Genomic DNA, 57671 nt, shown 5'->3' on the forward strand with positions numbered 1-57671 from the left:
ATGACCCGCGCTCGGATCACTTCACCCTCGAAAAACTGGCCTGATTCACCGCCGATTCTCCCCTCATGAGCACACCCACGGTTCTCTTCACCGGCGGCGGCGGATTGCTGGGCTCCCAGGTCCGGCATCTGGCCCCCGAGTTCCTCTACCCCACCCGCGCCGAATTCGACATCACCGACTTCGCAGGCATGGAACGGTACGCCGCGGCCCACCCCTTCCAGCAACTCGTCCATGCCGCCGCCTTCACCTCGCCCCCGCAGGTGGACAAGGACCCCCTCCGCGCCATCGAGGCCAACATCATCGGCACCGCCAATGTCGTCCGGCTCTGTCTCAAACACGGCGCCCGCCTGATCTACATCTGCACCGACTATGTCTTCCAGGGCGACAAGGGCGGCTACCTCGAGTCGGACCCCGTCCATCCGGTCAACAAGTACGCCTGGTCCAAGCTCGGCGGCGAATGCGCGGCACGCCTCTATGACCGCGCCCTCATCGTCCGCACCACCTTCGGCCCCGACCGCTTTCCTTACGACCGGGCCTTCACCGACCAGTGGACCAGCCGCGAACCGGCCTCGGTCTTCGCCCGAAAATTGCTCGAACTCGTCCGCTCCGATGCCTGCGGGGTCGTCCATGTCGGCGGTCCCCGCCGCACCGTCTTCGAGTACGCCAGAAGCCTCGACCCGTCCCGTCCCATTGGCGAAATGTCCGTCAAGGACGTCGCCTTCAAGGTGCCCGTGGATACCTCTCTCAACTGCGATCGCTACCAGAGCCTTGTCCAGGAAGTCTCCCGATAAACCCAAGTCCCATCCCTCCCTTTGCCCATGAAGATCATTGTCGCCGGCGGCGCCGGCTATGTCGGTTCCCATCTCATCCCCGTCCTCCTCGAACACGGCTACGAGGTCGAGGTCATCGACCTCCTCTGGTTCGGCAATCACCTGCCCAAGGAGGTCAAGGTCACCCGCAAGGACCTCATCCACTGCACCGAGGACGATCTGCGCGGCGCCGACCACGTCATCTTCCTCGCCGGTCTCTCCAACGACCCCATGGCCGAGTTCGATCCCTCGGCCAACTTCCTCGCCAACGGCGCCATCCCTTCCTACCTCGCCTACATCGCCAAACGCGCCGGCGTGAAGCGCTTCATCTACGGCTCCTCCTGCTCGGTGTACGGGTACACCGTCAACCAGCTCTATGACGAGGACAGCCCGGTGACCTGCGGCTACCCCTACGGCATCTCCAAACTCCAGGGCGAACGCGGCGTGCTCCAGCTCCAGGACGCCGATTTCTCCGTCATCGCCCTCCGCAAGGGCACGGTGTGCGGTTACAGCCCCCGCATGCGCTTCGATCTCATCGTCAACACCATGTTCAAGGCCGCCCTCACCCAGGGCCAGGTCACCGTCAATAACGCCTCCATCTGGCGCCCCATCCTCGACATCCGCGACGCCGCCACCGCCTACCTCCGCGCCATCCAGGCCGACCACTCCATCAACGGCGTCTACAATGTCGCCTCCGGCAATTACACCATCGGTCAGGTCGGTGACATGGTGAAATACCGCACCGAGAAACTCACCGGCCGCAAAGTCGGCATCCAGATCAAACAGATCCAGGACTTCCGCAATTACAAGGTCACCATCGACCGCGCCCGCACCTACCTCGGCTTCCAGCCCCAACACTCCGTCGAGGATATCATCGAGGATCTCCACTCCCATCTCCCCGAATACGGCGACTTCGAAAGCGACGCCTTCTACAACATCCGTGTCTTCAAATCCATGAAGGTCGGCCCGGCCGCCGCATCCACCGCGTCCCAGACCGCCCGGTGACGAGGATCGGGCTCGGCGGGACCCTCCCCCCGGGTCCATGACCGGGGTTCAAACGGCATTCCCATGTACGACTACACCATCGTCGGAGGAGGCATCGTCGGCCTGTCCACCGCATGGGCCCTCTCCCGGAGGAATCCCTCGGCCCGGCTGCTGCTCCTCGAGAAGGAGGACGCCTGGGCCGCCCACCAGACCGGGCGCAACAGCGGGGTCATCCACTCGGGCATCTACTACAAGCCAGGCAGCCTCAAAGCCCGCCTCTCCCGCGAAGGCAACGCCGCCATGGTCGCCTTCTGCCGCGAACACGGCATCCCCCACGAAACCTGCGGCAAGGTCATCGTCGCCGTCGCCCCCCACGAACTCCCGCTCCTCCAGAACCTCCACCGTCGCGGCCTCGAAAACGGCCTCCAGGTCGAGGAACTCTCCGCCGGACAGGTCCGCGACATCGAACCCCACGTCCGCTGTCTCCAGGGCCTCCGCGTCCCCTCCACCGGCATCGTGGATTACCGGGCCGTCTGCCGGAAACTCGCGGATCTCGTCGCCCGCAACGGCGGCGATCTCCGCCTTAATACCCCGGTCACCCGCATCGTCTCCTCGGGCGGTTCCCTCGTCGTTCATTCCCCCGCCGGCGAGTTCCCCACCCGGTTCCTCATCAATTGCGCCGGACTCCACAGCGACCGTGTCGCCCGCCTCGCCGGCGACCAGCCCCCGTCCCGCATCGTCCCCTTCCGCGGCGAATACTACGAACTTCGCCCGGATCGACGCCACCTCGTCCGGCACCTCATCTATCCCGTCCCCAACCCGGAGTTCCCCTTCCTCGGTGTCCACTTCACCCGGATGATCGACGGCTCCATCCACGCCGGCCCCAATGCCGTGCTCAGCTTCAAACGCGAGGGCTACCGGCGGACCGATTTCAACCCACGCGATTTCCTCGAGGTCATGACCTTCCCCGGCTTCTGGAAACTCGCCGCCAAACACGCCCGCGAAGGCCTCAAGGAAATGCACCGCTCCGTCAGCAAGGCCGCCTTCGTCCGCAGCCTCCAACAGCTCATCCCCGACATCCAGGCCGGTGATCTCGTCCCCAGTCAGGCCGGCGTCCGTGCCCAGGCCCTCCGCCCCGATGGCGCCCTCGTGGACGACTTCCTCTTCGTCCGCGCCAACCACACCCTGCACGTCATCAACGCCCCGTCCCCCGCCGCCACCGCCTGCCTCACCATCGCCGACGCCATCGTCCAGCAAACCCCCGAACCCTGACCCCGCCCCGCCGGCCCGATCCCTCACCCCCCGCCCCCTATGGATGTCTCGATCATCGTCGTCGCCTGGAATGTCCGGGAACTGCTCCTCAACTGCCTCGAATCCGTGTACCAGGGCACACGCGATATCGAGTTCGAGGTGATCTACGTGGACAACGGCTCCACCGACGGCAGCGTCGAGAGGGTCCGCGAAAAGTTCCCCAAGGTCCGCATCCTCGAAAACAAGGAGAACCTCGGCTTCATCCGGGCCAACAACCAGGCCATCGAGGTCGCCCAGGGCCGTTACGTCCTCCTCCTCAATTCCGACACCCTGGTCCTCGACAATGTCATCGGCAAAACCGTCGCCTTTGCCGACCAGAACCCCGGGGCCGCCGTCGTCGGCTGCCGTGTCCTCAACCCGGACCGCACCCTCCAGCGGAACTGCTTCCGCTTCTATTCCACCCTCAACATGCTCCTCGATGCCCTCTTCCTGAGGAGCCTCTTCCCCAGACATCCCCTCTTCGGACGCAAACTCTACGGGGACTGGAAGTTCGACTCCGTCCGCGAGGTGGATGTCGTGGTCGGCTGCTATTCCCTCGTCCGCATGGAGGCCATCCGCCAGGTGGGCGTCATGGACGAAATCTTCTTCGTGTACGGCGACGACATCGACTGGTGCTACCGCTTCGTCAAGGCCGGCTGGAAGGTCATGTTCGCCCCCGTCGGCGAAATCATCCACTACGGCGGCCAGACCACCCGGCAGGCCCGCAGCAAATTCGCCCTCCAGCTCTACGGCGCCTATCTCATCAACGTGAAGAAGCACTACTCCGCCCTCACCTTCTGGGGCGCCCGGCTCCTCACCGCCACCTACTTCCTGCTGCGCGCCGCCTTCTGGTCCCTCCGCGCCCCCTTCCCCGGCAAATCCGGCGCCATGGCCCGCGCCTCCGCCGGCACCTTCTTCACCGCCGTGTACTACTGCCTCTTCGACTGGAAGGGCATGCTCATCAACCGAGCCGCCGTCGAGGGCAGGCTGTAACCGTCCGGCGCCGCCTCCATCGAGAACCACCCCCGGCCGTTCCCCGTGAGCCAACCCGTCATCGCCGCCGTCATCCTCGCCATCCTGATCCCGCTCTGGATCCGGCTGCGTCGCGATTTTGTCTCCGGCCTCTGCTATGCCGTGGTGGTCCTCGTCGCCGCCTCCCACTTCCTTCAAATCCGCACCCCGGGCATCCTGCCGGAACTCACCATCCATCGCCTCGTCTTCCTCAGCATTGCGGTGGCCTGGGTCTTCCAACGCGACCGCGATCCCATCCGTTCCACCCCCCTCGCCGGCTGGATCATGGCCTGGGCCGGCCTCGCCTTCGTCTCCCTCCTCGGAACCGAGGACTCCGTCGCCGGCACCAAACGCTTCATCGAGTTCGTCTTCGAGCTCTTCCTCTTCTACTTCATCCTCGCCACCACCCTCCGCACCCGCGAAGACGGCCTCCGCGTCCTGCGCGCCGCCGTCTTCGGCCTCTTCCTGGTGGCCCTCATGGCCGCCTTCGAAAAGTACACCGCCATCAATCTCGTGGACCGCTACCTCGGGCTCGATCCCGATGCCCCCGTGGTCCGCGACGTCCGCGCCACCTACCGCCACCGCATCCTCCTCGGCACCGGCATGGCCATGGGCTGGCCGCTCGCCATGGCCCTCATGCGCCTCGCCCCCGCCCGGCGCCAGCGCTGGTATGCCTGGATCGCCGCCGCCGCCATGCTCGCAGCCTGCTACTACGCCCGCAGCCGCGGCCCCTGGATGGGCGCCGTCCTCGCCGGCGGTCTGATCTTCTGCTTCGGCTCCAGAACCCTGCGACGTCCCCTCTTCGTCGTCGGCAGCCTCGCCGCCCTCGTCCTCATCGCCCGCCCCGGTGTCTGGGAAAACATCTTCGGCCTCGCCTCGGCCACCGTGGACACCGATTCCTTCAAGGGCGGCACCTTCCAGTACCGTCTCGAACTCTGGAATGTCGCCTGGGAAGGCATCAAGGATTCGCCCTGGCGCATCCTGTTCGGGAACGGTCCGGCCTCGGGGTTGAACCAGGCCATCTCCTGGGAGCTGTCCTATCGGGACACCGACTACACCATCTGGAGCTGGGACAACGATTTCGCCTACGCCCTGTTCCAGTACGGATTCCTCGGCCTCTTCGTCACCCTCGCGGTCTATGGCAGCGTCGCGTGGCGGCTGTGGCGGGAGTCCCGCCGCACCGAAGGCATCCAGCGCGATCTCTTCATCTGCCTCTGCGCCAGCGCCCTCGTGCTCTTCTTCATGATGTCCAACGTCACCGTCTTCGCCCGCCAGCTCCACTACCTCTTCTGGACCATCACCGCCGTCGCCTGGGCCACCCGCTCCGTCCCCGCCGCGTTGCCCACGGAGGAGACCCTGGCCGACGACACGCCTCGGATGGACTTGCCACCCGGCATCGAAGGCAGCACCCTCCGTCACCCGGTCTGAAGTCCGAGGCGGTCGTCAACGCCTCGCCAGTGGATGGATTCAGTGGCCCGCCCGTGCAGGCCTGGCGTCGATTTTCAATCGGCTCCGAATCCAGCCCCTCGCCGACCCACCCCTTCGGCGCGGCAGTCCGGATCAAGTTCCATCATGCCGAACCGATAGATTCGGCGGTGACATTCGATCGCATACCAGGCGCTGGACAGGGGACGAGGCTTCACGGCCTCCGGCCGCGGCAGGCTGCAGAGCAGCACGCCGGCACGCCGCCTCCCCTGTCGAACCTCCGCGATCTGCACCGCCGGCCATCACAATCCCCGCCATTCCGTACCATGTTGTATTCAAGATTCGCGTCCCTCCTCCTCCTCCCGGCCCTTGCTGGCCCGGTCCTCGCCGCCGACCTCCATGTGTCCCTCCTGGGCAATGACACCAACCCCGGCACCGCCTCCGCTCCCTTCCGCACCATCCAGCGCGCCGTGAACGCCGCCATGCCCGGCGATACCGTCCGGGTCGGTGCCGGCTACTTCGACGAAACCGTCCGCACCGCCCGCAATGCTTCGGACAGCGCCCGGATCACACTCGACGGCCAGGGAGTCGCCCGGGTCCGGCAGGTGATGCTTCAACACACCCACCACAGCCTCCAGAACATCACCGTCTCCGGTCTGGCCCAACAGTTTTCCAACCTCGTCTTCGTCCGCCGCGGCGCCCACTCCTCGATCATCTCCAACACGGTCGTCGATGCCGCCAGCGCCCTCCAGGTCGGCGGAATCTTCTGGGAAGGCCCCACCACCCGCCCGTTCGGCACCGATGCCGCCTCCAACTGCCTCGTCATCAGCAACCGCATCACCGGCATCCTCGCCAACACCGCCCTCCACATCATGGGCGACAACAACCTGGTCGTCGGCAACTACGTCCACGATGTCGGCCAGGCCGACTTCGTCCGCCTCTGGGGCCAGGCCAACATCATTCGCGGCAACACCTTCACCAACAACTTCCCGGTCCCCGGCGTCGGCAATCACATCGACTTCATCCAGACCTTCGGCAACAACCGCTTCGGCAGCCAGGACCACATCATCGAGGGCAATCGCGTCCTCCGCATCCGCTCCGGTCAACTCACCCAGCTCGAAGGCAACCTGGTCCCCGAAATCCGCAACTGGACCTTCCGCAACAACGTCTTCGCCGACATCGACCTTCAGGCCAGCTGCACCATCCCGGGCGTCAAGTACTACAACAACGTCTTCTATCGCTGCAATTCCACCGTCAACGCCGGCGCCGCCCTCAACTTCGGCAGCCGCTCCTACAATCTCTCCAATAACTGGGTCGAGGGCACCAATCGCGCCCACGGCGCCCAGGTCCTCAACAACATCTTCCTCGATTGCGGCCAGGATTCCCTCAACCAGGGTCACTACGGCTTCGGCCTCGAACTCGAAAACGTCCGCGCCGACTACAATTTCATTTCCAAGGCCGGCTTCCAGGCGCTGCGCGAGGACACCTCCGCCCGCGCCATCGGCGATCCCGGCGGCTGGGACAACTTCCGCTGGTACGAACCCAACGGCTACAACGGCGGCAACCCGGGCTTCATCAATGCCGCAGCCTACGATTTCCGCCCCAGCCCCGACAGCCCCCTCCTCGGACGCGCCCTGCGCCTCCCGGGCTTCTCCCACGACATCGTAGGTGCCCTCAGGCAGTCCGCCGGGCCCTGGGACATCGGCCCGTACCGCGCCCTCGGCGCCCGGCCGACCCCGCCCCAGAACCTGGTGGTCATCCCGTAGCACGCCGCCTCCAAGCCTTCGCGCGCCTCCGCCATCCCGCCATCCCGCCTCGCCCCACCCCGGGCAGGCGGGATGGCTCGTTCTCGCCCCCACCTCCGACCTCCAACCCTCCCCGCCGTCCCCAATCGGGCCCTTTCGGCCGGAGTCGGCTCAAGGGTGGGCATCCAACGGCCGACAGAGTCCTTGGATCGATGAATCAACTGACCCATTTCCTGGCCCTGTGCGGCGCCCTCTTCGCCGGCGCTGTCGCCTCCCTCGCCGCGACCTACCATGTCGCACCCACCGGCAACGACACCCACCCCGGCACCCCGACCCAGCCCTTCCGCACCGTCCAGCGTGGCGTCAACGCCGCCCTGGCTCCCGGTGACGTCGTCGTCGTGGCACCCGGACCCTACCACGAAAACGTCGTCACCCGCGCCGCAGGCACTCCGGGAAACCCCATCGTCATCCGGGCCGCGGGCGGCGGCGAATCCATCCTGCGCACCTTCCGCTTCAACAACCATCCCTGGGTCACCCTCGACGGGTTCACCCTGACCAAGGCTCAAAACCAGCTCCTCGCCTTCGTCCGCATCGAGGCTGCAGCCCATAACGTCGTCGTCCGCAACTGCTTCATCCGCGACGCCGCCGCCATCGTCAGGCCCGACTGGCGCTTCGACGCCACCGATTCGAGCATCTCCGCACCCGGTGTGAACTGGGCCGCCCAAGGTTTCGAAACCGGCGCCAGGATCTACGCGGGAGCCGCCGGCATCGATCCCCACATCTACGAAAACCACGACCGCGCCTTCACCATCACCGGCATCTCCGGCGACAAGGCCTTCGTCAGCCCCGCCCTGTACCCGGAAACCATCACCTCTGTCTGGGCCCCGATCTTCGCAGGCATGGGCAACCCCGGTACCCGCGGCGTCATGTTCGTCCCCTCCGGAGGCCTCTCCGCCACGAATGCCCAGATCGTCAACAACACCTTCTCCAACCTCTTCGGTGCCTCGATCCTTCTCGGCATCGGCCCCGGTGGCACCCTCGTCCAGTCGAACACCATCACCCGCAACAATTCCTGGGCCGGCATCCACCCCCACGGCAGCAACCACCGTATCCTCGACAACCTTTTCATCGATCACCTCGGCCTCGTTCAGTGGTCCCGTACCGAGGGCGCCGGTCTCACCCACCCCGCCGGCACCGGCTGGTACGACTTCATCCAGGGCTTCATCCATACCGTCTATCCCGGCACCAACGTCGTCATCGCCCGCAACTGGTTCGAAAACATCCAAAACCCCTTCGGCACCTTCTCCCGGACCGCCGAAACCGCCAACTGGCGCTTCCAAAGCAATGTCGTCGTCGGCGTCCAGGAGCATATCGGCGGCGGCATGAACGACATGGTCCACTCCCATAATACCTGGTACCGCGTCAGCTACGGGGAAAGCCGCACCATCGCCGTCACTGCCGGAGGCTCCACGTCCGATCCCATCCGCAATTTCTGGCTGCACCACAACGCCTTCATCGACACCGGCTCCCACGCCAACCTCAACCAGGAACGCGGCTACAACCTCGTCCATGCCGTCAACTCCGGCGGCTTCTCCAACTGGCTCGCCAGCGCCGAAACCACCGGCTGGCAGGGCGCCTCCACCTTCACCGAACCCACCGGATTCAACGGCGGCAATCCCCTCCTCCGCGACCCCCTCAACCCCCGCGGCCTGGACGGCATCCCCTTCACCGAAGATGACGGCCTCCGCCCCCTCCCAGGGTCGCCCCTCGCCCTCCACGGCATCGGCGCCCTCCCGCCCGTCCCAGTCCGTGTCGGCCAGCCCATCGCCCACTTCTCCGCCCTCCCCGATGTCCCCGGCTGGCACGACGTCATCGGCTTCGCCTTCGACCCCGCCTGGACCAACCTCGCCCCGTTCCAACGTACCGAACCCGTCCGCCCCTGGCGTACCCCGGAGGTCCTCGGCACCGTCCCCTGCACCGTGCATTTCGACGCCTCCCATTCCGTGGGCGCCCTGACCTCCAACAGCACCAACTGGACCGGGATCACCACCTTCGAATGGGACTTCGGTGACGGATCCACCTGGACCAATTCCTTCCGCCGCGACGGCCGGACCAGCCCCCACGTCACCCATGTGTTCGGCAAGGAAGGCACCTTCACCGTCCGCCTCCGCGTCCGCAACGAGGCCGGAACCTCCGCCACCTTCACCAATCGGTACCGCGTCCGCCCCGCCCTCCCCGACGTGCGGATCCATCACGTCTCCCCCTCCGGCAACGACTCCACCGGCGACGGCTCCCAGCAGCGCCCCTGGCGCACCCTCACCGCCGCCTACGCCCGCGCCGACCTCTCGGCCAACACCTGGATCGTCGCCCACCCCGGCTCCTACCCCGAATGGCTGGTCTGCCATCGCACCCCCGCTCCCGGCCGGCGCATCCACCTCGTCGGCCTCGGCGCCACCGTGGGCGGTTTCCACCTCCAGCAACCCCGCCATACCGTCCGTGGCTGGCACCTCGATGGCTCCAACGCCAAGGGAGCCGTCGTGCTCCTCGGCCAGGCCGCCAGCCAGACGGAAATCCTCCGCAATTCCGTCCGCTTCTCCCATCCCCTCCGCTCCGTCTTCGCCTTCGACGCCTTCGGCGCCAACCCCGCCAATCATCAGCAATCCTGCCTCATCGCCGACAACGTCATCCACTTCGCCAATCTCGAGGCCGGAGAGGGTCTCTTCTCCCTCCAGGGACGCGACCACCAGGTCCTCGACAATGTGGTCCATGCCGCCCGTGGCCAGGCGGATTTCGTCCGCCTCCACGGCGACGGGCATGTGGTGCGCAATAACTACCTCGCCAACCACGGGAACGGGGGCACCACCGATCGCGTCGATTTCTTCCACTGGTCCGGGCACCTCGGACGCTGGTTCACCAACATCCTCATCGAACACAACACGGTGATCGGCGATCCCAACCCCAACCTGTCCGGATCCATCTGCCTGCTCCAGCAGTTCGACATCGGCCGGGGCTACTTCGACACCGGCGCCCCCAACGGCAACGTCATCGTCCGCAGCAACGTCTTTCATCAGGTCCACGCCGCCGATCAGTCCGCCAACGGAGTCCAGTGGCTCAACAACCTCTTCTACCGCTGCGCCCGCACCACCGCCTCGGTGATCGCGGGCGGCTCCACCGCCCATGGGACCGCCCATGACACCGTCATCCGAGGCAATCTCTTCTTCGAATGCGGCATTAACCCCGCCTCAGACCGCCAGGGATGGTACGCCCTTGCCCCCGCGCTCTCCTCGCTCGATGCCGATTTCAATACCGTCACCGGCCTTCTCGGCGCCTCCAAACGCACCGCCCCACCCGATGACCCCTCCTACTGGGGCAGTTACGGCTGGGAACGGCACGGCATCAACGGTGGATCCCCTCTCGTCGGCGATCCGCTCGCCTTCAACTTCCGCCCCATGGTCCGTCCCGCAGCACCCCGCAACCTGCGCCAGATCCCGGACTGATGCCGGATCGGAGCAGGCTCCCGCCAACGGCTTTGCCAGCCGCTTCGCGCTTCACCGGCGATGCCCTCCCCGTTCCCTTCGGGGCGCGGACAGCCCCGTCCGCGCCCCGCAGGTGCGCGGGCCCCGTCGTCCTCGCATCCCCTTGGCCCCGACCTTCACGGTCTGCCAGGCTCCCTCGGAACCCCGGACACCCCTGCGACCCCGGGCACCTATCCCGGGTCCCCTTATTCCTGTCCCGCATGCCCCACATCCTCGCCCTCACCGTCCTCCTCACCCTCTCCGTGGGGCGGACCACCCACGCCGAACTCGGCCAACTCTTCCGCGTCGTCACCGAATCCCCTTCGGTACCGATCCGGTTCACCGCCGATGGCTTCCTCATCTGGAGCAACGCGGTCCCTTCCGGCCCCTACGAAATCCAGCGCCGGCTCACCCCCGCCAGCCCCGACTGGTCACCCTGGACCCGCGGCACCTTCTCCAACCAGGTCTGGTCCGCCCGTGTTCATCACCCCGCGCCCCCGCCCGGCATGCAGTTCATCCCCGGCGGCCAGTTCACCATGGGCGACATCCTCGGTGACCTCACCAACGCTCGCTCCGTCCATCAGGCCTTCGTCAGCCCCTTCTTCATGGCCACCTTCGAGGTCACCACCCAGCAGGTCAGCGACGCCTACCAGTGGGCCTTCGACCACGGCCTCATCCTCGTCACCAACAACTCCGTCCGCCTCGCCCAGGGCACCAACACCCTCCTCATGCCCCTGCGCGCCTTCTCCCAGGAAGTCCAGTTCGCCGACGGGACCTTCTCCGTCCGTGACGGCCGCACCCTCTACCCGGTCTCCTTCGTCAACTGGTTCGGCGCCGTCGCCTACTGCAACTTCCGCGGCATGATGGAGGGCCGTGACCTCTGCTACGACCTCGCCAACTGGTCCTGCGACTTCTCCAAGGTCGGCTACCGCCTTCCCACCGAGTCCGAATGGGAGTTCGCCTGCCGCGGTGGCTATGAAGGCCAGCGCTTCCCCTGGCCCGATTCCCCCTTCATCGACCATTCCCGCGCCAATTACCGCAGCAGCACCAACAACTTCTACGACGTCAGCCCCACCCGCGACTTCCACCCCGACTACGCCGCCACCCGTCCCCGCTCCAGCCCCGTCGGCACCTTTGCCCCCAATCAGTACGGCCTCCACGATATGACCGGCAACGTCTGGGAATGGTGCTGGGACTGGGCCGCCCGTTACCCGTCCGGTTTTCACATCAACCGTACCGGCCCCGAAAATGACGGCACCCTCCAGTTCCGCATCTTCCGCGGCGGCGCCTGGTACACCACCGCTGAACGCGTCACCAACGCCTCCCGCTACACCTCCGCCCGTCCCAGCGCCACCGTCGAGGATGTCGGATTCCGCGTCGTGATGCCCTACCGCCCGGCCCCCCCACGCACCCTGCGGCGTGTCCCAAACTGAGGCCGCCCCGCCAACCCATCCGTCCCATCTGTCCCATCCGTCCCATCCGACCGTCGGCCCTCGCCCCCCCCCGCCCCGCCAACCCCTCCCGCCCTCCACCATGCCCCGCTCCCTGGTCCTCATCCTGCTCTCCACCCTCGCGATGCTGGGCCCGGCCCGCGCTGAACTCCGCAAGTTCTACCGCGTTGCCACCGAGTTCCCATCTGCAATCCTGGAGTTCAGTCCGGAAGGTTTTCTCACCTGGAGCAACGCGGTGGACACCGGTCCCTTCGAAATCCAGCGCAGTCTCTCCCTCGATAACCCCGACTGGTCACCCTGGACCCGCGGCACCTTCTCCAACCAGGTCTGGTCCGCCCGTGTTCATCACCCCGCGCCCCCGCCCGGCATGCAGTTCATCCCCGGCGGCCAGTTCACCATGGGCGACATCCTCGGCGACCTCACCAACGCTCGCTCCGTCCATCAGGCCTTCGTCAGCCCCTTCTTCATGGCCACCTTCGAGGTCACCACCCAGCAGGTCAGCGACGCCTACCAGTGGGCCTTCGACCACGGCCTCATCCTCGTCACCAACAACTCCGTCCGCCTCGCCCAGGGCACCAACACCCTCCTCATGCCCCTGCGCGCCTTCTCCCAGGAAGTCCAGTTCGCCGACGGGACCTTCTCCGTCCGTGACGGCCGCACCCTCTACCCAGTCTCCTTCGTCAACTGGTTCGGCGCCGTCGCCTACTGCAACTTCCGCGGCATGATGGAGGGCCGTGACCTCTGCTACGACCTCGCCAACTGGTCCTGCGACTTCTCCAAGGTCGGCTACCGCCTTCCCACCGAGTCCGAATGGGAGTTCGCCTGCCGCGGTGGCTACGAAGGCCTCCGCTTCCCCTGGCCCGATTCCCCCTTCATTGACCATTCCCGCGCCAACTACCGCAGCAGCACCAACAACTTCTACGACGTCAGCCCCACCCGCGACTTCCACCCCGACTACGCCGACTCCCGTCCCCGTTCCAGCCCCGTCGGCTCCTTCCCCCCGAACCAGTACGGACTCCACGACATGTCCGGCAACGTCTGGGAATGGTGCTGGGACTGGGCCGCCCGTTACCCGTCCGGTTTCCACATCAACCGCACCGGACCCGAAGACGATGAAACCCTCCGCTTCCGCGTCTTCCGCGGTGGCGCCTGGTACACCACCGCCGAACGCGTCACCAACGCCTCCCGCTACACCTCCGCCCGTCCCATCGCCACCGTCGAGGATGTCGGATTCCGCGTCATCATCCCCTACCGCCCGACCAGTACCCCCGATCAGTGACCGTCCTCCCCAAAGTCCGGTCCAATACCTCAATCCCATGACGTCCCAGGCCCCCGTCCTCGACACCCACCCGCCGGTTGCCCCTCCCGCCTCGCCGGCACCCGCCCTGGCCCCCCAACTTCGCCTGGCGACGTCCTTCGACGGGATCCTGCCCCGGCGCGATGAATGGGATGCCGCCGTCACAACCCTCGGCGGCACCATCTACCTCACCTTCGACTGGCTCCAGACGTGGTGGGAACACTACGGCCGGGGCGCCCGCCTCCGCCTCTTCCTCTTCGAAGAGGCGGATCGGATCGTCGGAATCCTCCCGCTGTACCTCGAGACGTTTGGGTCCGGCCCCCTCCGTACCGTGGTGGCCCGCCTTGTCGGCGCCAACATCCCCCCGAAAGCCTTCAATCCCCCCATCCGTCCCGATCTCGCAGGGGCCATGCTCGGACAAGTGATCGCCCACTTGTTCGACAAGGAGGATTGCGACCTCCTCTCCCTCGGGGGCGTGACCTCGGACTGGATCCAACCCGGGGCCGTGGAAGCCGCCGCCGCCGCCACCCGTGCGGTCGCACACCCCCCCGTGTTCCACACGCGCGACGTCTCCACCCGCTTCCGCCTTCCGTCCACCTTCGACGAGTACCTCGCATCCCTCGGCTCCTCGGAACGGAAAAACCGGCTCAAACGCCTCCGCAGTCTCGACCGCAACTACCGCGTCGAGCGCGACATCGTTGCCGCTCCGGACCGCGTGGAGGCGGAGTTCGACACCTTCGCCGCCCTCCATGCAGACCAGTGGCGGCAGGTCGGCAAAGGCGGCCATTTCGAGGCCTGGCCCGGCGCCCTCGCCTACAATCGCGACCTCGTCCGCCGTCAGGCCCGCCACGGTCGCGTCCAGTTCTTCCGCCTGCTCCTCGATGGCCGGATCGTGGCCAGCCGGTACACCTTCCGTCTCGGTAATACCCTCTATTCCGAACTCCCCGCCCGCGCCGTCGGTGACCCTTGGGACGGCCTCGGAATTGGCGCCATCTCCCTCATCCGGTTCACCGAGCAGGCCATCGAGGCCGGGATCCGCGAAATCGACAGCGGTCTCGGCTCCTACACGCACAAAACCCAGCTCGGCGGCGACCAGGTCCCGGTGGGAGTCTGGCGCGTGACCTCTCGCCGCCCCGCGTCGCGCCTCAAGGTCCGTGCCTTTCATGCCGTCGGCGCCGCCTCCCGCCTGCTCCTCCACAAGCTCTGGTATCGCCGCCTCCTGCCCCGCCTTCCCGCTTGGGTGGGCCGCTCCCAATCCCTATCCTGCCTGCGCTTCGACGCATGATGTGCCATTCGTACCCCTCCCTCCTTCTCCTCGCCTTCTGCCTCGCCTTCGGAGCCGCGGCGCCGGCGGCGACCTACTACGTCGCCCCCCATGGCAATGATGACAACCCGGGCTCCCTCGACCTCCCATGGCGCACCATCCAGTTCGCCACCAATGTCCTGGCCGCCGGCGATACCGTCCGTGTCCAGCCGGGCACCTACGATGAACGCATCCAGTCCGGTCGCGGCGGCTCCAACGAAACCAGCCGCATCACCTTCCTCGCCGACGGTCGCGTCGTCGTCCGCGGCTGGCGCATCGTCAGCCCCTTCATTTCCGTCCGCGGCTTCGAGGTGACCGGCCACTCCGCCTCCGATGTGTACGCCGGCCACGTCGAGGTCACCGCCAATGGCGATCATTTCGAGTTCCTCGACAACACCGTTCGCGACGGTATCTACCAGGTTGTCTCCGATGCCGTGTTCTCCACCAGCTCCGAAGGCCTCGGAACCCTGTCCTCCGCCACGGGCGGCTTCCTCGCATCCCGCTTCCAACCCGGGCAGTTCATCTGGATCGGCCGAGCCTCCCCCAACCCGATCCTCAACGGCGGCAACCACCGTATCGCCTCGCTCGACAATCACACCCTCGTCGTCACCAACGCCTTCGCCGCCGAAACCGCCCCGCCCGTGTACGTGTCCGGCGCCATGAACTACGGCCTGGTCCTTCGTACCGGCTCGGAAAACGCCGTCATCCGCGGCAATACCTTCGACAACCTCAGCTTCGATGCCTGGTTCATCCAGGGCTCCGGCCACCTCCTCGAAACCAACGTCATCACCCGCTCCCAAGGCTGGGATGCCATCCATTTCATGGGCTCCGACCACGTCTTCCGCGGCAACTACATCTCCGCCCCCGACCTGGTCGTCTTCCAAAACTCCCCCGATGCCTTCGAAAACTGGCCCACCACCCGCTACGAACGCATCCTCTTCACCGGGAACTTCGTCAACGGCTTCGCCGGCGTCCTGGGCGCCCAGAAAATGAGCTCCATCACCGACATGGGCCCCCTCACCATCAGCCATAACATCTTCGTGGACGTCAACCGCTTCAGCATCCGCTTCGCCAATACCACCGTCCGCAACAACGTCTTCCTCAACGTCGGCCCCAACGGCAACGCCGTCACCGCCACCTCCCAGCACGCCCTCACCTTCAGCGGCATCTTCGCCACCAACGCCGTCGTCGAAAACAATGTCTTCGTCGGCTGCGGTGCCAGCCGCACCCCGGACACCCATGGCTGGTACGAAGTAACTGGCGGCGCCACCGCCAGCTCCCTCGGCCCCAACTTCGTCGCCGGCCCCGCCCCCGAGTTCGCTCCCAAATCCGGTTTCCTCGAAGGCGTCCCCCTCCTCAACGGCGGCGATCCCGGCTTCGTCAATGTCCTCGATCCCCTCGGCCCCGACGGTATCCCCTTCACCGCCGATGACGGCCTGCGCCTCCGCCCCGACTCGAAACTCTTCGGCGCCGGTGCCGGCGGCCTCAGCTTCGGTGCCTACCTCGACGCCTCCACACCCCCCCAGCTCGCCATCGCTCCCGCCCCCGATGACGCCATCCTCGTCTCCTGGCCCGCTCCGGGCACGGGCTATTCCCTGCAGCGATTCGATCCAGAAGCAGGCTCCTGGTCCCACGTGGACCACACGCCCCAACTCCTCGACGAGCGCCTCTCGATACGACTGCCCATCGAGAAACCGATGGAACTCTTCCGCCTCGTGAAGTAGTACCTCCCGCCCGGGAGAATCATCGGTCCTCCGGCCAGTCCCCGGCTCCCGCCCACGTGACGGTCATCCTCCGTGCTCCGCCCCCCGCTTCCATCATTCCCTCCACTCACCGATCCCCTCCCTCCATGGACTTCTCCTGGTCTCCCGAACAACGCGAACTGCTCGATGCCGTCCAGCGCTTCGCCGCCCAGCACCTCCCCAGCGACCTCATCGCCGATGACCGCCATGACCGCTTCAACCAGGAGGGCTGGAAGAAGTGCGGCGAGTTCGGCATCCAGGGCCTCCCCGTACCCCCCGAGTACGGCGGCCTCGGCGCCGATCCCCTCACCACCGTCGGCGCCCTCGAACGTCTCGGCTACGCCTGCAAGGACAATGGCCTCGTCTTCTCCATCAATGCCCACCTCTGGACCGTCGTCATGCCCCTGGTGACCACCGGCACCGAAGACCAGAAACGCCGCTACCTCCCCGGCCTCTCCAACGGTTCCCTCATCGGCGCCAATGCCATGAGCGAACCCAATTCGGGTTCCGATGCCTTCAGCCTCGGTACCACCGCCCGACGCGACGGCCCAAACTACATCCTCAACGGTGGCAAAATCTGGGTCACCAATGGCCCCGTCGCCGATCTCTTCGCCGTCTATGCCACCCTCGACAAATCCCGCGGCGCCCAAGGCGTCACCGGATTCCTCGTCGAAAAGGGCACCCCAGGCATGGAAATCGGTCGCCGCATCGAAAAAATGGGCCTCCGTACCTCCCCCATGTCCGAGGTCTTCTTCCAGGACTGCCCCGTCCCCGCCGAAAACCGCCTCGGCGACGAGTTCGGAGGCGCCCACCTCTTCACCCGCTCCATGACCTGGGAACGCGGCTGCATCCTCGCCAATGCCGTCGGCTCCATGCAGCGCCTCCTCGAACTCTCCATCCGCCACGCCCGCACCCGGAAGCAATCCGGTCAGCCCATCGGCAAATTCCAGCATGTCTCCGGCCGCATCGTGGACATGAAACTCCGCCTCGAAACCGCCCGCCACCTCCTCTACCACGGCGCCTGGGTCCGCTCCCAGGGCAAGGCCGGCTTCCTCGAGGCCGCCCTCGCCAAACTCCACATCTCCGACTGCTGGGTGAAATCCTGCGAGGACGCCATCCAGATCCACGGCGGCTATGGCTATACCGTCGAGGCCGAAATCGAACGCGAACTCCGCGACGCCATCGGCAGCCGCCTCTACTCCGGCACCAGCGAAATCCAGAAGAACCTCGTCGCCTCCCTCCTCGGCCTCTGATGTTCCAACCCCACCCCCATCCCTCCGGAGGGCCGAGCTCCGCGAGGCCGCCCGCCCCCTGATCCCTCACCCCCCTCCCCTTCCCCATGAAGATCCTCGTCCCCTTCAAACGCGTCCCCGACCCCGCCAGCGCCGGCGCCGCCCAATGGATCGTCAATTACTTCGACGAAATCGCCGTCGAGGAGGCCCTCCGCATCCGCGAACGCGCCGAGGCCACCGAAATCGCTGCCGTCACCATCGCCCCCGCCGCCGCCGAGGAACAACTCCGCACCGTCCTCGCCATGGGCGTGGATCGCGCCCTCCGCATCGATGATTCCCGCGACCTCGACCCCTCCACCGTCGCCCACCTCCTCGCCGCCGTCGTCCGCCGCGAACAACCCGACCTCGTCCTCATGGGCAAACAGGCCGTCGATGACGACGCCAGCCAGGTCGGCCCCATGCTCGCCGCCCATCTCGGCTGGCCCCAGGCAACCTTCGCTTCGAAGATCGAATTCCCCCCCGCCGCCGGCGAAGCGGTCTGCACCCGCGAAACCGACCGCGGCCTCGAAGTCATCGCCGTCCGCCTGCCCGCCGTCGTCACCACCGACCTCCGCCTCAACGAACCCCGCTACGTCTCCCTCCCAGGCCTCATGAAGGCCCGCCGCCGCCCGATCGATACCCTCGCCCTCGCGGACCTCGGCGTCGCCGCCGAACCCCGCACCACCGTACTCGATGTCCGCCCCACCGCCCGCCGCTCCGCCGGCATCCGCCTCGAATCCGTCGAGGACCTCCTCCAACGCCTCCGCGACCACGACCGCGTCCTTGATGCCTGATCCCCTCCCCCGCCGCCCCATGACCCGAAGCCTCATCCTCATCGAACACGACGGACGCCAGCCCCGCGCCGCCTCCCTGCACGCGGTCTCCCTCGCCCGCGCCCTCGGCGGCGAATACGCCTTGCTGGTCCTCGGTTCCCAGATCACCGACGTCGCCGCCGCCCTGCGTTCCTATGGCGCCTCGCGGATTCTCACCGCCGATCACCCCGCCCTCCAGGAACCCCTCGCCGATCGGTACGCCGCCGTGGTCGCCCAGGCCGCTTCCTCCTGGACCACCACCCACCTGCTCGGCACCACCTCCACCTTCTCCAAGGATGTCCTCCCCCGCGTCGCCGCCCTCCTCGACGCCCCCATGCTCACCGACGTCATGGCCTTCGAATCCCGCGACGACGGCCCGGTGTTCCATCGCCCCCTCAGCGCCGGCAGCCAGCGCGCCACCGTCCGCGTGACCGGGGACCGCCTCGTCCTCACCGCCCGCGGCACCGCCTTCCCAATCCCAACCCCCGATCCCTCCGCCTCTCCCTCCCCCGTCGAACCCCTCCCGGTCGATGCCGGTTCCCTTCCCTCCGGCACCCGGTTCGTCTCCCGCTCCCAACCCGCCTCCGGCCGCCCCGACCTCACCGAGGCCCGCGTCGTTGTCAGCGGCGGTCGGCCCCTCGGTGATGCCGCCGCCTTCGATCGCTTGATCGGCGGCCTCGCCGACGCCCTTGGCGGCGCGGTCGGTGCCACCCGCGGTGCCGTGGACGGCGGCATGGCCCCGAACGACTGGCAGGTCGGACAGACGGGCAAGGTCGTCGCCCCCGAACTCTATTTCGCCATCGGCATCTCCGGCGCCATCCAGCACGTCGCCGGCATGCAGGACTCCCGCGTCATCGTCGCCATCAACCGCGATCCCGAAGCCCCCATCTTCCAGGTGGCCACCTACGGCCTGGTCGGCGACCTCCACCAGATCGTTCCCGACCTGCTCGCCCGCCTCGGCCCCCGTTAGTCGCCCGCAGGCGGCCTCCCCCATTCAGATCGGTTCCCGTCGAGCCCCCAAACCCGCCCCATGGATGCCTTCCTCGCCAACGCCGTACCGACCCGCGAGGTCTTCGGCAACATCTCGCCGTGGATGCGCCTCGCATTCTACGCCCTGATGCTGGCCAGCATGGGCTTCCTTGCCTGGCGCGTCGCCTGGCGGGCCCGGCTGTGGTGGCAGGGACGCCCGGGCGGCTTCGAACGCGACTGGCGCGTCTGGATCCGCCGCCTCGCCGTCTATGCCGCCGCCCAGAAACGCGTCCATCGCAAATCCCTCGGGGCCGTCCTCCATATCCTCCTCTTCAGCGGCTTCGTCGTCCTCACCATCGGCACCACCCTCCTCGCCATCGCCGATCAGGGCCCGGTCAACTTCCACCAGGGCACCTACTACCTGCTCTACGAGCTGACCATGGACGTCTTCGGCGTGGCGCTCTGCGTCGGCTGTCTCCTCGCCCTCTACCGTCGCTGGGCCATCCGCCCCGCCAGTCTCGGCCACCAGCGCAGCGATTGGCTCGTCCTCGCCATCCTCCTTGCCCTCGGCATCACCGGCTTCCTCCTCGAGGCCCTCCGTCTCCGCTACACCGAAGTCGAACCCGCCATCGCCCGCTGGTCCGTCATCGGCCATCTCATCGATCTCACCCTCCTCCGCGGCCTCGACCTCGAAACCTCCCGCACCTGGCACCTCTGGATGTGGTGGATCCATACCTTGCTCGTCGCCGGCCTCTTCGTCGCCTGGCCCGTCACCCGCTTCCTCCACGTCCTCACCGGCCCCCTCAACCTCGCCCTCCGGCCCGAACGCCATCCCGGCGCCCTCGCCCCCATCTCCATCGAGGAGGTCGAGGCCAGCGGCCAGACCGGCGTCGCCCAGATCACCGATTTCAACCGCCAGCAACTCCTCAGCCTCGATGCCTGCATGGAATGCGGCCGCTGCGAGGATGCCTGCCCCGCCTGGGCCACCGGAAAACCCCTCTCCCCCAAGGCCGTCGTCGTGGATCTTCGCGCCGCCATGGCCGCCCCCAACGCCAGCCCGCTCCATGGCGGCGTCATCCGCCCCGATACCCTCTGGGCCTGCACCATGTGCCAGGCCTGCGTCCACGAATGCCCCGTCCTCATCGGCCACGTCGATCTGATCGGCGACCTCCGCCGCAACCTCGTCGGTGAAGGCCAGATCGCCGGGCCCCCGGCCAAAGCCCTCTCGGTCACCTGGCGCCAGTTCAATCCCTACGGCCGCCCCGAGTCCGATCGCATGGCCTGGGCCGCCGGCCTCTCCGTCCCCACCGTCGAATCCCACCCCAACGCCGACTACCTCCTCTGGATCGGCTGCGCCGCCGCCTTCGATCCCCGTTCCCAGAAAGTCGCCCGCGCCCTCGTCCAGCTCCTCCAGCGGGCCGGTGTCTCGTTCGCCGTCCTCGGCAAACAGGAACGCTGCACCGGGGATTCAGCCCGGCGCCTCGGCGACGAATTCCTCTTCCAGTTCCTCGCCCGCGGGAATGTCGAAACCCTGAACCGCCATCAGGTGAAGAAAATCATCACCTCCTGCCCCCACTGCCTCAATACGCTCAAGAACGAATACCCCCAGTTCGAGGGCACCTACCACGTCCACCACCATTCCCAGCTCCTCGCCGAACTGCTCCAGTCCGGACGCCTCTCCCCGGGCGACACCCCATCCTCCGACCCCGTCACCCTCCACGACCCCTGCTACCTCGCCCGCGTCAACGGCGAAACCGAAGCCCAGCGGACCGTCCTCCAAGCCCCCTCCCAGCCGCTCCGGGAAATGCCCCGCTGCGGCTCCAAAACCTTCTGCTGCGGCGCCGGCGGCGGACGCATGTGGTTCGATGACCCCCCCGCCCAGCGCGTCTCCACCCTCCGCGCCGCCGAGGCCGCCGCCACCGGCGCCAAAACCCTCGCCACCGCCTGCCCCTTCTGCCTCAACATGATGTCCGACGCCGTCGCCCGCGGCGGCCCCGCCGAAGGCATGGCCGTCCTCGATATCGCCGAAATCCTTCTCCAACGTCAGCCGCCCTCCCATGGACTGCCTCCTCTCCCACCTGCTCACCCGTAGCGCCGCCCGTCATCCCGATCGCGATGCCGTCCGCATCGACGGCCAGGGCCTCACCTACTCCGAACTCGACCGCCTCACCAACCGCGTCGCCCGCGCCCTCCGCGACCGCGGCATCCAGCGCGGCGACCGCGTCGGCATCTACGTCCACAAATCCTTCGCCTCCGTCATCTCGGTCTTCGGCATCCTCAAGGCCGGAGCCGTCTATGTCCCCCTCGACCCCAACGCCCCCGCCCGCCGCCTCGCCTACATCGCCCGCGACTGCGGCCTCAAAGCCCTCCTCACCGCCCCTTCCAAACTCGCCGCCCTCCCCGACCTCGCCGCCGAAGGTGCCCCCACCCGGCTCGCCCTCCTCACCAGCCCGTCCGACCCCGCCGCCACAGTTGCCCCGCCCGACTGGGACGTCGTGTCCTGGGAGTCGCTCCAGTCCCTCGATGACGCGGCGGTCGAGGAGTACCCGGCCATCGAAACCGATCTCGCCTACATCCTCTACACCTCGGGTTCCACCGGCGCCCCCAAGGGCGTCATGATCTCCCACCGCACGATCTTCACGTTCCTCAATTGGTGCCAGACGACCTTCGCCATGACCCACGAGGACCGGGTCACCAGCCAGGCCCCCCTCCACTTCGACCTCTCCACCTTCGACCTCTACGCCACCCTCCAGGCCGGCGGCACCATCATCCTCGTCGGCGAACACCTCGCCGCCCTGCCGGTCAAACTGGTCGCCCTCCTCCAGGACGAACGGGTCACCATCACCTACCTCGTCCCCTCCATCCTCTCCCTCATGCTCAACTACGGCAGCATGGCCAAACACGACCTCTCCCGTCTCCGCTGCGTCCTCTTCGCCGGCGAGGTCTTCCCCATGAAGTACCTCCGCCGCCTCGTCCAGACCCTCCCCCACGCCGCCTTCTACAACCTCTACGGCCCCACCGAAACCAACGTCTGCACCTACTACCGCGTCGCCCCCGACGACGTCGCCCCCGAACGCGGCGATGCCCCCGTCCCCATCGGGCGCGCCTGCGAAAATGTCGAGGTCTTCGCCCTCGATGACCACGGACACCGCATCGTCGAGCCCGGCATCGAAGGCGAACTCTGGGCCCGCGGCTCCTGCGTCGCCCAAGGCTACTGGGGCGACCCCGAAAAGACCGCCCGCTCCTTCGTCCAGAGCCCCCTCCAATCCCTCTACCCCGACCCCGCCTACCGCACCGGCGATATCGTCACCCTCGCCCCCGACCGCCAGAACTGGCTCTACGTCGGACGCCGCGATCACATGGTCAAGTGCCGCGGCTACCGCATCGAACTCGGCGAAATCGAAACCGCCCTCTACCGCCATGACCAGGTCAAGGAGGCCGCCGTCATCGCCATCCCCGACGACCTCCTCGGCAACCGACTCCGCGCCTACGTGGTCCTCGCCGACGGCTCCACCCTCACCGGCAGGGAACTCGAATCCTTCTGTTCCACCCACGTGCCGAAATACATGGTCCCCGAACGCATCGAGATCTGTGCCCAGCTCCCCAAGACCTCCACCGGCAAGGTGGATCGCACCGCCCTCAACGCCGTCGCCACCCAACGGCCTGCCGTTCCTCCAACCCGCCCCTGATCCCGGGGGGAATCGCGAATGACGAATCGAGCATCCCGAATCGTATCTCCCCCCGTGCATCCCGATTCCCGTAAACGTCCCTTCCCATGAACATCCAAAGCGAAATCGAACAGTTCATCGTCCATGAGATCCTGACCGACGGACGCCCGTCCCTCGACCCCCAGGAACCCCTCATGACCAACGGCACCCTCGACTCCCTCGGCACCCTGCGCCTCATCACTTTCCTCGAGGAACGCTTCGGTGTCCGCATCGGCGATGGCGAACTCGGCGAGGACAACTTCGGCAACCTCGAAAACATCGCCCGCTTCGTCGCCTCCAAACAGTCCCAGTAACCCGCCCCGCCGCCAGCCACCCTCTCCCCGGAGGAACCTCTTCCCGGAGGGACGAGCTCCGCGAGTCCACCCACCACTGCCCCCTCGTCCTTCTCCATTCAATCCACCCCGCCGCCGACCCCCTCTTCCCGGAGGGACGAGCTCCGCGAGTCCACCCACCACTGCCCCCTCATCCCTCTCCAATCCACCCACCCCGCCGCCGGTCCCCTGTTCCCGGAGGGACGAGCCCCGCGAGTCCGCCCAGCACTGCCCCTCATCCTTCACCCATGCCTCCCGATCCCCTCCCCACCGAAGGTCATCGCTCCGCCCTCTGCGCCCGTCTCGTCCCCGCCCTCTACGGGATGACCCGCAACGGCATCGTCCGCTCCTCCCTTAGAAGCCTCGTCCTTCGCGCCGAGCGCGGCGGCGCCTTCTCCCGGACCATCCGCGACCTCTTCCGCACCTTCCACGGCGTGGACGTCGGCCTCTACACCGTCGGCCCCTGCCACGTCCCTCCCGGCAATCTTCTCCCCGGCACGACCGTCGGCCGCTACTGCTCGATCTATTACACGGTTCGCGCCCTGTCCCACGATCGCCCTTGGAACTCCCGACTCCTCCACGACCTCTACGGCGACGAAGCCCTCGACGACTCCCCCGCCGCTCCCGGCGCCGGCACCCCCGCCGGTCTCCGCATCGGCAACGACGTCTTCATGGGGCACAACGTCATCATCCTCCCCTCCGTTCGCGAAGTGGGTGACGGCGCCGTCATCGGTGCCGGCTCCGTCGTCCAGTCCTGCGTCCCTCCCTACGCCATCGTCACCGGCAACCCCGCCCGCGTGGTCAAGTTCCGCTTCTCCAAACCCAGGATCGCGGAACTCCTGGAATCGAAATGGTGGAACAAAAGCCTCGCCGAACTCGGTCGCTCCATCGACGAGTTCCGCGTCCCCCTCGAAGGCGGCCCGCTCCGCTGAGGCCCCGCGCTTGCCCCTTCCCGCCTCCCGCCTCCCTCCCAGCCCCTGCCCCCCTCCCCGTGAACGAAGGAAGGAAAACCCCCGTCTTCTCCAGCCTCGCCCTCCGGCTCTACCCGCGCCTGGGCGTCGAATCCATCCGCGGCGCCCTGCGCCAACTCGCTCTCACCCTCGAGGGTGGCCCCGCCCGTTCCCTCACCCTCCGCGAAATCTTCCGCCGCTTTCATCGCGTCGAGGTCGGCCTCCACACGGCCGGCCCCTGCCGCCTCCACCCCAAGGTCTTTCACGTCGGTACCGCCTTCGGCCGCTACGTCTCCGTCGCCTCAACCGTCCGCACCTTCACCCGCAACCACACCATCTACACCAAGTCCACCAGCGGCTTCTTTGACAACCCCGCCGCCGGCATCGTCAAGTCGGACCTCGTGTCGTGGGGCCGCCTCGTCATCGGCCACGGCGCCTGGCTCGGTCACCAGGCCATCCTCCTCCCCCCCGCCGAACGGATCGGCGAAGGCGCCATCGTCACCGCCGGCTCCGTCGTCTATACCAACGTCCCCCCTTACGCCATCGTCAGCGGTTTCCCCGCCCGCGTGATCGGTTACCGCTACCCGAAACCCGTCATCGAGGAACTCCTCGCCTCCCGCTGGTGGGAACTTTCCCCCTCCAGACTCGCCGCCCAGGCCGATCGCTTCCGTACCCTGCTCAGCACCCAACCCGACGCGCCAGCCCACCCGATCCCCGCACCCCCTTCCCATCCCTCCTCCCCATGATCAACGACGCCCACAACACCGCCGCGGCCATCTATTACAACCGCGACCGCCCCTCCATCGTCGCCCTCATCAAACCCGGCCCCCATGTCATCCTCGACCTCGGATGCGGCTCCGGGGCCGTCGGACGCAAACTCATGGAGACCGGCAAGGCCTCCGAAATGATCGGCGTCGAGATCTTCCCGACCGCCGCCGAAGAAGCCTCCCGGCATTACGCCAGGGTCCATTGCGGCGACATCGAGGAAATGTCCCTCCCCTACGGACAGCACTTCGACTACGTCCTCTGCGGCGACATCCTCGAACACCTCAAGAACCCCTACTCCGTCGTCGCCCGCATCCCCGGCTGGCTCAAGCACGACGGCCGCTTCATCTGCAGCGTCCCCAACGTCCGCCATTGGCGCGTCCTCCGCGATGTCATCGTTCGCGGCGAGTGGGAATACCGCGAGGCGGGCATCATGGACCGCACCCATCTCCGCTTCTTCACCCGCCGCTCCTGCTACCGCATGCTGGAGGAGGCCGGCTTCACCGTGGAACGGCACCGCATGCTCATCACCGGACGCCGCTACATCGCCCTCAACGCCGTGACCTTCGGACTCTTCCAGGAGTTCTTCGGCTCCCAGATCGTCGCCCTCGCCGCCAGGCGCGCACCTGCCCCTTCCCCTCAACTCCCGGCCCCCACCCCCGACCAGCCGTCTCCCTCAAACGCACCGGAATCCCCGTCCCAACCGGAATCGAAAAGTTCCGCCGGATGACCCCGCCCGTCCGCCTTCCCTGAAGCCGACCCGTCCCGCCCTCGGACACCCGATTCCGCAACGCCTCTCCCACACCTGACCTTCCCCCCATGGGAATCAAACGCTCGGCCCTGAAAGGCTCCGCCGTCGTCGCCCTCGGCGAAGGCCTCGGCTTCGCCGCGTCCTTCATCCGCAACATGATCCTCGCCCGGGCCCTCCCCAAGGCGGACTTCGGGATCGCGGCGACGTTCGCCATGGTGATCACCCTCCTCGAGGTCTCCGCCAAAATGGGCATCGCCCGTTTCCTCGTCCGGGACAAGGAGGGCAACGAACCCGAATTCCTCGCCGCCGCCCACTTCCTTCATGGCGTCGCCGCCCTCGCCAGTTGCGCCCTCATCGCCGCCCTCGCATGGCCCATCGCCCACCTCTTCGGCATCCGCGAGCACGCCACCGCCCTCCTGGCCCTCGCCCTCATCCCCCTCCTCCACGGCTTCGGGCACCTCGATGTCCGCCGCTTCGAACGGACCATGCGCTTCGGACCCGCCACCTGGATCGAAGCCGGCCCCCAACTGGTCATCACCGCTCTCGCCTGGCCCGTCGCCGTCTGGCTCGGCGATTACCGTTCCGTCCTTCTTCTCCTCGTCCTCAAGGCCCTCCTTAGCTGGACCGGGTCCTTCCTCTTCGCCGAACGCCCCTACCGCTGGCTGTTCCACCGCGAATACGTCACCCGCATGCTCCGCTTCGGCTGGCCCCTCATCCTCAACGGCTTCCTCATGTTCGCCGTCATGCGTGGCGACCAGTTCGTCGTCGCCACCTTCTATCCCATGGAGGAACTCGCCGCCTTCGCCGCCGCCGCCTCGCTCGCCCTCGCCCCCATCCTCCTCTTCAGCCGCGTCTTCGCCTCGGTCATGCTTCCCGTCCTCGCCAAGGCCCAGGATGACCCCGCCGTCTTCGAACGCCGGTACCGCCTCATCCTCGCCTTCATGAGCGCCTTCTCCGCCGCCTACGCCATGGGCCTCATCGTCGCCGCCGAACCCCTGATGCAGTTCGCCTTCGGCTCCAAATACGCCGGCGCCGGACTCCTCCTCGCCTGGCTCGCCGCCGCCAATGCCCTCCGCAACGTCCGCCGCGCCACGGCCATCGCTGCCATCGCCAAGGGCGACTCCGTCAACGAACTCTATTCCAATCTCTCCGGCGGCGTCGCCCTCCTCCCCGCCCTCGCCATCGGTTTCCTTCGCGACCCCGTCTGGATGATCGCCGCTGTCGGGCTCCTCGGCGAATTCGTCGCCTGCTGGGTCGCCTTCCGCCGCCTCTCCCGCCGCGACGGCGTCCCCCTCGCCACCTCCCTTGTCCCGTCGGGTCTCGTCCTCCTCATCATTGCCGCCGCTGGCGCCCTTCACCTTGCCCTCGAACACCAACCCTGGCCCATGCCCGTCATGCTCCTCCTCGGCATCGCCGCCGCCCTGACCGGTTCCGTCGCCGTCCTCCTGATCCTTCCCGCCTCCCGCCAGCAGATCCTCCTCGCCTGGCGCCGGGGACGCGCCCGCGGCTGGAAATCCCTCCTCTTCCCCCCAAAGCCCGCCGCCCCGTGACGCCATCGCGCACGAGCACGATCCCAACACTCAACCACCCCTTTTCCCCACCATCACCGTACTCGTACTCGTCCTCGAACCCACAGGCGCACCCCTTCCAGCACCCTCGATGGGGTCCCAGAAACCCGCAGGGTTTCCAGAGATTAGCCGGGGGTCGAGCCCGGCTCCGCGGGTTCGACCCCCGGTCAGAAGTCCCACCTTGCTCACGACCCCGCCAGGGGTCGCAGATCCCGTCCCTCGAACCCACAGGCGCACCCTTTCGAGCGTCCCCTTTGGGCCCGGCGCATTCCCTGGTTATCGGTTAGAAACCAGCGAATCGGAGGGACGAGCTCCGCGAGTCCTCAACCCCTTGCTCCCCCCTCAATCCTCGTACTCAGCCCGTAGGGCGGTACTCGTCCTCGACACCCCAAAGCACCCACCTCCTTCCCGCTCATTCAAATCGCCATCGAGTACGAGTACGAGTACGAGTACGATACCCCCAACCCCCCAGGAAAAATGCGCCCCCTCCCCACTCTCGCGATTCTCTTCCTCAGCGCCCTCACTGCACCCGCCGCGCTCCCCCACGGCCCCGCCCCCACCACCCCCCAACGCTCCGTCTCCCAGCACGGCATCACCTGGACCTTCGATCGCGATGTTCCCGTCGGACGCTTCATCAACGGCGACTTCTACGTCGTTGGCCCCGTCACCGTCGTTGCCCTCGACCCCAGGACCCTCGTCGGCCCCGAGGTCCCCGAATCCGAACTCGGCACCCGCGAGAAAGCCCGCGTCCGAAATGCCACCTGGGTCCGGAACGGCTCGATGCGCAATCCTCCTGCCCGACCCGAAGTCGCCTACGACAGCGGTGTCCGGAACTATTTCAAACCCGACCTCCTCGCCGTCCCTCCCATCCGTCTCCAGCCCGGCGATCGCCTCGTCTCCACCATCAGCTTCAAGGTCGGTGAAGAACCCAACTTCCCCTACCACGGCGGTCGCGGCTCCCGCGAACACCACGACAACAGCCCCATCCGCGTCGCCGCCGTCCTCACCTGCCTCGCCCAAGCCCAGCCTGCCGACGCCTTCCGCCCCTCCTACGGCGACTCAGAAGCGAGGATCTATCTCGGCCGCAACCTGCGCCGCGACCTTCTTCCACGCCTGCCGCCCCCGCCGGAAACCCCCGACCTCGATGTCTGGCTCCGGGTCTTCGAGCGCCCCTGGATCAACACCTGCTTCTTTGGCTTCGATCAACCCATGGAGAACATGCCGCACTACGGCCAATGGGTCGGGCAGGCCCAGTCCATGGGTGGCCTCCTCCTCATGCTCGATCTCGACCCCGCGAAAAAGGAGCAGCTCATGATCCGCATGGTCCAGGTCGGCATCGATTACTGGGGCCTCGTCCGCAACGGCCACCGCGGCTGGCCCGGCTGGGGAGGACACGGCAGCGGCCGGAAGTTTCCCATCGTCCTGGCCGGGCTCCTGCTCGGGGACCCCGAAATGGCCGCCCCCTCCCGCACCTTCCCCAAGGTCGAGTTCGGCGAGGATAACCAGACCCTCTACGGCGAAGGCTGGACCGGCGCCCGTGCCCTCTTCGCCGGCCACTCCGGCATCCAACGCGCCTCCGGCACCGCCGAACGCCCCCACTGGGGTCCCTACGAGCATCTTCACCCCTCCCAATGGACCGCCCAACAGCGCCAAAGCGAAGCCTATCGCCGCGCCAATACCAGCAGTTCCTGGGTCGGACAGGCCCTCACCCTCCGTCTCCTCCGCGCGGAACAAGCCTGGGATCACCCCGCCTTCTTCGACTACGTGGACCGATGGATGACCGATCCCAACGACCGCGATCACCGCCTCGAAATCATGAGGCATCACCCGGGGTTCAACCTCGATGACCGCGCCCGCCACACCCACCAGGGCAACGCCTGGGAACCCTTCGTCCGCTCCATGTGGGACCGCCACGCCTCACCTCCCCCCTACTCCCCCCGATGACCACCGTCCTGATCGCCGCTGATATCTGCCCCATCGAGGGCAACCTCCCCTTCTTCCTCCGCGCCGACGCCGACAGCCTCTTCCATGATCTCCTCCCCGAGTTCAAACAGGCCGACCTCGTCGTCGCCAACCTCGAATGCCCCCTCATCGAAGCCCCCTCCCCGATCCTCAAAACCGGCCCCACCTTCGGCGCCCCCCCCGCCTGCATCGAGGCCATCCGCGCCGGTCACATCGACACCCTCTGCCTCGCCAATAATCACATCCTCGACCACGGCGCCGCCGGCCTGAAAAGCACCCTCGAAGCCTGCGCCCGCGCCGGCATCCACACCGTCGGCGCCGGCGAAAATCGTCAGGCCGCCCGCCGCATCCTGATCCGCCAGGCAGGCTCGAAACGCATCGGCCTCCTCGCCGTCGCCGAACACGAGTTCTCCATCGCCGGACGCGACTCCTGGGGCGCCAATCCCATCGACCTCATCGACTTCGTCCGCAACGTCCGCGAGCACCGCGCCGACTTCGATTACCTCATCGTCCTCGTCCACGGCTCGGCCGAGTTCCATGCCCCCACCCCCCGCATCCGCGACACCTGCCGCTTCATGGTCGAAATGGGCGCCAACGCCGTCATCGTCCAGCACCCCCACATGCTCGGCGGACACGAACTCTACCAGGACGGCCACATTGTCTATGGCCAGGGCGCCCTCGTCATGGATGAAGCCCTCTACCGCCCCCTCAAATCCTTCCACCAGGGCGTCGTCGTCCGCCTCGCCATCCCCGACCAGGGCCCGTCCACCATGGACCTCCTCCCCTTCACCCAGTCCGACCCCGTCCCCGGCGCCCGTCGCATGCCCGGGGACCAGGCCCGCGCCTTCCTGGAAACCCTGGCCGCGCGCTCCGCCAACCTCGCCAATGATGCCCTTGTCGAAGCCCAGTGGGTCGAGTTCTGCGAAAAACGCCGCCACGGCTATATCAGCTCCTTCCTCGGCCATGGCGGCATCCTCCGACGCCTCAACCGCAAAGGCTGGCTCGAACGCTTCCTCTACGGCCCCCGCCGCCTCGCCGGCGCCCGCAACCTGGTCTCCTGCGAAACCCATCGCGAAGCCCTCCAAACCCTCTTCGACCGCCGCCTCGTCTGATCCCCCATGAAAGGCATCCTCCTCGCCGGTGGCGCCGGCTCCCGCCTCTACCCGCTCACCCTCGTCGCCAGCAAACAACTCCAGCCGGTGTACGACAAACCCATGGTGTACTACCCGCTCACCACCCTCATCGACGGCGGCATCCGCGACATCTGCCTCATCTCCACTCCCGCCGACCTCCCCCGCTTTCAGCAACTCCTCGGCAATGGCTCCCGTCTCGGCCTCTCCATCGAGTACCGCGAACAACCCCGCCCCGAAGGCATCGCCCAGGCCTTCCTCATCGCCGCCTCCTTCGTCGGCAACGACCCCGTCGCCCTCATCCTCGGCGATAACATCTTCTACGGCGGCGACACCTTCCAACGTGCCTTCGCCGAATTCCGCGACGGCGCCACGATCTTCGGGTACCACGTCCACGATCCCCAACGCTACGGCGTCGTCGAATTCGATCCCCACGGCCGCGCCATCTCCATCGAGGAAAAACCCCGTCACCCCCGCAGCAGCTACGCCGTCCCCGGCCTCTACCTCTACGACAACGAGGTGCTCGCCATCGCCCGCGCCCTCCGCCCCAGCGCCCGCGGCGAACTCGAAATCACCGACGTCAACCTCGCCTATCTCCATCGCCAACGCCTGCGCGTGCATCGCCTCGCCCGCGGCTTCGCCTGGCTCGATGCCGGCACCAGCACCAGCCTCCACGAAGCCAGCGCCTACGTGCAAACCATCGAACGCCGCACCGGCATCAAAATCGGTTGCCCCGAGGAAGCCGCCTTCCGCCGCGGCTTCCTCCCCGAACCCGCCCTCGCCTCCCTGCTCGAACACCTCCCCCTCTGCGAATACCGCACCTACCTCGAAGGCCTCCTCTCCGAGGCCCGCCGCGAACCCTCACCCGGCCACACCCAAAGCCCCTAGTCGAACCCCTCCCCAGACCCGGAAGGCCGGACTCCGGAAGCCCACCCTTCCCTCGCACCACCTTCGTCCCCCAAATTCCACCTTCGCATGCGCGTCCTCCTCATCGGCGCCAAGGGTCAAGTCGGCTGGGAACTCCAACGCAGCCTCGCCCCCTGGACCGACCTGATCGCCGTGGACTTCCCGGAAATCGACCTCGCCCGGCCCGATACCATTCGCCACTGGCTCGATCGCGCCCAACCCGGCGCCATCATCAATGCCGCCGCCTACACCGCCGTGGACCAGGCCGAATCCGACCTCGACCGCGCCACCGCCATCAATGCCATCGCCCCAGGCCTCCTCGCCGAGGAAGCCCGGCTACGCGGCGCCTGGCTGGTCCATTACTCGACCGACTACGTCTTCCCCGGCACCACCACCCGCCCGTACGCCGAATCCGACCCCGCCGGCCCGGTCAATCACTACGGCCATTCCAAACTGGCCGGGGACCTCGCCGTCCAGGCCGCCAACGGACGCCACCTGATCTTCCGGCTCTGCTGGGTGTACGGACTTCGCGGTCGCAACTTCCTCCTCACCCTGCAACGCCTCGCCCGGGAACAGGAACGCCTGCGCGTCGTCCATGACCAGTTCGGCAGCCCCACCTGGTGCCGCCCCATCGCCGACGCCACCGCCCTCGCCCTCCACACCGCCACCAACAGCCCGGACCCGGACGCCTTCTCCGGCCTCTACCACCTCGCCTGTTCCAGCCACACCTCCTGGCACGGCTTCGCCGAAGCCATCGTCGCCCGCCTCCCCGAATCCGAGCGCCGCTGCCTCGCCGTCGATCCCATCCCCTCCGCCGAATACCCCACCCCCGCCCGCCGGCCCGCCTGGTCCGTCCTCGACTGCACCAAACTCCATCGCACCTTCGGCCTCCGTCTCCCCCCCTGGGACCACACCCTCGCCCTCGCCTTGGAACGGTAATCCCCCATCGGATCGCCCGGCGGCCCAGACTCCACGAGGCCACACCTTCCCATACCCTCATGAATCTCCTCGTCACAGGCGGCGCCGGCTTCATCGGCAGCCACCTGCTCCGCCACCTGCTCCGCCAGCCTGAAATCACCCGCCTCGTCAACCTCGACTGTCTCACCTACGCCGGCCGCGCGGAAAACCTCGATGGCCTCGATCGCGATCCCCGTTACACCTTCGAACCCGTCGATCTCCGCGAAAAAACCGAAGTCCGCCGCGTCATCCTCGATCACGCCATCGACCACGTCCTGCACCTCGCCGCCGAGAGCCATGTGGACCGTTCCATCGCCGGACCCGACGCCTTCATCCACACCAACATCCTCGGCACCTATCACCTCCTCGAAGCCTGCCGCGACGCCTGGCTCTCCGCCCCCGGTCAACTGCGCCCTCGCCCCGGCCCCTCCCCCCGCTTCCACCACGTCAGCACCGACGAGGTGTACGGCAGTCTCGGTCCCGGACAGTTCTTCACCGAATCCTCCCCCTACGCCCCCAACTCCCCGTACTCCGCCAGCAAGGCCTCCAGCGATCTGCTCGTCCGAGCCTACCACCGCACCTACGGCCTCCCCTCCGTCCTCACCCACTGCTCCAATAATTACGGCCCCCGCCAGTTCCCGGAAAAACTCATCCCCGTCGTCATCCAGTCCGCCCTCGAACGACGCCCCATTCCGGTGTACGGCGACGGACAGTACGTCCGCGACTGGCTCTACGTCGCCGACCACGCCTCCGCCCTCTGGACCGTCCTCCAACACGGGCGCAATGGCGAATCCTACACCGTCGGCGGACGGAACGAATGGCCCAACCTCCGCATCGTCGAGCGCATCTGCGACCTCATCGACGAGTTCCGCCCCGACCTCGGCGGCCATTCCCGCAACCTCATCGCCTTCGTCAAGGACCGCCCCGGACACGACCGCCGCTATGCCATCGACTGCTCCAGGATCGAAAAGGAGCTTGGCTGGAAGCCGGCCCATACCTTTGATGTCGGCCTGCGCGAGACCGTCCGCTGGTACCTCGATCACCAGGACTGGGTGCGCTCCGCGCTTCAAGCATCCGCCAAGGCCTGCCGATAACTCTACGACCCGCCGCATCCCGGCCCCCACTCCCTTTCCCAAGCAACCATCCCCATGAACTCCATCGCCATCGTCGGTCTCGGCTACGTCGGCCTCCCCCTCTCCCTCCAGTTCGCCCGGGCCGGCACCAAGGTCCTCGGTCTGGATATCGACACCTCCAAGATCGCCTCCCTCAAGGCCGGACAATCCTACATCCATCACATCCCCAATACCGCCGTCTCCGAACAAATCCAGGCCGGCCGCTTCGATGCCTCCTCCGATTTCACCCGCGTCCGTGAAGTCGATGCCGTGATCATTTGCGTCCCCACCCCCCTCAACAAAAATCGCGAACCCGACATCTCCTACATCCTCAAAACCGGCGAGAAAATCGCCCTCCACCTCCGCCGCGGCCAGCTCGTCGTCCTCGAATCCACCACCTTCCCCGGCACCACCGACGAACACCTCCGCGCCATCCTCGAAAAGGGCTCCGGCCTCCGCGCCGGCACCGACTTCCACCTCGCTTTCTCCCCGGAACGCGAAGACCCCGGCAATCCCCAGTCCCGCGTCGCCGACATCCCCAAGGTCATCGGCGGCCTCACCCCGGCCTGCCTCGACAAGGCCCAGGCCCTCTACGGCAAGGCCATCCGCACCCTCGTCCCCGTCTCCTCCTGCCGCGCCGCCGAAGCCACCAAACTCCTCGAAAACATCTTCCGCAGCGTCAACATCGCCCTCGTCAACGAACTCAAGGTCGTTTACGGCGCCATGGGCATCGATATCTGGGAGGTCATCCACGCCGCCAAAACCAAACCCTTCGGCTTCATGCCCTTCTTCCCAGGTCCCGGCCTCGGCGGTCACTGCATCCCCATCGATCCCTTCTACCTGACCTGGAAAGCCCGCGAATACGGCCAGACCACACGCTTCATCGAGCTCGCCGGCGAAATCAACACCGCCATGCCCCAGCTCGTCGTCCAGCAGGTCATCAACGCCCTCAATTCCCACCGCAAAGCCCTCAACGGCTCCAAAGTCCTCGTCCTCGGCCTCGCCTACAAAGCCGACGTCGATGACGACCGCGAATCCCCCAGCTACGTCCTCATGGACGACCTCAAGAGCCGCGGCGCCGAAGTCTCCTACTTCGACCGCTACGTCCCCGTCATCAAACCCACCCGCGAACATCCCCACTGGGCCGGCACCCAGTGCGTCTCCTGGGACCGCGGCACCGTCAGCCAGTTCGACTGCGTCCTCATCAGCACCGCCCACCAGAACGTCAATTACCTCGAACTCGCCGCCTGGGCCCCCCTCATCGTCGATACCCGCAACGCCATGGCCAATGTCCCCACCGAACCCGGCCAGGTCTGGAAGGCCTGACCCACCCCCGCCCACCACCCCCACCCCGCCCCCGTGAGCACCCTCGTCACCGGTGTCGCCGGTTTCATCGGCTTCCACGTCGCCCAACGCCTCCTCGATCGCGGCGATGCCGTCGTCGGACTCGATAACCTCAACGCCTACTACGACGTCCGCCTCAAGGAGGCCCGCCTCGCCCGCCTCCAGGATCGCCCGGGCTTCGCCTTCCACCGCCTCGATGTCGCCGATCGCCCCGCCCTCGATGCCCTGTTCCGCTCCGCCCAACCCCGCCGCGTCATCCACCTCGCCGCCCAGGCCGGCGTCCGCTATTCCCTCGAAAACCCCCACGCCTACGTCGAAAGCAACCTCGTCGGCTTCGTCAACCTCCTCGAAGCCTGCCGTCATCACCGCATCGAGCACCTCACCTACGCCTCCTCCAGCTCGGTGTACGGCGCCAACGCCGCCATGCCCTTCTCCATCCACCATAACGTGGACCATCCCCTCAGCCTCTACGCCGCCTCAAAAAAGGCCAACGAGCTGATGGCCCATACCTACAGCCACCTCTTCGCCCTCCCCACCACCGGCCTCCGCTTCTTCACCGTCTATGGCCCCTGGGGCCGCCCCGACATGGCCCTCTTCCTCTTTACCAAGGCCATCCTCGAAGGTCAGCCCATCTCCCTCTTCAACGAAGGCCGCATGCGCCGCGATTTCACCTACATCGACGATATCGTCGAGGGCGTCATCCGCGTCTCCGACCGCCCGGCCACCCCAAACCCGGCCTGGAACGCCAACCAGCCCGACCCGGGCACCAGCCGCGCCCCCTACCGCGTGTACAACATCGGCAATCATCAGCCCGTCGAACTCAGCCACTTCGTCGCCTGCATCGAACGCGCCCTCGGCCGCAAAGCCCAAACCCAACTCCTCCCCATGCAGCCCGGCGATGTCCCCGCCACCTGGGCCGACGTCGATGACCTCATCCGCGATGTCGGCTTCAAGCCCGCCACTCCCATCGAGGAAGGCATCGACCGCTTCGTCGCCTGGTACCGATCCTTCTACGGGGTCTAGCCACCGCCCCGCCCGTCCTCCATGGACCCGGCTCCCCCGACCATCCCCCCTCCAGCCTCTCCCCCGCGGACCCGACCCCGTCGTCGCTGGCTCCCCCCGGCCACCGCCCTCGCCGTCACCCTCGCCGTCTGCGGATTCGCCTTCGCCCACTGGGTCCACCCCTTCCTCGCCCCCCATCAACCCGTCCACGCCCGCTTCCTCGTCGTCGAAGGTTGGGTCCCCGACTACGTTGTCGAAGCCGCCTTCGAGGAGTTCCGCCAGGGCCGCTACGAACGCATCTTCACCACCGGAGGCCCCCTCGAACGTGGCAGTCGCCTCCTCGAACACGGCTCCTACCCCGCCGTCGCCGCCGCCACCCTCCACCACCTCGGCCTCCCCACCAACGCCATCGTCGCCGTCGAGGCCCCGCCCGCCGACCGCAACCGCACCTACACCTCCGCCCTCAGCTTCCGCGATTACTGCCTCGACCACGGCATCGAGCTTTCCAGCATCAATCTCGTCTCCCTCGGCACCCACGCCCGCCGCAGCGGCCTATGCTTCCAGCGAGCCCTCGGCCCTTCCATCCAGGTCGGCCTGATCGCCGTCCCCAACCGCGAATACGATCCCAACCGCTGGTGGGCCTTCAGCGAAGGCCTCAAAAGCGTCGCCGGCGAACTCGTCGCCCTCGCCTACGCCGCCGCCCGCCTCGACTACGGCCGCTGAGCCACCCCCTCCGTCCGATCCGTCCGATCCGCCCGATCCGCCACCTCCCTACACCGCGCTTGGCTCCCGCCCCGCGTTGTCGCTAACGTCCCCCATCGATCTCCCATGAACCCCAACCCTCGCACCTCCACCCCCCGCCTGGGCCGCTTCCTCCCCGCCGGACTCGCCGCCGCCATCCTCGGTTGGACCGGTGCCGCCGTCGCCCAGGAATCCCCAGATCTCCCCCCTCCCACCACCCCCGCCGCCCCCGCCGACGCCCAACCCTCATCCGATCCCGTCCCCGACCTTTCCCAACCCGATCCCGGCCCCACCCCCATCCTCCCCGCCGAACCCCGCCCCTGGTACCAGCCCGGTACTCCCACCCCCCCCCGCCTCGACGGGTTCGGACTTCCCCAGGATCCCGCCACGCGCCGCCCCTCCCCAACGTCCGCCTCCGGTTATCAGGATTGGACCTCCCCGCCGCCCTGGATCCCTGAAGGCACCCCCATCCCGCCCTCCTGGGCCGACCCCGATGCCTCCACCGGCCCGTTCCAGCAACCCGGCCTCGGCACCTCCAGCTTCGGCACCGCCCTCCTCCCCGCTGCCCCCCCGCCCGCCCGCAGCTTCGGCTCCACCCCTCCCATCGCCGTCGGCCCCTTCGACCTCCGCCCCAGCCTTGCCTACCGCGTGGTGTATGGCAGCGGCATCCTGTCCGGTCCCGGACGCGAAAGCGCCACCTGGCAGCACAGCATCACCCCCGGCCTGACCCTCTACGCCGGGGACCACTGGACCGTCCGCTACGCTCCCAGCATCCGCCTCTACAGCGCTGATGCCTACGACACCGCCGTCAATCACATGGTCACCCTCGATGGTTGGGCCGCCTGGCAAAACTGGCGCTTCCGCCTCAATCACGCCTCCGCCCTCACCGAGGATCCCCTCATCGAAACCGCCCGCCAGACCGACCAGAATACCCACTCCACCGGCCTCGGAGCCACCTGGGATCGCGGCCCCCGCGGCGTCTTCGACACCTCCCTCAACCAGAACCTCCGCTTCACCGACGCCTTCACCGATTCCCTCACCTGGACGTCCCACAACTGGTACGATTACCCCTTCTGGCCCAAGCTCCGCGTCGGCGCCGGTTTCAGCCTCGGTTACGATCTCCTCGATCCGGGCAGCAACATGCTCAACGAACGCCTCAACCTCCGGGTCTCCGGCGAACTCGGCGACAAGATCTCCTTCACCGTCGGCGGCGGCGTCGAGTTCCGCCAGTTCCTCGATACCGATGCCCCAACCTCCGTCTCCCCCCTCGCCAACGCCTCCCTCCGCTACCAGATCCTCACCCGGACCGCCCTCACCGCCAGCGTCGCCCATGACGTCAGCACCTCCTACTTCACTGACCAGTTCACCCAGAACACCACCCTCCAGGGCGGTGTCAGTCAGGTCCTCACCGACCGTTGGACCCTCGCCGCCAATGGCGGCTACCGCTTCACCCGCTACGAAAGCACCCTCTTCGGTTCCACCACCGAACGGGAGGACGATTCCGTCTTCGCCGGTGCCACCCTCGGGGCCCGCCTCTTCCCCAGTGTCCGGGCCTCCCTCTTTTACACCTACCGACGCAACAACTCCGACCGCACCGAGTTCTCCTCCGACAGCCACCAGGTCGGACTTAACATGAGCTGGACCCTCTAACCCCCCTCCCTCCCGCGCCGCCTCGAAAGGTCGCCTAGGGAATCGGCTTAAGCCACCGGAACCCTCTGCCGATATCGGTCTCGGGCCACGTCGCCCCCCTACCGCGACCCTCCATGCCGCTCCCCATCGCCACCGCGGAGTCCCCACCCTCCCCGATGCCTCCCACCCCACCCCCAGCCCCCAGCCCAGCGCCCCCCGCCGAACCGGGCCCCGCCGCCGTCGTCCCGGGCCCGCCAGCCCAGCCCGGTTCCCCCTTGAGAACCGCCGTCGGGCGCTGGGCGTTCTTCACCCTCCTCGTCACCCTCGTCCTCGGTTCCGCCTGGGTCGCCCTCTTCCAGGATGCCCTCCGCGACGCCCTGCACGGCTACGCCATCGCCATCCCCTTCATCTGCGCCTGGCTCGTCTGGCAGCAACGCCGGGAATCCGCCAATGACATCCCCTCCCCCAACCGGCCCCTTGCAGCCCTCCTCGGCGCCGGCGCCCTTCTCGCCGGAATCGGGGGCATCGTTGCCGAACGGGCCGGCGGTATTCAGGTCGCCTCCACCTGGCTCGCCACCCAGATGCTCGCCTGGGTCCTCGCCGTCTGGGCCGCCGCCTTCTGGTTCCTCGGCACCCGCGTCCTGCGCCGCCACGCCTTCGCCGTCAGTTTCCTCGTCTTCACCATCCCCTTCCCCTTCCTCATGGTCGAGGCCATCGAATGGGGCCTCCAGAACAGCTCCGCCTGGGCTGTCGAAGTCGTCTTCCGTGCCACTCATGTCACCTACTTCCGCGACGAACGCATGTTCTGGCTCCCCGGCTTCCAGTTCGAGGTCGCCCAGGAATGCAGCGGCATCCGCTCCACCACCGTCCTCTTCGTCACCAGCCTCCTCGGCGGTTACCTCCTCCTCCGCAAGCCCTGGCACCGCGCCATCGTCGCCCTCTTCATCATCCCGCTCGGCATCGCCCGCAATACCGTCCGCATCTGCGTCATCACCCTCCTCTCCGCCCACGTCGATCCCCGCATCATCCATTCGCCCCTCCACCACAGCGGCGGGCCCTACTTCTTCGCCCTCAGCCTCGTCCCGCTCCTCCTGCTGGTCTGGTGGCTCCGCCGCCGCGAACTCCGACAGGCCTCCCCAGCCCCGGACGCCCCTCCCAACCCATCTCCCGTAACCCCCGGGAACTGATCGCACCACCCACTTCCCCCCGAACGCCGCCCACTTGCCATGGTTCCAACGCCCGTGAAATCCCCCCTTCCCCTCCTCCCCTTCGCCCTGCTCGCCCTCGCCGCCACCCTCGCCGGTTGCTCCGATCGCCAGCGCCTCGAACGCCACCTCAATGCCGCCGATCAGCACTTCCAAAAACGCGAGTTCGAACGCGCCAAGCTCGAGTACATGAACGTCGTCCGACTCGATCGCACCAATGCCCTCGCTTACCTACGTCTCGGCAAAATCCTCTTCGAACAGGCCCAACCCCAGCAGGCCTACCCCCTCCTCGCCTGGGCCAGACGCTCCTTCCCCGAGGACCTCGAGGTCCGCTCCCACCTAGTCGCCATCCTCACCCCCCCGCCCCAGATCACCAACCGCACCCGCTTCCTCTCCGAAGTCCAGGACCTCCTCGCCCTCAGCCCCACCAACGAAACCGCCGTCCTCGCCCTCGCCCAGGCAGCCTGGTCCCCACCCGATATCGCCCACGCCGAGCAAACGCTCGCCGATCTCCGCACCCGCGCCGGGAATCACCCCCTCTTCGCCGTCGCCCAGGCCGAACTCGAACGCCGACGCGGCGATGCCGAGGCCAGCGAAGCCCTCCTCCGCCAGGCCCTCCAATCCGATCCCCAATCCCCCGTCGCCCAGCTCGCCTACGGCAATTTCCTCGTCCTTAACCGCCGCGGCGCCGAGGCCGAACCCCACTTCCGCACCGCCAAGGACCTGACACCCCCGTATGCCCCAGCCTGGGAACGCTGGGCCCGTTACCTCCTCGCCGCCGGTCGTACCGAGGAAGCCAGGTCCGTCCTCGCCGAAATCAACGCCAAAGCCCCCGAACGCGTCCATGCCCTCATCCTCAGCGCCCAGGTCGCCATCGGCGACCGCCGCTTCGAGGACGCCGAACGCGCCCTCGCCCGCGCCCTCGGCCAATCCCCCGTGGATCTCACCGGCCTCCGGGTCCTCGCCCAGCTCCGCCTCGCCCAGCAACGCCCCGATCAGGCCATCCGCGAACTCGAAAAGGTCGTCGCCGCCGCCCCCAATTCCGAACAGGCCCACTACCAGATGGCCCTCGCTCACCTCGCCAATCGCGACCCCCAACGCGCCGCCGCCGCCCTCGAACGGGCCCTCCAGATCCGACCCAACTTCACCGCCGCCACCCTCCTCCTCGCCGATCTCGATATCAGTCGCGGCAATAGCCAGGCCGCCCTCACCGCCCTCCGCGACAGCGTCCGCCGTAACCCCGATTACGAACCCGCCCACCTCCAGCTCGTCCGTGCCCTCCGTTCCGCCAATCGCCTCGACGACGCCGAAACCGCCGCCCGCGCCGCCCGCGATCGCTTTCCCCAAAACCCCCGCCTCGCCCTCGAACACGGCCTCATCCTTCGCGCCCAGGCCAAACCCGAACCCGCCCGACAGGCCTTCGAACAGGCCCTCCGCCTCAACCCCGACGACCTCGCCTCCGTCGAGCAGCTCGTCCAGCTCGATGCCCTCGCCGGCGATTTCCCCCGCGCCCTCGCCCGCGTCCAGGAACGGATCGATCTCAATCCCAACCAGGTCCTCATGTGGCTCGTCAAAGCCGAAGTCCACCTCGCCCAGGGCCAGGCCCCCCTCGCCGAATCCACCCTCCGCCGTGCCCTCCAGATCGATCCCGATAACGAACTGGCCTTCATGTCCCTCGCCCGCCTCTACATCCAGACCGGGCGCCAGCCGGAGGCCGCCTCCGAACTCGAACAACTCCTGCGCCGCGATCCCAATCATATCCAGGCCCTCACCATGAAGGGTATGCTCGCCACCGAACGTGGCGATTTCCCCGCCGCCCGGGACGCCTACCAGCGCGTCCTCGATCAACGCCCCAACTCCGTCGTCGCCCTCAACAATTCGGCCTTCCTCCTCGCCGAACACTTCAACGACCTCGAAGGCGGTTACCAACTCGCCCTCCGCGCCCGCGATCTTGCCCGCGAAGACCCCCTCATCGCCGATACCCTCGGCTGGATCGAGTACCGCCGCGGCCGTTACCCCGATGCCCTTCGACTCCTCACCGAAGCCGCCGCCCGTGCCCCCGATCTCCCCGAAATCCAGTACCACCTCGGCATGGCCCACTACATGATGGGACAGGAGGAACCCGCCCGGGTCGCCCTCCGTAAAGCCGCCGACGCCCCCGCCCCCTTCCCGGGCCAGGAAATCGCCCGCCAACACCTCGCCCTCCTCGATTGGGACCCCGCCCGCGTTGACGCCTCAACCATCGCCGCCCTCATCCAACGCCGTCAGGAGGCCCCCCGGGACCTCCTGACCCTCTCCCGACTCGCCAGCGCCTACCAGACCGTCGGTGACCTCCCCAAAGCCGCCGAAGCCGTTCAGGCCGCCCTCGCCGTCAATCCCCAGTCCGTCCCCCTCCTCACCCAGGCCATCCGCATCCTCTCCCGCCATAACGATCCCGCCGCCGCCCTCGAACTCGCCCGCCGTGCCCGCGGAATCGCCCCGGCCGACCCCGAAGTCGCCCACCTCCTCGGCCGCCTCGAATTCCTCCAGGGCGATCAACCCCGCGCCTTCGCCCTCCTCCAGGAAAGCGCCAATCGCCTCCCCGGCCGCCCCGATATCCTCCACGACCTCGCCTGGGCCAACTTCAGCCAGGGCCGCCTCGACGACGCCGCCCGCTCCATGCAATCCGCTGCCGCAGCCTCCCCCCCGGATCCTGCCCGCCAGGCCTCCGCCACCACCTTCCTCGCCGTGCTCAACCTGGCCCGCAACCCCGATGCCCTGACCCAGGCCGCCGATCCCCAAATCCAACAGGCCCTCCAACAGGACGCCGCCCACGGCCCCGCCCTCTTCGCCCAAGCCCTCCGAGCCGCCCAGCAAGGTCGCTTCGACGAGGCCCGCACAACCCACGAACGTCTCCTCCGCCGCTTCCCCGCCTTCTCCCCCTCCATGCGCGAAATGGCCATCCTCCACGCCCAACCGCCCTCCGATGACGCCAAAGCCTTCGAATGGGGTGTCCGGGCCCGCGAGGCCTTCCCCCGCGACGACACCCTCGCCGCCGCCCTCGGCAAGGTCGTCGCCCGCCGCGGAGATCATCGCTACGCGGTTCAACTCCTCTCCCAGGCCGCCCCCACCCACCCCCAGGATGCCGAACTCTTCTACCACCTCGGCCTCGCCCACCTCGGTCTCCGCGATACCCCCCAGGCCCGCGCCGCCCTCGAACGCGCCCTCACCCTCTCCCCCTCCGCCCCCTTCGCCAACGATGCCCGTCAGCGCCTCGCCGCCCTGCCACCGCAGTAAGTCCTTCCAAACACGGCCCCCAATCCCACCCTTCCGCGCCCCCTCAAGGCGCCAGGCCTCAAAGGCTTGGCGCCTTTCTGCTGTTCCGTCACCCCATGAAACCCGGTGTCGGATTGGATGACACCCCCGCACTTTCACCATAACCATCTGATAACCAGATGGTTGACGCATATGCGCCAGTTCTCTACGCAAATTCCCTGTCGGAATCCCTTACACTAATCGCCCGGCAGGCTCTCGCCGACATGCTGCCCAACCCGCAAACCAAGGATGGCCGGAATCCATAAGGCAATAACCTTCAAATAGTTGTGAACACACATCCATCGTGAACACGAACGGCGACCGGATTCTGGCACATGGAGTGCTCCTAAGGGTCCTGAGTGGGTGCAACATCAATTCAAGGTAAGCATATGAAGTACACTGTAGCGATTCTGAGTGCGGCGGCCGTCATGGCCAGCACGCTGGCGGCCTCCGCCGCCACCATCACCATCGGCGGCGGTCTCCGTTCCGGCGGCATCGGTGAATTCACTGGCAGCGGAACGCCCTTCCTCGCCGACTACGTCGCGGCGGGTGGTTACGGGGTTCGCAACAACGCCATCATCACGTTCTGCCTCGAGCGGAACGAGTTCGTCTCCCTCGGCGCCACCTACGACTACGTCAAGAACGTGGGCCTGGACGGCAGTGGAGCCACGGTCAGCCGCGCGGTGAACGGTGGCTTGGGCGGTGATGACGGGCTCGGCGGCGACCCGATCTCCATCGCAACCGCCTACCTCTATCACCAGCTCGTGACCGGCAACCTGGCCGCGCTCTACGACAAGACGGTCGTGGCCGATGCCCAGGCCTTCCAGCGCGCTGTCTGGCACTTCGAAGACGAGTGGATCCTCGCCGATCCCAGCAGCAACAAGTTCGTTCAGTACGCCCTTGACGCTGGCTACGATGGCTCGGTCAACAACGACCCCACCGGCATGTTCCCCGTCTATGCCCTTAACCTCACCCAGAATGGTGAGCGCAAGCAGGACATGCTCGTCTGGTGCCCGCCCGGCGTTCCGGACGGTGGCCTGACCCTCGTGATGCTCGGCGCGGGCCTCACCGGTCTCGCCTTCGCCCGCCGCCGCCTCGCCTGAGGTTCGCAGCGGACCAGGAACTGACCGAATCGAATCGGTTGTCACCTACCTGAGGGGGCGGCTCTGCCGCCCCCTCTTTTTTTATTCCCCCCCCCTCCAAGGACCGAACCCGCGAGGCCATGCACCCATGATCTGGCGCGCTCGACACCTCCAGTACCGCTTCCCACGCCCCACCCTCGTCATGGGCGTCCTCAATGTCACCCCAGACTCCTTCTCCGATGGCGGTTGCTTCCTCGATCCACAGGTCGCCGTCCACCATGCCCATGCCCTCGTTCACCAGGGTGCCGACCTGATCGACGTCGGAGGCGAATCCACCCGGCCGGGCGCTGACCCCGTCCCCCCAGACACCGAACTCCAACGTGTCCTCCCCGTCATCGAACGTCTCGCGGCTGCCCTGCCGGTCCCCATCTCAATCGACACCTCCAAGCCCGAGGTCGCCCGCGCCGCCCTCGACGCCGGCGCCTCCATCGTCAATGACATCGGCGCCTCCCTCGACAACCCGCTCATGGCCGAACTGATCGCCCGAAGCGGTGCCGGCTACGTCGCCATGCACATGCAGGGCTCACCAAAAACCATGCAGGATCAACCCCTTTATGCCGATGTCATCGAGGTGATCCGGTCCTTCTTCCGACATACTCTCGACCGGCTCCAGTCCGCCGGCGTGCATCCGGACCAGGTCGTCCTCGATGTCGGCATCGGCTTCGGCAAGTCCCTCCAACACAATTTGGAGTTGCTGGCCCAAACATCGGCCTTTACAGACTTCCAACGCCCCATGCTCCTCGGCGTCTCCCGAAAGTCCTTCATCGCAAAAGTCATGGATGCCCCCCCCGGTGCACGCCTCCCAGGCGGTCTGGCCGCCACCTGCCTGACCCTCGGGCACGGCGTCCATGTCGTCCGCACCCACGATGTCGCCGAGACCGTCCAGGCCGTCCGTGTCGCGGAAGCCATCCTCGCCCGCCGCCCCTCCCCATGATGGTGGAGCTCCTTCAGCAGTCGTGGCGCGGGGTGGTCGAGATCCTCCTCCTCTCTGCCGCCATCTACTACGCGCTGAGCTTCGTCCGCGGCACCCGGGCCGCCCCCGTTGTCGTCGGATTCCTTGTCTCCCTCTTCCTCGTCTTTGCCCTCTCCGCCATCCTTGGTCTGTCCGTCCTGCGCTGGCTCGTCGGTGCCGGCGCCGCCTTCATGGCCTTCGCCACCCTCGTCATCTTTCAACCCGAAATCCGGCGCATCCTCGCCCGCCTCGGCGATCTCCCCATGTTCGGCACCGCCCGCGAACGCCGGGAAAACATCGAAACCATCGTCCAGGCCGCCGAGCGTCTCGCCGAAGCCCGCATCGGCGCCCTCATCGCCATCGAGCAATCCACCCACCTCGATGACGCCGTCTCCAACCTCGGCGTGCCCATCGACTGCGAGGCCACCCCCGAGATGTTCGAAACCATCTTCTTTCCCAATAACGCCATCCACGACGGGGGCGTCATCGTCCGCAACGGCCGCATCGCCTACGCCGCCTGCATCTTCCCCCTCACCCAACGCAACGACCTCCGCCGGCTCGGTACCCGCCACCGCGCTGCCATCGGCCTCAGCGAGGAAACCGATGCCGTCGTCGTGGTGGTCTCCGAGGAAACCGGCTCGATTTCCCACGCCTACAAGGGCCACCTCCAACGCCGCGTCGGCAGCGGGGAACTTCGCTCCTTCCTCAGCTCCATCTTTGTGCCCCGCCACAATTCCTCCCCCTCCCAACCCGGACGCGCCTCGTGGCTCCCCAAGTCGCCCCCGCCCGCCCCCCAGAACCCGCCCCCCTCCGAGTGACCATGCGCTGGCATCACCTGCTCCTGGATAACTTCTGGTGGAAGCTCCTGGCCTTCGCCCTCGCCGTGATGATCTGGTCAGGCTCCCACAGCTCCGAGGTCCGTAACCCCGCCGCCACCCCCGTGCCCGACGTCACCAAGACCCTCGCCAACGTCCCCATCCGCATCCTCGCCCTCCCAGGCATCGCCGGCCCCGCCCACCTCCAACCCGCCACTGCCCAGATCGAAATCTCCGGCCCGCCCCACCTCGTCCGCCGCCTCCACCCCAACAGCCCCGACGTCCTCGTCTTCGTCGAACTCACCGCCGACTTCTTCCTCGGCCCCGTCACCAACACCCTCGAAGTCCGCCTCGCCAGCGGACTCCGCTGGCTCCAGCTCCAGCCCGAACACGTCGTCCTCTCCCCGTTCTCCGCCGAATGACCCGCCCTTTCATCCCATCCCCCCCCATCCCTCTCATGAATCCTCCCAACCGACGCATCTTCGGCACCGACGGCGTTCGCGGTACCGCCAATATCGAACCCATTACCGCCGATACCGTCCTCAAACTCGGCTGCGCCGCCGCCCACGTCTTCAAAAACCTCCAGCAAACCCCCCGCGGTCGCGGCAAACACCAGATCGTCGTCGGCAAGGATACCCGCCTCTCCGGGTACCTCCTCGAAAATGCCGTCTCCGCCGGCATCCTCTCCATGGGCGTCGATGTCCTCTTCATCGGCCCCCTCCCCACCCCCGGCATCGCCTACGTCACCCGCAGCCTCCGCGCCGATGCCGGTATCGCCATCACCGCTTCCCACAACCCCTACGATGACAACGGGGTCAAATTCTTCCGCTCCGACGGCTACAAGCTCGATGACGACATCGAAGCCCGTATCGAAAACCTCGTCTTCAGCGGCGAAATCGAAAAAATCCGGCCCCGCGCCAGCGCCATCGGCAAAGCCGTCCGCATCGACGACGCCCTCGGCCGCTACATCGAGCACGCCAAGAACACCTTCCCCCGCGGCATGACCCTCGAGGGCCTCCGTATCGTTGTCGATTGCGGCAACGGCGCCGCCTACAAGGCCACCCCCACCGTCCTCCGCGAACTCGGCGCCGAGGTCTTCGCCTTCGGCGTCCACCCCAACGGCACCAATATCAACCTCGACTGCGGTTCCATGCACCCCGAGACCATGTGCCAGAAGGTCTGGGAACACCGCGCCCACGTCGGGATCGCCCACGACGGCGATGCCGATCGCGTCCTCCTCTGCGACGAACACGGCCGCCTCATCGACGGCGACGATATCATGGCCGTCGCCGGACTCGACCTGCTCCGTGCCGGCCAGCTCCCCGGCAACACCGTGGTCGCCACCGTCATGAGCAATGCCGGTCTCGAAGCCGCCCTCCAGGAGGCCGGTGGCCATCTCATCCGCACCCCCGTCGGCGACAAACATGTCATCGACGAAATGCTCACCCATGGCTACAGCCTCGGCGGCGAGCAGAGCGGCCACATGATCTTTGGCGATCACAGCACCACCGGCGACGGCCTCGTCACCGCCCTCCAGATCCTCCGCATCCTCCAGTCCACCGGCAAACCCCTCTCGGAACTCGTCCAATGCTGGACCCGCTTCCCCCAGATCGTCACCAACGTCAAAGTCCGCGAAAAACGCCCGTTCGAGGAACTCGACCATGTCCTCGACCTCGTCCGCGAGGCCGAGACCGAGGTCCATCAGGCCGGCGGTCGCGTCCTCCTCCGGTACTCCGGTACCGAACCCAAAGCCCGCCTCCTCATCGAAGGCCGCGACCCCCACACCATCGAATCCTGGAGCCGTAAAATCACCGACTGCATCCGCCGCCAGCTCGGCGCCTGACCTGCCCCCGATCCCCGTGCATCCCCGAGTCGTGGGTCGGGGCGCGAACTTCGCGAAGCGTCGCCTCGGAGCGCCGGGTTCCACGAGGCCGCAAGCCGGTCGCCCGAGGGCATGAGAACTCGCGGCGACGCCCACCCGTTTCCTACTTCAGGTACCGCGACAACGGCGGCTCGAGCAGTTCCGCCACCGCCGGATCGTTCATGTTCTCCGCCGACACCACCGTCACCCCGGTGTCGATCCGCCGCGGCACTTCCTTCCCCTGAAGGTGCTGCACCATGGTCATCACCCCCTCGTACCCCATCCGCAGCGGATTCTGCACCACCAGCGCCTGGACATCCCCCGCCCGCAGATCCGCCACCGACTGCGCCCCGGTATCGAATCCCACCATCTTCACCCGCCCCCCCGCCAGGCCCATGTCCCGCAGCGCCTTGGCCATCCCGGCGGTCACCGATTCATTCGGACAAAACACCCCGTTCACCTCACGCCCAAACCGGTTCAACAGGTTCTGCGCCGCCTGGTACGACGTCTCCCGCGTCGCCCCCGCGTACTGATCGCTCGACAACACCCGCACCTTCGGCGCCTTGGCAATCGCATCCATGAAGCCCGCCTCTCGCGCCTCCGTGCTCGCCGATCCCACCGCGTACCGCAGCAGGATCACGTTCCCCTCCCCGCCCATCAGCCGCACCAGATACTCCCCGCCCAACTGCCCCCCCAGATAGTTGTCCGTCGCCACAAAACTCACGTGCCGCTCCGACTTCAAATCCGAGTCGATCACCACCACCGGAATCCCCGCCGCCACGGCCGTCTCCACGGGATTCACCAGCGCCTGGGAATCCAGCGGCGCCAAAACCATCCCCGACACCCGCCGGCTCGTGAAATTCTCCACCACCTGGATCTGCTGGTCCCGGTCGTCCTCCCGCAAGGGCCCCTTCCAGATCACTTCAATCGCTACCCCGGACTCCCGCAACTCCATCTCCGCCTTCTTCGCCCCCGCCTCGATCGACCGCCAGAACTCATGGATCGTCCCCTTGGGTATCACCGCCACCGTGTATCCCTCCGACCGCCCCGATGCGCCCCCCCCTCCATCTCCACAACCCGTCACCCAAACGGCACACGCCATCGCCATCGCCGGAATCCAAAGTGGCTTCATCCCGGCAACCTAGGGAATCCCGACCCGCCCTTTCAATCCGGATCGCCGCACCAGCACGGTCTCCGAAGCATCTTTCCCACGCGCCATCGCCATCGCTCCACCACCCTACCCCGTCCGCCACGACCTTTGAAGCCTCCAGACGCCCCCCTCAAGGACCCCCGGCCGCCTCCTCCATCACCCCATCGCCCCCGGTTCCCACCCTCCAAATCCGCACCCGGCCCGCCCAGTCCCCGCTCGCCAGCCGCCCTCCTTCCGGATGCATCGCCAACGCATGGATCCACTCGCCTTCCCCCTCCCATCGCGCCTGGATCCGGTCGCTGTCAGGATCCAATCGCCTCACAACCCCTTCCTCCCCCGCCGAGTACAGCGCCGACCCGTCCGGCGCATACACCAGCGCCAGAACCGCCCCTTCGTGGTGACGTACAATCCGCACCATCCGCCCGATCGCCGGTTGCCACACCCGTACGGTCCTGTCGGACCCGCCCGTCGCACAAACCCACCCCGCGGCCGGTTCCACTCCGTCTGACACAGGCCGGAACGCCACCGCCTGCACCGCGTCCGTGTGATGCGTGAACGTCCGCAGCAATCGACCCTCCCCCACCGACCAGACCTTCACCGACCGGTCCGCCCCCACGCTCACCGCCGTGGCCCCGGCTGGCGCCAGCGCCACCCCCAGCACCGGACCCACATGGCCGTGCCCCGTCGCCACCGCCTCCAACCGCCCGTCCTCCCCCGACATCCGAAGGAACCGCACGGTGCCGTCCCCGCCCGCCACACCCAGAATCCCGCCGTCGCCCGCGAAGGCCACCCCCTGGGCCATCTCCTCCCCCAGGACCAGCGACCCCATCCTCCGCCCGTCCTCCCCGTCCAGCACCTGCACCACTCCCTCCGTCCCCGGCGTTCCCCCCACCGCCACCACCACGCGGCCCTCCGGGTGAAACGCCAACCCCGCAATCTTGGGCACCTCCAACCGCACCCGGCGCCGTTCGCTCCCGTCATCCCCCGAATGCCACGCCACGACACGCGACCCGCCGCTCACCAGGTGCCGCCCATCCGGACTGAACGCCAGCGCCGTCACCGGCGCCCCGCCCGCTCCGATCCTCCCAAGGACCATCAGCGCCCCCGCCATCAGCACCGCGCGTGTCACACCAGCTCCCGAATAAATCGGCCCTCGTCGAGAATCCGCACCGGGCGCCCGCTCGGTGTCGTCCATTCCCGACCGGGATCCACCCCGAGTAGCGACAACACGGTCCACGCCAGATCGGGCGGCCCCACCGGCGCATCCACCGGCGATTCGCCATACGCATCGGTCGCCCCCACCACCTGCCCGCCACGCACCCCGCCTCCCGCCAGGGCCGCGAATCCCGCCCGCGGCCAGTGATCCCGCCCCGCCGCCGCGTTCAACTTCGGCGTCCGCCCGAACTCGCCCATCAGAATCACCAGCGTGGACTCCAGCAATCCCCGCTCCCGCAGATCCGACAGCAATGCCGCATAGGCCCGGTCCAGGTTCGGCAGCTTCCCGCTCCCCGGAAACCGCGAGTCCGGCAGTTCCCGGAAGATCTGCTCGTGCATGTCCCACCCCGTATCCACCACCGTCACAAACGACGCCCCGGACTCCACCAGGCGCCGCGCCAGCAGACATCCGGTTCCCACCCGGCTCGGTCCATACCGCTCCCGTGTCCCCGGTCGTTCCTTCGCCAGATCGAATGCCGCCTTGGCCTCCCCCGACGCCAGCAGCCGGTAGGCCTGCTCGTAAAACGCGTCCCGACCCCCGGCCACTCCGTCCCCTCCCTCTACCCGCCGGCTGAACCCATCCATCTCCCGCAGCAGATCCCGACGTCGATCCGACCTCGCAAAACTCACCCCCTCCGGCGGATGCAGATCCCGCACCCGCGCCGGATCGGGCCCCACATTGAAGGCCGAGTACGCCGCCGGCAGATAACCCGGCCCCGCCCCGCCGGAATTGCCACCCACCGCATCCCCCGGAATCGCCACATACGGCGGCATCGCCTCCCCAAACCCGCGCACCCTCGCCACCACGCTCCCCAGACTCGGATGCGTCAACGACGGCGTCGGTCGATGGCCCGTCAGCAGGAACCGTGTCCCGGTGTCGTGATTGCCCAACTCGTGCGTCAGCGACCGGATCAACGCCACGTCCCGCATCGCCGCCGCCGTGCGCGGCAGATGCTCGCAAAGGCGAACCCCGGGCACGCTCGTCCCAATCACGCCGAACTGGCTCCGCACTTCCCGCGGCGCCTCCGGCTTCGGATCGAACGTGTCCAGATGGCTCGGCCCCCCATCCAGCCAGATCAGAATGCACGACCGCGCCCTCCCCAGCCTCCCCTCCACACCCCCCGCCATCGCCCGCCACCGCAGACTGTCCGCCAGGCTCCACCCAAACGCCGTCAGCATCCCAAGATGCAGGAAGTCCCGCCGCGACACGCCATCGCATCGCCGCCCGATACCCGACCGTTCTGTTTCGGATTTCATGGCTTCTTCAGTATTCTCTCCCGCGCCTCCACGATCCCTTCCACCTCGCCTCATCGGTTCTCCCCAAACTCGCGCCCGTTCAGCATGGCCCAGATCAGGTCCTCCGCCGCCTCACCCGGATCCTCCGCCGCCTCCAACCAGGTCGTCCACCGACGCCTCTCGTCCTCCCGCGGATACCGCGTCAGGGCCCGCAGGTACAACCCCTCCACCCACTCGCCCGCCGACATCGTCCCATCCCGCATCGCCGCCGCCGCGACCCCGACCCGCGCGTTGATCAGTTCCCCGTTCAACAAGTGCAGCGCCTGTGCCAATCCACCCCCGCCCCCCGTCCCGCCTCCCCCCGTCTCGCACGGCCCATCCCGCCCGCATCGCCCCAGCACATCGAGCGCATACGACGGCACCCGCGCATCGATCAACTGCACCGCCCGCGTCCCCTCGGCGTACCCGGCATACACCTCCGGCACACCCGTCACCTGGACCACCGCATCCACCCGCACCGCCGCCGGCAACGCCTTCCGCAGCGCTCGCGTGAACAGCCCCGAACCCACCCCGTCCCCGTCCACCCCTCCCGATTCCAGCTGGTACGCCCGCGATGTCGCCAGCCTCCGCACCAATCCCCGCAGGTCGTACCCGCCCGACTCAAACTCCCGCGCCAGCTCCTCCAACAAGCCCGGATGCGTCGCCGGATTGGTCGGTCGCAGATCGTCCACCGGCTCGACCAACCCCCGCCCAAACAACTCCCGCCACACCCGGTTCACCAGGGTCCGCGCAAAGAACGGATTCCCCGGCGCCGTCATCCACGCCGCCAACGCCCCCCGCCGCGACGGATCCCCATGAGTCGGATCAGTCGGATCAGTCTTGCCCCCATCGACCCCCAACGCCCCGAGCGGCCTCGGCATCACCGGGCGCCCCGTCTTCGGATGGTCCACCTCGCCCCGAACCCGTTCCCGCACGACCCCACCCGACACTTCAACCCGGGCGAAATACGCCGCGAACGCGTGGTAGTCGTCCTGGGTCCACCGGTCCGCCGGATGCGCATGGCAACGCGCGCAGGCAATCTGCGTCCCCAGAAAAACCCGGCCCACTGCCTCGGCCAGGTCCCGCGGATCGGCCGCCAGGGTGAACAGGTTCGCCGGCCCCACCTCGCTCAACACGCCTTCCGCCTCGATCAACGCTCCCGCCATCCGGTCCCAACCCCAACCCTCCCGCACTCCTTCCCGCAGCCACCCGTGATACGCCTGCGCCGCCGACGCATCCCCGCGCCGTCCTCCCACCTGCAGCAGATCCGCCAGCTTCATCGTCCAGAAATCCACCCACGCCTCGCTGGCCAGCAACCGGTCAATCACTGCCTCCCTGCGTTGCGCCCCGCCCCGCTCTCCCAAGAACGACCGCACCTCACCCTCCGTCGGCGATCGCCCGATCAAATCCAGATGCACCCGACGCAAAAAGGTCGCGTCGTCGCTCAACCCCGCCGGCGCCAGCCCCAGCCGTTCCCAGGTCCGCGCCAGATGCCCGTCCACCGGATGCCCGGACGCGAAGGCCGCCCGCCTCAAAGCCGCCCCATCCGGCTCCTCGAATCGCACCCCCACCCGCGCCGCCGCCACCTGCCCCCCATACCGCACCATGATCCCGGTCAACCCGCTCCCGGTCGCGCGAACCTTCCCGCCGCGAGTCACCGCCGCCACCGCCTCGTCGTTCGAGTCGTGCAACGCCCGATCCGTCACCTCCATCCGGCTCCCATCCGACAGGTGCGCCGTCACCCGCAAGTCAATCCCCGCCCCCGGCCCCGACAGCCACGCCTCCTCCGGCTCGACTTCCAATGCCACCACCCGCAGGTCCCGTGGCCCGTACGGCGCCCCGGACGCCACCCATTCCCGCACCTCACGATACGCTTCCGAATCCACGGCCCAGCGCCGCCCCCCTTCATGCGGCATGCGCCGCGACGCCTTCCGCAGCAGCAGACTCTCGTCCGGACGGTCGAAGTCCAGACGCCGCCCGCCCCATTCCCGCGTGATCCGCGCGTGATCCGCTTCCGGATCGTAACCCAGCAGACTCAGCGCAAACCCGCCCTGCCCCGTCGCCGCCCCATGACACGCCCCCGCATTGCATCCCGCCTGGGTCAGCAACGGCAGGATCCGCGTCGGAAACGACCCGCTCCCGCCCGCCACTTCCCCTTCCAGCGACACCTCCCCACCCTCCCCCAACGCCCCCGGCGCCAGCACCGCCCCCACCATCCACAACGTCACCAAAACCCGCCACACCCCGTCCGGCACCCAACCCCTGCTCAGAAATCCCGACTGGCGCCGCACGGAGCGCGGACAGCCCTGTCCGCGGGTCTCTCGACCAAGGCAGGGCCCGCGCGGACAGGGCTGTCCCCGCTCCGGACGACGTGAGGTGCCCACCCCTTGCATCCTCCATGGTGATGCACCCGGTTCATGGGAACGCACCTCCCCGCCTCCGGTGTCACGCCGCCTCATCGCGTCGCCAATTCCTTTCGCAACCGCTCCAGCGACCCCTGCGCCGCCTCGCGCGCATGCGCCGTCCCGTATCGGTCGCCGAAATGCAGCACCCGCTCCCAGCCCGCGATCGCCTGCCGCATCAGCCCCTCGTCGCCCCGCACGTATCCCTCGATCTCCTCCAGCAACCGGTCCGCCGCCGCCGCGTCCTGCGTCGGTCGCAGAAACTGCCGCAACAGCCCGTTCAACCGATCGTCGCTCGGAACCGCCCCGGGAAACGGTTCCACCGCCGCTGGCCCCTCACCCCCACGACGCTCCATCGCCATCGGCCGCTCGCCCGGTCCATCGATCAGGGTCCGCAGATCCGGCGGCTCCCTATCGCCCGCCAGCCGGGACAACGCCCCAATCACCGCTGGCGCGTCCGCCACCCCCGGCTGCACCAGCGCGAAGTTCGTCCACACCCGGTTCCCTCGGGCCGCCACGATCGTCATCATGCACTCCCGGTTCAGCCCGAAATTCCCCGGCCCCTCAATCCCGTCCACCGACACCCCCACCCGCGAATGCAGCCGCAACGAGCCCGACGCCGCCCGCACCCGCCGTTCCCCCTCCAATCGATCCGGCACCAAAAACACCACTTCCGTCCGCAACCGTTCCTTCGCCTGCGCCCCATACCGATCAATCGCCCGCAGCAGCGGCGCCATCGACCGCTCCAGCGCATGCACAAACACCAGCGCCACCGCCCCGCCCTCCGCCTCCGTCACCGGATCCCTCTCCGCCTCGACCGCCGGCCCCGCCACCTCCACCACCCGGAACGGCGTCACCGCCTCGCCCGGCTGCGGCCCCGAATACACCCGCTCCGCCGCCCCTGCCGTCGATCCCATCCCAATCATCGCCAGCAGGCCCAATCCCGCGCTCACTCTCTTCAACTCCAAGCCCTTCCCCCGACACGCCAGAGCCCTCAGGCAAATCGACCCCCACCACGGACCCGGGATCACGCAAGGCAACATTATCGGTCTCATCGGTCTCATCGGTCTCATCGGTCTCATCGGCTTCATCGGCGACAGGAACAATGGACGGTTGCCTGGGATCCTAACGCCGCTGCCCTCCCTGACCACGCTCAATTTCAAGGCCCTGGCGACACCGGTACATCCCCAAGTTGTCGGTGAGGAGGCAGCAAATCGGAGGGACGAGCTCCGCGAGTCCTCATCCCAACGCACCCCATCGTTGCGGCCCGCTTGACAGGTGGATGACCGGACGATCTTCGGGCCCGTCCCTCATCTCCCGTCCCGATCCCCGCCCCCGGCCTCTCGATGCATCGCCTTGAGCATGTCCACCGCCACCCGGACCAGCGTCTCGCCCGACCCCTCGGCGCACCGCGCACTGACCACCTCGTACGCGCCCTGGCCGTAAGCCCGGCGGTTGGGGATGTACCCGATGCTCCCGTTCGCCAGCTCGACCACCATCGTCTGCGAAAAGGGTGAATCGAGTTTCAGGTCGAGCCCGAGCTGGACGAAAACCTCCCCCGGCAGCGACACCCAGGCCAGTTCCCGGCCCAACGTGACCGCCTGCACTTCGACCTCCAGCGGCCTCCCCTCGCGGGCATGCACATCCAGAACCTTGTACGCCTGGACAAGCTTCATGAATCCGCCCGGTTCCGAATCCCGCGTCGCACGCACGGTGAACCGGGCCGCCTCGACCTCCGCCTCATCGATGGGGGCCAGCGGCAACGCGACGTCCTGCCGCCGGATCTGCAAGGGACCGTGGCCGGACGGCGCCAGCCTCGGCCATTGGCGCAGCACCTCCCCGGCCAGTACGATCCCCATCCGCGCCGCGTTGGCATGTCCGCTCTGGGGCCGCGGCCAGCCCACATCGATGTGGTTCACATCGCCGCAGGTGCCCGCCGTCCACAGCGTGACATGGTCCGGACCCAACACCCGGGCCAGACACTCCGTCAGCGTGAACGGCAGATCCGCGGAAATCTGGTTGCCCCCCACGTTATCGAGGTGCACCGCATAATTCACGTAGGTGGCCAGGGGCTTCTGCTGATGGGTCTCGAACAGGACAATCGGCACCTCCGGATCGATCGGCCCGGCCGGCTTGAGAATGTTCGGATTCCCCTTCCCCGGGTTCCACCCCACCGACCCGTCGCGCATGTGGAACCGCCGGTTGAACGCCAGCGTCTCCTCCCGCCCGATCGCCGCCATGGCCCGCCCGGATTGCCGCCTCCGATCCGCCTCCAGCACGCTCTGCGCAATCAAACCCGGCAGCCCCGCCAGAAAGTCCATGGCCACCGCGTTGGGCTCCGCCCGCCCCGCATCGGTCCGCCCCCGGCTGGGCAGAATGGGACCCGTATGCGCGTGGGTCGCGCTGATCATCACGTGGCCGCCAGGGATTCCAGTCTGCACCTCGATCAAAGCCCTGGCCTCCTCCACCCACTCCCGCCGGGTGCTGATCAGATCCAACGCGACCAGCGCCGCGCGCACCCCGCCCCGTTCCAGCACCAACGCCCGCGAATACAGGTCGTCATGCACCCCGTCCGCCCCCCGCGCGTGATAGTACCCCGCCAGCGGCACCCCCAACGCCGGGGTGATCTTCACCACCGCCGCCCCAACACTCAGTCCCTCCGCCGCCGCCACCCCAACCCGCGGCAACGCCATCAACAGCGTCAGGACCCACCAGGAGATCCTTCTCCCACACGGCTTGCACCGACCGGTACGGACGGGGAATCGCATGCCCGCATGCTCCCACGATCCCGCCCGCATCGGAAGCCTGCGAATCCTACCGATCAGACCCGAAACCATCCCAGCGCCCGGCGATGCCGGTGATACACCGAACCAAACGCCCGCGCCCCGACACACCCGCCATAAAGTGTCACCCCACTGCCCACCACCTCGGGCAACACCGGAATCCCAATCCACGCCAACCCCAACCGCATCACCCCCATGACGAGCAGCAGTCCGAACAGGACCGCACAGGTCGCGAGATAGGCCCATGGCATGGCGGCAATCCCCGAAAACAATCTCACCGGACTCAATGCCCCCAGACTCTCGGTCAGACCCACTGCCAGCAGCGCCATCGGCAGGACAAACATACCCAGCAGCATCAGCCCGAAGCCCACCGTCACAAATCCCATCCGTTGCACCATCAACCCCGGGCCCAGCATCAATCCCACCGTCGCCGTGAATCTCAGGAAGGGCCGCACAATCTCGTCCCAGAACGTCATCACTTCGGGCCAGTCCGGCATCCGGTCCTCCCCGTTGGCCGACGCCTGCAGGACCCCCTGCAGACAGGCGAGGTAATACCCGGTCGCGACCAGAGCAACAGGCACGTACACCATCAGGAACAGCGGCGCCAGACCCCGCGATAATCCCATCAGGAACTCCAGATAACCCCGCAGCCCATCGAGCACCGCAAAGACCACCCATCCCAGCACCAGCAGCTTCCTCGCGTCGCCCCTCAACGGGTACCCAAACGCCTCCCGCAACAACCCTCCCAGGGTTCCCGGGCGCACGGCCGCCGGCTCCACCTTCGCCGGTCCGCAGGTGCCACCACACTTGAGGCATCCATACACCACCTCCCCTCTCCCGCCCCGATAACGCCGCACCGACTCCGGGTCCATCCGCGCCCCGCACGTCCGGCACACCAGGTCGGGAAAGGGCTCGGCAACTCCGGCATCGTGACCGGCATCGTGACCGTTTCCATCCTCCAACTCTCCCGGCACCCTCGCCGCCGCCAGTCCTGGAACCACCCCAAGCCGCAGACCCGCCGTGCCGGCCGTCGTGGCGCGCACCAGACGCAATTCGATCGAACCCAGCCGGAACGACTGCCCCGCAACCACCGCCGC

At 67.5% G+C, this 57671-nt stretch carries 45 protein-coding genes (2 of these 45 running past the window's edge); 38 read left to right on the forward strand and 7 right to left on the reverse strand.

Going from position 1 to position 57671, the window contains the following annotated elements; genetic code table 11:
- From KF833_03910 to KF833_04095, 38 genes are all read left to right on the forward strand, one after another.
- Positions 1-44: the 3' portion of a dTDP-4-dehydrorhamnose 3,5-epimerase family protein gene (locus KF833_03910; GenBank protein ID MBX3744431.1), read on the forward strand. Its footprint begins 598 nt before the window's first position; the window shows 44 of its 642 coding nt (coding positions 599-642); its start codon lies off the left edge, out of view; its stop codon occupies positions 42-44.
- 21 nt (positions 45-65) lie between these two features.
- Entirely contained in the window at positions 66-791 is a 726-nt protein-coding gene (locus KF833_03915; protein MBX3744432.1) for a sugar nucleotide-binding protein, read from the forward strand.
- Between the two features lie 27 nt (positions 792-818).
- Complete coding sequence (locus KF833_03920) at positions 819-1814, forward strand: SDR family oxidoreductase (GenBank protein MBX3744433.1); 996 nt, start codon at positions 819-821, stop codon at positions 1812-1814.
- A 63-nt stretch (positions 1815-1877) separates the two neighbouring features.
- The gene (gene lhgO / locus KF833_03925) at positions 1878-3065 is read left to right on the forward strand and encodes an L-2-hydroxyglutarate oxidase (GenBank protein MBX3744434.1); all 1188 of its coding nucleotides are present in this window, start codon (positions 1878-1880) and stop codon (positions 3063-3065) included.
- A 39-nt stretch (positions 3066-3104) separates the two neighbouring features.
- Positions 3105-4076, forward strand: a complete 972-nt coding sequence (locus KF833_03930) for a glycosyltransferase family 2 protein (GenBank protein MBX3744435.1) — start codon at positions 3105-3107, stop codon at positions 4074-4076.
- 45 nt (positions 4077-4121) lie between these two features.
- Positions 4122-5522 (forward strand): O-antigen ligase family protein, encoded by a 1401-nt coding sequence (locus KF833_03935; GenBank protein ID MBX3744436.1) that lies wholly within the window; start codon positions 4122-4124, stop codon positions 5520-5522.
- Between the two features lie 323 nt (positions 5523-5845).
- Positions 5846-7285, forward strand: coding sequence for a DUF1565 domain-containing protein (locus KF833_03940; protein MBX3744437.1), 1440 nt, complete (start codon positions 5846-5848; stop codon positions 7283-7285).
- A 191-nt stretch (positions 7286-7476) separates the two neighbouring features.
- The gene (locus KF833_03945) at positions 7477-10761 is read left to right on the forward strand and encodes a DUF1565 domain-containing protein (GenBank protein ID MBX3744438.1); all 3285 of its coding nucleotides are present in this window, start codon (positions 7477-7479) and stop codon (positions 10759-10761) included.
- Between the two features lie 239 nt (positions 10762-11000).
- Entirely contained in the window at positions 11001-12212 is a 1212-nt protein-coding gene (locus KF833_03950) for an SUMF1/EgtB/PvdO family nonheme iron enzyme (GenBank protein ID MBX3744439.1), read from the forward strand.
- 100 nt (positions 12213-12312) lie between these two features.
- Positions 12313-13509, forward strand: coding sequence for an SUMF1/EgtB/PvdO family nonheme iron enzyme (locus KF833_03955; protein MBX3744440.1), 1197 nt, complete (start codon positions 12313-12315; stop codon positions 13507-13509).
- A 37-nt stretch (positions 13510-13546) separates the two neighbouring features.
- Positions 13547-14812, forward strand: coding sequence for a GNAT family N-acetyltransferase (locus KF833_03960; GenBank protein ID MBX3744441.1), 1266 nt, complete (start codon positions 13547-13549; stop codon positions 14810-14812).
- Positions 14809-16554: a right-handed parallel beta-helix repeat-containing protein gene (locus tag KF833_03965; GenBank protein ID MBX3744442.1), complete on the forward strand. Its 1746-nt coding sequence runs from the start codon at positions 14809-14811 to the stop codon at positions 16552-16554. Before KF833_03960 ends, KF833_03965 begins: the two co-directional genes overlap by 4 nt.
- 125 nt (positions 16555-16679) lie before the next feature.
- On the forward strand, positions 16680-17825 hold the full coding sequence (locus KF833_03970; GenBank protein MBX3744443.1) for an acyl-CoA dehydrogenase family protein: 1146 nt from the start codon (positions 16680-16682) through the stop codon (positions 17823-17825).
- 86 nt (positions 17826-17911) lie between these two features.
- Positions 17912-18637, forward strand: coding sequence for an electron transfer flavoprotein subunit beta/FixA family protein (locus tag KF833_03975; protein ID MBX3744444.1), 726 nt, complete (start codon positions 17912-17914; stop codon positions 18635-18637).
- Positions 18638-18656: 19 nt separating this feature from the next.
- A complete protein-coding gene (locus KF833_03980) occupies positions 18657-19625 on the forward strand; it encodes an electron transfer flavoprotein subunit alpha/FixB family protein (GenBank protein ID MBX3744445.1) in 969 nt (322 codons plus the stop codon).
- Between the two features lie 60 nt (positions 19626-19685).
- Positions 19686-21716: a respiratory nitrate reductase subunit gamma gene (locus KF833_03985; GenBank protein ID MBX3744446.1), complete on the forward strand. Its 2031-nt coding sequence runs from the start codon at positions 19686-19688 to the stop codon at positions 21714-21716.
- Positions 21682-23313 carry an amino acid adenylation domain-containing protein gene (locus KF833_03990; protein MBX3744447.1) on the forward strand — a complete coding sequence of 544 codons (1632 nt, stop codon included), beginning with the start codon at positions 21682-21684 and terminating at the stop codon, positions 23311-23313. Before KF833_03985 ends, KF833_03990 begins: the two co-directional genes overlap by 35 nt.
- A gap of 86 nt (positions 23314-23399) precedes the next feature.
- Positions 23400-23645, forward strand: a complete 246-nt coding sequence (locus KF833_03995; GenBank protein ID MBX3744448.1) for an acyl carrier protein — start codon at positions 23400-23402, stop codon at positions 23643-23645.
- A gap of 341 nt (positions 23646-23986) precedes the next feature.
- The gene (locus KF833_04000; protein ID MBX3744449.1) at positions 23987-24595 is read left to right on the forward strand and encodes a CatB-related O-acetyltransferase; all 609 of its coding nucleotides are present in this window, start codon (positions 23987-23989) and stop codon (positions 24593-24595) included.
- 59 nt (positions 24596-24654) lie between these two features.
- On the forward strand, positions 24655-25359 hold the full coding sequence (locus KF833_04005; GenBank protein ID MBX3744450.1) for a CatB-related O-acetyltransferase: 705 nt from the start codon (positions 24655-24657) through the stop codon (positions 25357-25359).
- A complete protein-coding gene (locus KF833_04010) occupies positions 25356-26108 on the forward strand; it encodes a class I SAM-dependent methyltransferase (GenBank protein MBX3744451.1) in 753 nt (250 codons plus the stop codon). Before KF833_04005 ends, KF833_04010 begins: the two co-directional genes overlap by 4 nt.
- A gap of 89 nt (positions 26109-26197) precedes the next feature.
- Positions 26198-27679, forward strand: a complete 1482-nt coding sequence (locus KF833_04015) for an oligosaccharide flippase family protein (protein ID MBX3744452.1) — start codon at positions 26198-26200, stop codon at positions 27677-27679.
- Positions 27680-28174: 495 nt separating this feature from the next.
- The gene (locus KF833_04020) at positions 28175-29641 is read left to right on the forward strand and encodes a hypothetical protein (protein MBX3744453.1); all 1467 of its coding nucleotides are present in this window, start codon (positions 28175-28177) and stop codon (positions 29639-29641) included.
- A complete protein-coding gene (locus tag KF833_04025; GenBank protein MBX3744454.1) occupies positions 29638-30771 on the forward strand; it encodes a CapA family protein in 1134 nt (377 codons plus the stop codon). Before KF833_04020 ends, KF833_04025 begins: the two co-directional genes overlap by 4 nt.
- Before the next feature lie 6 nt (positions 30772-30777).
- Positions 30778-31677 (forward strand): glucose-1-phosphate thymidylyltransferase RfbA, encoded by a 900-nt coding sequence (gene rfbA / locus KF833_04030; protein ID MBX3744455.1) that lies wholly within the window; start codon positions 30778-30780, stop codon positions 31675-31677.
- An 87-nt stretch (positions 31678-31764) separates the two neighbouring features.
- Positions 31765-32634 carry a dTDP-4-dehydrorhamnose reductase gene (gene rfbD, locus KF833_04035; protein MBX3744456.1) on the forward strand — a complete coding sequence of 290 codons (870 nt, stop codon included), beginning with the start codon at positions 31765-31767 and terminating at the stop codon, positions 32632-32634.
- A 59-nt stretch (positions 32635-32693) separates the two neighbouring features.
- A complete protein-coding gene (rfbB, locus tag KF833_04040) occupies positions 32694-33746 on the forward strand; it encodes a dTDP-glucose 4,6-dehydratase (GenBank protein ID MBX3744457.1) in 1053 nt (350 codons plus the stop codon).
- A 54-nt stretch (positions 33747-33800) separates the two neighbouring features.
- Positions 33801-35090: a nucleotide sugar dehydrogenase gene (locus KF833_04045; GenBank protein MBX3744458.1), complete on the forward strand. Its 1290-nt coding sequence runs from the start codon at positions 33801-33803 to the stop codon at positions 35088-35090.
- A 33-nt stretch (positions 35091-35123) separates the two neighbouring features.
- Positions 35124-36131 (forward strand): NAD-dependent epimerase, encoded by a 1008-nt coding sequence (locus KF833_04050; GenBank protein MBX3744459.1) that lies wholly within the window; start codon positions 35124-35126, stop codon positions 36129-36131.
- A gap of 21 nt (positions 36132-36152) precedes the next feature.
- Positions 36153-36833 carry a YdcF family protein gene (locus KF833_04055; GenBank protein MBX3744460.1) on the forward strand — a complete coding sequence of 227 codons (681 nt, stop codon included), beginning with the start codon at positions 36153-36155 and terminating at the stop codon, positions 36831-36833.
- 105 nt (positions 36834-36938) lie between these two features.
- Positions 36939-38501: an outer membrane beta-barrel protein gene (locus KF833_04060; protein ID MBX3744461.1), complete on the forward strand. Its 1563-nt coding sequence runs from the start codon at positions 36939-36941 to the stop codon at positions 38499-38501.
- Between the two features lie 254 nt (positions 38502-38755).
- Entirely contained in the window at positions 38756-39667 is a 912-nt protein-coding gene (locus KF833_04065; GenBank protein MBX3744462.1) for an archaeosortase/exosortase family protein, read from the forward strand.
- A gap of 54 nt (positions 39668-39721) precedes the next feature.
- On the forward strand, positions 39722-42961 hold the full coding sequence (locus KF833_04070; GenBank protein ID MBX3744463.1) for a tetratricopeptide repeat protein: 3240 nt from the start codon (positions 39722-39724) through the stop codon (positions 42959-42961).
- A gap of 407 nt (positions 42962-43368) precedes the next feature.
- Positions 43369-44082, forward strand: coding sequence for a VPDSG-CTERM sorting domain-containing protein (locus KF833_04075; protein MBX3744464.1), 714 nt, complete (start codon positions 43369-43371; stop codon positions 44080-44082).
- Between the two features lie 181 nt (positions 44083-44263).
- Complete coding sequence (gene folP, locus KF833_04080) at positions 44264-45055, forward strand: dihydropteroate synthase (GenBank protein MBX3744465.1); 792 nt, start codon at positions 44264-44266, stop codon at positions 45053-45055.
- Positions 45052-45891, forward strand: a complete 840-nt coding sequence (cdaA, locus tag KF833_04085; protein MBX3744466.1) for a diadenylate cyclase CdaA — start codon at positions 45052-45054, stop codon at positions 45889-45891. The genes folP and cdaA overlap by 4 nt, the downstream gene beginning before the upstream one ends.
- Before the next feature lie 2 nt (positions 45892-45893).
- On the forward strand, positions 45894-46310 hold the full coding sequence (locus KF833_04090; GenBank protein ID MBX3744467.1) for a hypothetical protein: 417 nt from the start codon (positions 45894-45896) through the stop codon (positions 46308-46310).
- Positions 46311-46345: 35 nt separating this feature from the next.
- Positions 46346-47731 (forward strand): phosphoglucosamine mutase, encoded by a 1386-nt coding sequence (locus KF833_04095; GenBank protein MBX3744468.1) that lies wholly within the window; start codon positions 46346-46348, stop codon positions 47729-47731.
- Positions 47732-47873: 142 nt separating this feature from the next.
- Here KF833_04095 and KF833_04100 read toward each other — a convergent pair whose 3' ends face one another.
- From KF833_04100 to KF833_04130, 7 genes are all read right to left on the reverse strand, one after another.
- On the reverse strand, positions 47874-48857 hold the full coding sequence (locus KF833_04100) for a substrate-binding domain-containing protein (GenBank protein ID MBX3744469.1): 984 nt from the start codon (positions 48855-48857) through the stop codon (positions 47874-47876).
- Between the two features lie 172 nt (positions 48858-49029).
- A complete protein-coding gene (locus KF833_04105) occupies positions 49030-50028 on the reverse strand; it encodes a WD40 repeat domain-containing protein (GenBank protein ID MBX3744470.1) in 999 nt (332 codons plus the stop codon).
- Positions 50025-51371, reverse strand: coding sequence for a DUF1501 domain-containing protein (locus KF833_04110; GenBank protein ID MBX3744471.1), 1347 nt, complete (start codon positions 51369-51371; stop codon positions 50025-50027). The genes KF833_04105 and KF833_04110 overlap by 4 nt, the downstream gene beginning before the upstream one ends.
- 50 nt (positions 51372-51421) lie before the next feature.
- Positions 51422-53680 (reverse strand): DUF1553 domain-containing protein, encoded by a 2259-nt coding sequence (locus KF833_04115; GenBank protein ID MBX3744472.1) that lies wholly within the window; start codon positions 53678-53680, stop codon positions 51422-51424.
- 164 nt (positions 53681-53844) lie between these two features.
- Complete coding sequence (locus KF833_04120; GenBank protein MBX3744473.1) at positions 53845-54744, reverse strand: hypothetical protein; 900 nt, start codon at positions 54742-54744, stop codon at positions 53845-53847.
- Positions 54745-55101: 357 nt separating this feature from the next.
- Positions 55102-56559, reverse strand: coding sequence for a hypothetical protein (locus KF833_04125; protein MBX3744474.1), 1458 nt, complete (start codon positions 56557-56559; stop codon positions 55102-55104).
- 53 nt (positions 56560-56612) lie between these two features.
- A protein-coding gene (locus KF833_04130) for an FHA domain-containing protein (protein MBX3744475.1) crosses the window boundary here: on the reverse strand, positions 56613-57671 show its 3' portion. The gene runs 246 nt beyond the window's last position; 1059 of the gene's 1305 nt are visible here — the last part of the coding sequence; its start codon lies beyond the right edge, outside the window; the stop codon is at positions 56613-56615.

The sequence above is a fragment of the Verrucomicrobiia bacterium genome (assembly GCA_019634625.1).
Classification (GTDB): Bacteria; Verrucomicrobiota; Verrucomicrobiia; order Limisphaerales; family CAIMTB01; genus CAIMTB01.

Bases quoted from the DNA above. Each gene is read 5' to 3' on its own strand.
- cdaA (MBX3744466.1), top strand. From the start codon at position 45,052: ATGATGGTGGAGCTCCTTCAGCAGTCGTGGCGCGGGGTGGTCGAGATC.
- KF833_04125 (MBX3744474.1), bottom strand. From the start codon at position 56,559: ATGCGATTCCCCGTCCGTACCGGTCGGTGCAAGCCGTGTGGGAGAAGG.
- KF833_03980 (MBX3744445.1), top strand. From the start codon at position 18,657: ATGACCCGAAGCCTCATCCTCATCGAACACGACGGACGCCAGCCCCGC.
- KF833_04015 (MBX3744452.1), top strand. From the start codon at position 26,198: ATGGGAATCAAACGCTCGGCCCTGAAAGGCTCCGCCGTCGTCGCCCTC.
- KF833_04110 (MBX3744471.1), bottom strand. From the start codon at position 51,371: ATGAAATCCGAAACAGAACGGTCGGGTATCGGGCGGCGATGCGATGGC.
- KF833_03930 (MBX3744435.1), top strand. From the start codon at position 3,105: ATGGATGTCTCGATCATCGTCGTCGCCTGGAATGTCCGGGAACTGCTC.
- KF833_04045 (MBX3744458.1), top strand. From the start codon at position 33,801: ATGAACTCCATCGCCATCGTCGGTCTCGGCTACGTCGGCCTCCCCCTC.
- rfbA (MBX3744455.1), top strand. From the start codon at position 30,778: ATGAAAGGCATCCTCCTCGCCGGTGGCGCCGGCTCCCGCCTCTACCCG.
- KF833_04025 (MBX3744454.1), top strand. From the start codon at position 29,638: ATGACCACCGTCCTGATCGCCGCTGATATCTGCCCCATCGAGGGCAAC.
- KF833_03975 (MBX3744444.1), top strand. From the start codon at position 17,912: ATGAAGATCCTCGTCCCCTTCAAACGCGTCCCCGACCCCGCCAGCGCC.
- KF833_04010 (MBX3744451.1), top strand. From the start codon at position 25,356: ATGATCAACGACGCCCACAACACCGCCGCGGCCATCTATTACAACCGC.
- KF833_04090 (MBX3744467.1), top strand. From the start codon at position 45,894: ATGCGCTGGCATCACCTGCTCCTGGATAACTTCTGGTGGAAGCTCCTG.
- KF833_03965 (MBX3744442.1), top strand. From the start codon at position 14,809: ATGATGTGCCATTCGTACCCCTCCCTCCTTCTCCTCGCCTTCTGCCTC.
- lhgO (MBX3744434.1), top strand. From the start codon at position 1,878: ATGTACGACTACACCATCGTCGGAGGAGGCATCGTCGGCCTGTCCACC.
- KF833_03920 (MBX3744433.1), top strand. From the start codon at position 819: ATGAAGATCATTGTCGCCGGCGGCGCCGGCTATGTCGGTTCCCATCTC.
- KF833_04100 (MBX3744469.1), bottom strand. From the start codon at position 48,857: ATGGCGATGGCGTGTGCCGTTTGGGTGACGGGTTGTGGAGATGGAGGG.
- KF833_04000 (MBX3744449.1), top strand. From the start codon at position 23,987: ATGACCCGCAACGGCATCGTCCGCTCCTCCCTTAGAAGCCTCGTCCTT.
- KF833_03985 (MBX3744446.1), top strand. From the start codon at position 19,686: ATGGATGCCTTCCTCGCCAACGCCGTACCGACCCGCGAGGTCTTCGGC.
- KF833_03955 (MBX3744440.1), top strand. From the start codon at position 12,313: ATGCCCCGCTCCCTGGTCCTCATCCTGCTCTCCACCCTCGCGATGCTG.
- KF833_03990 (MBX3744447.1), top strand. From the start codon at position 21,682: ATGGACTGCCTCCTCTCCCACCTGCTCACCCGTAGCGCCGCCCGTCAT.
- KF833_04020 (MBX3744453.1), top strand. From the start codon at position 28,175: ATGCGCCCCCTCCCCACTCTCGCGATTCTCTTCCTCAGCGCCCTCACT.
- KF833_03945 (MBX3744438.1), top strand. From the start codon at position 7,477: ATGAATCAACTGACCCATTTCCTGGCCCTGTGCGGCGCCCTCTTCGCC.
- KF833_04095 (MBX3744468.1), top strand. From the start codon at position 46,346: ATGAATCCTCCCAACCGACGCATCTTCGGCACCGACGGCGTTCGCGGT.
- rfbB (MBX3744457.1), top strand. From the start codon at position 32,694: ATGAATCTCCTCGTCACAGGCGGCGCCGGCTTCATCGGCAGCCACCTG.
- KF833_04060 (MBX3744461.1), top strand. From the start codon at position 36,939: ATGAACCCCAACCCTCGCACCTCCACCCCCCGCCTGGGCCGCTTCCTC.
- folP (MBX3744465.1), top strand. From the start codon at position 44,264: ATGGGCGTCCTCAATGTCACCCCAGACTCCTTCTCCGATGGCGGTTGC.
- KF833_04055 (MBX3744460.1), top strand. From the start codon at position 36,153: ATGGACCCGGCTCCCCCGACCATCCCCCCTCCAGCCTCTCCCCCGCGG.
- KF833_03940 (MBX3744437.1), top strand. From the start codon at position 5,846: ATGTTGTATTCAAGATTCGCGTCCCTCCTCCTCCTCCCGGCCCTTGCT.
- KF833_03970 (MBX3744443.1), top strand. From the start codon at position 16,680: ATGGACTTCTCCTGGTCTCCCGAACAACGCGAACTGCTCGATGCCGTC.
- KF833_03960 (MBX3744441.1), top strand. From the start codon at position 13,547: ATGACGTCCCAGGCCCCCGTCCTCGACACCCACCCGCCGGTTGCCCCT.
- KF833_03995 (MBX3744448.1), top strand. From the start codon at position 23,400: ATGAACATCCAAAGCGAAATCGAACAGTTCATCGTCCATGAGATCCTG.
- rfbD (MBX3744456.1), top strand. From the start codon at position 31,765: ATGCGCGTCCTCCTCATCGGCGCCAAGGGTCAAGTCGGCTGGGAACTC.
- KF833_03915 (MBX3744432.1), top strand. From the start codon at position 66: ATGAGCACACCCACGGTTCTCTTCACCGGCGGCGGCGGATTGCTGGGC.
- KF833_03950 (MBX3744439.1), top strand. From the start codon at position 11,001: ATGCCCCACATCCTCGCCCTCACCGTCCTCCTCACCCTCTCCGTGGGG.
- KF833_04075 (MBX3744464.1), top strand. From the start codon at position 43,369: ATGAAGTACACTGTAGCGATTCTGAGTGCGGCGGCCGTCATGGCCAGC.